The organism is Aeribacillus sp. FSL K6-2848 (genome assembly GCF_038004325.1).
GTDB lineage: Bacteria > Bacillota > Bacilli > Bacillales > Aeribacillaceae > Aeribacillus > Aeribacillus composti.
Window position 1 is genome coordinate 2499283 of record NZ_JBBOQQ010000001.1, and the last position, 57671, is coordinate 2556953.

The 57671-nt window shown below is 40.0% G+C and carries 60 protein-coding genes (2 of these 60 only partly in view); 1 reads left to right on the top strand and 59 read right to left on the bottom strand.

The features are described 5' to 3' along the window. From dapG to fliM, 46 genes are all read right to left on the bottom strand, one after another. Positions 1 to 709: the 5' portion of an aspartate kinase gene (dapG, locus tag NSS70_RS11950; protein WP_340881691.1), read on the bottom strand. It extends 506 nt beyond the left edge of the window; only the first 709 of its 1215 coding nucleotides appear in the window; its start codon is at positions 707 to 709; its stop codon lies beyond the left edge, outside the window. A 66-nt stretch (positions 710 to 775) separates the two neighbouring features. Further along, entirely contained in the window at positions 776 to 1819 is a 1044-nt protein-coding gene (asd, locus tag NSS70_RS11955) for an aspartate-semialdehyde dehydrogenase (RefSeq protein ID WP_063386716.1), read from the bottom strand. A gap of 127 nt (positions 1820 to 1946) precedes the next feature. Next, positions 1947 to 2537, bottom strand: coding sequence for a dipicolinate synthase subunit B (locus NSS70_RS11960; RefSeq protein ID WP_063386715.1), 591 nt, complete (start codon positions 2535 to 2537; stop codon positions 1947 to 1949). Continuing rightward, positions 2521 to 3435: a dipicolinic acid synthetase subunit A gene (gene dpaA / locus NSS70_RS11965; RefSeq protein WP_340808050.1), complete on the bottom strand. Its 915-nt coding sequence runs from the start codon at positions 3433 to 3435 to the stop codon at positions 2521 to 2523. The genes NSS70_RS11960 and dpaA overlap by 17 nt, the downstream gene beginning before the upstream one ends. A gap of 157 nt (positions 3436 to 3592) precedes the next feature. Then, positions 3593 to 3853: a YlmC/YmxH family sporulation protein gene (locus NSS70_RS11970; RefSeq protein ID WP_063386713.1), complete on the bottom strand. Its 261-nt coding sequence runs from the start codon at positions 3851 to 3853 to the stop codon at positions 3593 to 3595. Positions 3854 to 3982: 129 nt separating this feature from the next. Then, on the bottom strand, positions 3983 to 5239 hold the full coding sequence (locus tag NSS70_RS11975) for a M16 family metallopeptidase (protein WP_066246458.1): 1257 nt from the start codon (positions 5237 to 5239) through the stop codon (positions 3983 to 3985). A gap of 23 nt (positions 5240 to 5262) precedes the next feature. Next, a complete protein-coding gene (locus tag NSS70_RS11980) occupies positions 5263 to 6219 on the bottom strand; it encodes a polysaccharide deacetylase family protein (RefSeq protein ID WP_340881693.1) in 957 nt (318 codons plus the stop codon). A 102-nt stretch (positions 6220 to 6321) separates the two neighbouring features. Next, a complete protein-coding gene (gene pnp / locus NSS70_RS11985) occupies positions 6322 to 8433 on the bottom strand; it encodes a polyribonucleotide nucleotidyltransferase (RefSeq protein WP_063386710.1) in 2112 nt (703 codons plus the stop codon). Positions 8434 to 8595: 162 nt separating this feature from the next. Further along, positions 8596 to 8865 carry a 30S ribosomal protein S15 gene (rpsO, locus tag NSS70_RS11990; protein ID WP_063386709.1) on the bottom strand — a complete coding sequence of 90 codons (270 nt, stop codon included), beginning with the start codon at positions 8863 to 8865 and terminating at the stop codon, positions 8596 to 8598. A 128-nt stretch (positions 8866 to 8993) separates the two neighbouring features. Then, positions 8994 to 9974 (bottom strand): bifunctional riboflavin kinase/FAD synthetase, encoded by a 981-nt coding sequence (gene ribF / locus NSS70_RS11995; protein ID WP_340881696.1) that lies wholly within the window; start codon positions 9972 to 9974, stop codon positions 8994 to 8996. 21 nt (positions 9975 to 9995) lie between these two features. After that, a complete protein-coding gene (gene truB, locus NSS70_RS12000; protein WP_327847715.1) occupies positions 9996 to 10913 on the bottom strand; it encodes a tRNA pseudouridine(55) synthase TruB in 918 nt (305 codons plus the stop codon). A 71-nt stretch (positions 10914 to 10984) separates the two neighbouring features. Next, the gene (rbfA, locus tag NSS70_RS12005) at positions 10985 to 11344 is read right to left on the bottom strand and encodes a 30S ribosome-binding factor RbfA (protein WP_063386706.1); all 360 of its coding nucleotides are present in this window, start codon (positions 11342 to 11344) and stop codon (positions 10985 to 10987) included. A gap of 16 nt (positions 11345 to 11360) precedes the next feature. Then, positions 11361 to 11639: a DUF503 domain-containing protein gene (locus tag NSS70_RS12010; RefSeq protein ID WP_063386705.1), complete on the bottom strand. Its 279-nt coding sequence runs from the start codon at positions 11637 to 11639 to the stop codon at positions 11361 to 11363. After that, a complete protein-coding gene (gene infB, locus NSS70_RS12015) occupies positions 11639 to 13801 on the bottom strand; it encodes a translation initiation factor IF-2 (RefSeq protein WP_311066218.1) in 2163 nt (720 codons plus the stop codon). The genes NSS70_RS12010 and infB overlap by 1 nt, the downstream gene beginning before the upstream one ends. Positions 13802 to 13820: 19 nt before the next feature. After that, positions 13821 to 14120: a YlxQ family RNA-binding protein gene (locus NSS70_RS12020; RefSeq protein WP_063386703.1), complete on the bottom strand. Its 300-nt coding sequence runs from the start codon at positions 14118 to 14120 to the stop codon at positions 13821 to 13823. Next, positions 14117 to 14401 carry an RNase P modulator RnpM gene (gene rnpM / locus NSS70_RS12025; RefSeq protein WP_063386702.1) on the bottom strand — a complete coding sequence of 95 codons (285 nt, stop codon included), beginning with the start codon at positions 14399 to 14401 and terminating at the stop codon, positions 14117 to 14119. Before rnpM ends, NSS70_RS12020 begins: the two co-directional genes overlap by 4 nt. Positions 14402 to 14413: 12 nt before the next feature. Next, on the bottom strand, positions 14414 to 15535 hold the full coding sequence (gene nusA, locus NSS70_RS12030) for a transcription termination factor NusA (protein ID WP_339192932.1): 1122 nt from the start codon (positions 15533 to 15535) through the stop codon (positions 14414 to 14416). Positions 15536 to 15558: 23 nt separating this feature from the next. Next, positions 15559 to 16035: a ribosome maturation factor RimP gene (gene rimP / locus NSS70_RS12035; protein ID WP_063386700.1), complete on the bottom strand. Its 477-nt coding sequence runs from the start codon at positions 16033 to 16035 to the stop codon at positions 15559 to 15561. A gap of 173 nt (positions 16036 to 16208) precedes the next feature. Beyond that, on the bottom strand, positions 16209 to 20534 hold the full coding sequence (locus NSS70_RS12040; protein WP_339209907.1) for a PolC-type DNA polymerase III: 4326 nt from the start codon (positions 20532 to 20534) through the stop codon (positions 16209 to 16211). A gap of 118 nt (positions 20535 to 20652) precedes the next feature. Beyond that, entirely contained in the window at positions 20653 to 22353 is a 1701-nt protein-coding gene (locus tag NSS70_RS12045; protein WP_063386698.1) for a proline--tRNA ligase, read from the bottom strand. A 35-nt stretch (positions 22354 to 22388) separates the two neighbouring features. After that, complete coding sequence (rseP, locus tag NSS70_RS12050; protein WP_063386697.1) at positions 22389 to 23648, bottom strand: RIP metalloprotease RseP; 1260 nt, start codon at positions 23646 to 23648, stop codon at positions 22389 to 22391. Positions 23649 to 23662: 14 nt separating this feature from the next. Next, on the bottom strand, positions 23663 to 24811 hold the full coding sequence (gene dxr / locus NSS70_RS12055) for a 1-deoxy-D-xylulose-5-phosphate reductoisomerase (RefSeq protein ID WP_063386696.1): 1149 nt from the start codon (positions 24809 to 24811) through the stop codon (positions 23663 to 23665). After that, positions 24808 to 25620, bottom strand: coding sequence for a phosphatidate cytidylyltransferase (locus NSS70_RS12060; protein ID WP_063386695.1), 813 nt, complete (start codon positions 25618 to 25620; stop codon positions 24808 to 24810). Before NSS70_RS12060 ends, dxr begins: the two co-directional genes overlap by 4 nt. A gap of 15 nt (positions 25621 to 25635) precedes the next feature. After that, positions 25636 to 26409, bottom strand: coding sequence for an isoprenyl transferase (locus tag NSS70_RS12065; RefSeq protein ID WP_063386694.1), 774 nt, complete (start codon positions 26407 to 26409; stop codon positions 25636 to 25638). Between the two features lie 118 nt (positions 26410 to 26527). Then, entirely contained in the window at positions 26528 to 27085 is a 558-nt protein-coding gene (frr, locus tag NSS70_RS12070) for a ribosome recycling factor (RefSeq protein WP_063386693.1), read from the bottom strand. Positions 27086 to 27087: 2 nt separating this feature from the next. Beyond that, positions 27088 to 27810 carry a UMP kinase gene (pyrH, locus tag NSS70_RS12075; RefSeq protein ID WP_063386692.1) on the bottom strand — a complete coding sequence of 241 codons (723 nt, stop codon included), beginning with the start codon at positions 27808 to 27810 and terminating at the stop codon, positions 27088 to 27090. Between the two features lie 109 nt (positions 27811 to 27919). Next, positions 27920 to 28801, bottom strand: a complete 882-nt coding sequence (gene tsf / locus NSS70_RS12080; protein WP_063386691.1) for a translation elongation factor Ts — start codon at positions 28799 to 28801, stop codon at positions 27920 to 27922. Between the two features lie 76 nt (positions 28802 to 28877). Beyond that, positions 28878 to 29579, bottom strand: coding sequence for a 30S ribosomal protein S2 (gene rpsB, locus NSS70_RS12085; RefSeq protein ID WP_063386690.1), 702 nt, complete (start codon positions 29577 to 29579; stop codon positions 28878 to 28880). Between the two features lie 149 nt (positions 29580 to 29728). After that, on the bottom strand, positions 29729 to 30208 hold the full coding sequence (locus NSS70_RS12090; protein ID WP_339209908.1) for a DUF6115 domain-containing protein: 480 nt from the start codon (positions 30206 to 30208) through the stop codon (positions 29729 to 29731). A 28-nt stretch (positions 30209 to 30236) separates the two neighbouring features. Next, the gene (locus NSS70_RS12095) at positions 30237 to 31007 is read right to left on the bottom strand and encodes a FliA/WhiG family RNA polymerase sigma factor (RefSeq protein WP_063386688.1); all 771 of its coding nucleotides are present in this window, start codon (positions 31005 to 31007) and stop codon (positions 30237 to 30239) included. 35 nt (positions 31008 to 31042) lie between these two features. Next, positions 31043 to 31540 (bottom strand): chemotaxis protein CheD, encoded by a 498-nt coding sequence (locus tag NSS70_RS12100; protein WP_063386687.1) that lies wholly within the window; start codon positions 31538 to 31540, stop codon positions 31043 to 31045. Positions 31541 to 31544: 4 nt separating this feature from the next. Then, a complete protein-coding gene (locus tag NSS70_RS12105) occupies positions 31545 to 32171 on the bottom strand; it encodes a chemotaxis protein CheC (RefSeq protein WP_066246481.1) in 627 nt (208 codons plus the stop codon). Further along, positions 32155 to 32628 (bottom strand): chemotaxis protein CheW, encoded by a 474-nt coding sequence (locus NSS70_RS12110; protein ID WP_063386685.1) that lies wholly within the window; start codon positions 32626 to 32628, stop codon positions 32155 to 32157. The genes NSS70_RS12105 and NSS70_RS12110 overlap by 17 nt, the downstream gene beginning before the upstream one ends. 25 nt (positions 32629 to 32653) lie before the next feature. Continuing rightward, positions 32654 to 34714, bottom strand: a complete 2061-nt coding sequence (locus NSS70_RS12115) for a chemotaxis protein CheA (RefSeq protein ID WP_063386684.1) — start codon at positions 34712 to 34714, stop codon at positions 32654 to 32656. A 19-nt stretch (positions 34715 to 34733) separates the two neighbouring features. Next, on the bottom strand, positions 34734 to 35786 hold the full coding sequence (locus NSS70_RS12120) for a protein-glutamate methylesterase/protein-glutamine glutaminase (protein WP_094246034.1): 1053 nt from the start codon (positions 35784 to 35786) through the stop codon (positions 34734 to 34736). Between the two features lie 5 nt (positions 35787 to 35791). Then, complete coding sequence (locus NSS70_RS12125) at positions 35792 to 36667, bottom strand: MinD/ParA family protein (RefSeq protein WP_066246485.1); 876 nt, start codon at positions 36665 to 36667, stop codon at positions 35792 to 35794. A 6-nt stretch (positions 36668 to 36673) separates the two neighbouring features. Then, positions 36674 to 37762, bottom strand: a complete 1089-nt coding sequence (gene flhF / locus NSS70_RS12130) for a flagellar biosynthesis protein FlhF (RefSeq protein ID WP_130156286.1) — start codon at positions 37760 to 37762, stop codon at positions 36674 to 36676. Continuing rightward, positions 37762 to 39795, bottom strand: coding sequence for a flagellar biosynthesis protein FlhA (gene flhA / locus NSS70_RS12135; RefSeq protein ID WP_066246489.1), 2034 nt, complete (start codon positions 39793 to 39795; stop codon positions 37762 to 37764). The genes flhF and flhA overlap by 1 nt, the downstream gene beginning before the upstream one ends. Positions 39796 to 39818: 23 nt before the next feature. Beyond that, a complete protein-coding gene (flhB, locus tag NSS70_RS12140) occupies positions 39819 to 40901 on the bottom strand; it encodes a flagellar biosynthesis protein FlhB (RefSeq protein ID WP_339196536.1) in 1083 nt (360 codons plus the stop codon). After that, complete coding sequence (gene fliR, locus NSS70_RS12145; RefSeq protein WP_327847720.1) at positions 40898 to 41674, bottom strand: flagellar biosynthetic protein FliR; 777 nt, start codon at positions 41672 to 41674, stop codon at positions 40898 to 40900. The genes flhB and fliR overlap by 4 nt, the downstream gene beginning before the upstream one ends. 5 nt (positions 41675 to 41679) lie before the next feature. Further along, a complete protein-coding gene (fliQ, locus tag NSS70_RS12150; RefSeq protein WP_063386677.1) occupies positions 41680 to 41949 on the bottom strand; it encodes a flagellar biosynthesis protein FliQ in 270 nt (89 codons plus the stop codon). Positions 41950 to 41966: 17 nt separating this feature from the next. Beyond that, entirely contained in the window at positions 41967 to 42632 is a 666-nt protein-coding gene (fliP, locus tag NSS70_RS12155) for a flagellar type III secretion system pore protein FliP (protein ID WP_063386676.1), read from the bottom strand. Next, a complete protein-coding gene (locus NSS70_RS12160) occupies positions 42629 to 43270 on the bottom strand; it encodes a flagellar biosynthetic protein FliO (protein WP_339196542.1) in 642 nt (213 codons plus the stop codon). The genes fliP and NSS70_RS12160 overlap by 4 nt, the downstream gene beginning before the upstream one ends. A 12-nt stretch (positions 43271 to 43282) precedes the next feature. Then, positions 43283 to 43645 carry a response regulator gene (locus NSS70_RS12165; RefSeq protein WP_063386674.1) on the bottom strand — a complete coding sequence of 121 codons (363 nt, stop codon included), beginning with the start codon at positions 43643 to 43645 and terminating at the stop codon, positions 43283 to 43285. A 21-nt stretch (positions 43646 to 43666) separates the two neighbouring features. Next, on the bottom strand, positions 43667 to 44746 hold the full coding sequence (fliY, locus tag NSS70_RS12170; RefSeq protein ID WP_339192939.1) for a flagellar motor switch phosphatase FliY: 1080 nt from the start codon (positions 44744 to 44746) through the stop codon (positions 43667 to 43669). Continuing rightward, positions 44739 to 45737, bottom strand: a complete 999-nt coding sequence (gene fliM, locus NSS70_RS12175; RefSeq protein WP_063386672.1) for a flagellar motor switch protein FliM — start codon at positions 45735 to 45737, stop codon at positions 44739 to 44741. Before fliM ends, fliY begins: the two co-directional genes overlap by 8 nt. Positions 45738 to 46023: 286 nt before the next feature. On the opposite strand from fliM, the gene NSS70_RS12180 reads away from it, so the two are divergent. Continuing rightward, positions 46024 to 47385 carry an IS4 family transposase gene (locus tag NSS70_RS12180; protein WP_094245809.1) on the top strand — a complete coding sequence of 454 codons (1362 nt, stop codon included), beginning with the start codon at positions 46024 to 46026 and terminating at the stop codon, positions 47383 to 47385. Here NSS70_RS12180 and NSS70_RS12185 read toward each other — a convergent pair. The 13 genes in view from NSS70_RS12185 to flgC are tightly spaced (at most 46 nt apart) and all read right to left on the bottom strand, a layout consistent with a single transcriptional unit that may run on beyond the window. After that, positions 47355 to 47738 (bottom strand): flagellar basal body-associated FliL family protein, encoded by a 384-nt coding sequence (locus tag NSS70_RS12185; protein WP_340881701.1) that lies wholly within the window; start codon positions 47736 to 47738, stop codon positions 47355 to 47357. The genes NSS70_RS12180 and NSS70_RS12185 overlap by 31 nt on opposite strands. Next, a complete protein-coding gene (locus tag NSS70_RS12190) occupies positions 47731 to 47949 on the bottom strand; it encodes a flagellar FlbD family protein (protein WP_063386670.1) in 219 nt (72 codons plus the stop codon). The genes NSS70_RS12185 and NSS70_RS12190 overlap by 8 nt, the downstream gene beginning before the upstream one ends. Before the next feature lie 25 nt (positions 47950 to 47974). Further along, positions 47975 to 49504, bottom strand: a complete 1530-nt coding sequence (locus NSS70_RS12195; RefSeq protein WP_144597744.1) for a flagellar hook protein FlgE — start codon at positions 49502 to 49504, stop codon at positions 47975 to 47977. A 35-nt stretch (positions 49505 to 49539) separates the two neighbouring features. Continuing rightward, entirely contained in the window at positions 49540 to 49983 is a 444-nt protein-coding gene (gene flgD, locus NSS70_RS12200) for a flagellar hook assembly protein FlgD (protein ID WP_063386668.1), read from the bottom strand. A 9-nt stretch (positions 49984 to 49992) separates the two neighbouring features. After that, the gene (locus tag NSS70_RS12205) at positions 49993 to 51264 is read right to left on the bottom strand and encodes a flagellar hook-length control protein FliK (protein ID WP_340881704.1); all 1272 of its coding nucleotides are present in this window, start codon (positions 51262 to 51264) and stop codon (positions 49993 to 49995) included. Positions 51265 to 51308: 44 nt separating this feature from the next. Continuing rightward, positions 51309 to 51929 (bottom strand): MotE family protein, encoded by a 621-nt coding sequence (locus NSS70_RS12210; RefSeq protein ID WP_340881706.1) that lies wholly within the window; start codon positions 51927 to 51929, stop codon positions 51309 to 51311. A 9-nt stretch (positions 51930 to 51938) separates the two neighbouring features. Beyond that, positions 51939 to 52382 (bottom strand): flagellar export protein FliJ, encoded by a 444-nt coding sequence (fliJ, locus tag NSS70_RS12215; protein WP_063386665.1) that lies wholly within the window; start codon positions 52380 to 52382, stop codon positions 51939 to 51941. Next, complete coding sequence (fliI, locus tag NSS70_RS12220; RefSeq protein WP_340881708.1) at positions 52379 to 53695, bottom strand: flagellar protein export ATPase FliI; 1317 nt, start codon at positions 53693 to 53695, stop codon at positions 52379 to 52381. Before fliI ends, fliJ begins: the two co-directional genes overlap by 4 nt. 5 nt (positions 53696 to 53700) lie before the next feature. After that, positions 53701 to 54453, bottom strand: coding sequence for a flagellar assembly protein FliH (gene fliH / locus NSS70_RS12225; RefSeq protein ID WP_340881710.1), 753 nt, complete (start codon positions 54451 to 54453; stop codon positions 53701 to 53703). Further along, on the bottom strand, positions 54446 to 55447 hold the full coding sequence (gene fliG / locus NSS70_RS12230) for a flagellar motor switch protein FliG (RefSeq protein WP_063386662.1): 1002 nt from the start codon (positions 55445 to 55447) through the stop codon (positions 54446 to 54448). The genes fliH and fliG overlap by 8 nt, the downstream gene beginning before the upstream one ends. Positions 55448 to 55460: 13 nt before the next feature. Next, positions 55461 to 57065: a flagellar basal-body MS-ring/collar protein FliF gene (gene fliF / locus NSS70_RS12235; protein ID WP_094246049.1), complete on the bottom strand. Its 1605-nt coding sequence runs from the start codon at positions 57063 to 57065 to the stop codon at positions 55461 to 55463. Positions 57066 to 57111: 46 nt separating this feature from the next. Continuing rightward, positions 57112 to 57408, bottom strand: a complete 297-nt coding sequence (fliE, locus tag NSS70_RS12240) for a flagellar hook-basal body complex protein FliE (protein WP_327873760.1) — start codon at positions 57406 to 57408, stop codon at positions 57112 to 57114. 16 nt (positions 57409 to 57424) lie between these two features. After that, positions 57425 to 57671, bottom strand: the 3' portion of a protein-coding gene (flgC, locus tag NSS70_RS12245; protein ID WP_066246514.1) for a flagellar basal body rod protein FlgC. Its footprint extends 197 nt past the window's final position; 247 of the gene's 444 nt are visible here — the last part of the coding sequence; the start codon falls outside the window, past its right edge; its stop codon occupies positions 57425 to 57427.

The window sequence follows — 57671 nt, forward strand, 5'->3', positions numbered from 1 at the left end:
AAGTGGAACGAATGCGAATCGGGATTTTGGCTTGCATAGCGATTTCAACCGCACGCGGATGAATCACCTTTGCTCCTTGATAGGCCAAATTGCAAATTTCCGTATACGTCACAAATGAAAGGGGCTTTGCATCCTTAACAATACGAGGATCCGCTGTCATCACTCCTTCCACATCTGTAAAAATGTCTACATATTCTGCTTTTAAAGCTGCTCCAAGTGCTGTTGCTGAAGTGTCACTGCCGCCGCGCCCAATTGTCGTCACATCTCCATTTGCTTGTGCTCCTTGAAAGCCTGCGACAACAACGACATCATTTGTTTCTAGAAGCCCGAGCAGGCGATCACATTTCAATTCTAATATTTTAGCATTTGTATGTTCATTTGTCGTCAAAAAACCTGCCTGCGCTCCGCTTAAAGCTGCCGCTTTTATTCCTTTCCCTTTTAGCATGCTAGTAAATACGACAGAAGAGATGATTTCTCCGCAGGACAGCAACATATCCTGTTCACGTTTGGAAATGGTGTCGATCCCGCCTTCCACAAGGCTGATCAGCGTATCTGTTGCGTACGGATCTCCTTTTCTCCCCATCGCTGATACGACGACGACCACTTTTTTTTTCTCAGACAAGGCTTCCTTTATATGTTCGTACGCATGTCTTCTGCCTTGTTCATCACGGACAGACGTTCCTCCAAACTTTTGAACAACAATGCTCATGATGTTCACCTCTATAAAATAACTAAACAGAAGAGAGCTGATGGCTTCAACTCTCTTCTTTTCACCTTATACTAGTTTCAGTTTAATTAAACTTTCGGCAATTTGTACAGAGTTTAACGCTGCCCCTTTTAATAAATTGTCGGATACAACCCAAAGGTGGAAGCCGTTTGGCCGATCTAAGTCTTTGCGAATTCGGCCTACAAATGTATCGTATTTGCCTTCTGCAAAAGCAGGCATTGGATAAATTTGATTTGCCGGATCATCTTCAAGCGTAACGCCAGGCGCATCTCTTAATACATTGCGAATATCATTTACAGTAACATCGTCCCTGTCGATTTCAATGTAGACTGATTCTGAATGCCCGATGACGACCGGCAAGCGGACGCAGGTCGCTGCAACTTCCAGATCCTTCATATGCATAATTTTTTTTGTTTCATTGATCATTTTCATTTCTTCAAATGTAAATCCATTTTCCTGGAACTTATCAATTTGCGGAATTGCATTAAACGCAATTTGATAATGTTTTTCGTCACTTTTAACAGGTAAAATTTCAGGTACAAACGGCTTTCCTTCTAAAATCGCTTTAGACTGTTCTTTCAATTCCTGGATCGCTTGTGCCCCCGCACCTGATACTGCTTGATAAGTGGAAACAATGACTTTTTTCAGCCCGAACGCTTTACGGATCGGCTGCAATGCAACAACCATTTGGATCGTCGAACAATTCGGGTTGGCAATAATACCGTTATGCCATTTTATATCCTCTTCGTTCACTTCCGGTACTACGAGAGGAACGTTTTCATCCATTCTAAATGCGCTCGTATTGTCGATCACGACCGCGCCTCTTTTGGCTGCTTCCGGTGCAAGCTGCTTCGACACGCTTCCTCCAGCGCTGAAAAGAGCGATATCAACCCCTTCAAAGCTCTCCGGTTCCGCTTTTTGTACTGTGATTGGTTTTCCTTTAAATGTAGCTGTCTTTCCTGCAGATCGTTCGGATGATAACAACGTTAAAGTTTCCACAGGAAAATTTCTTTTTTCCAATGTTTCGATCATTCGTGTTCCTACTGCTCCAGTTGCTCCGACAACTGCTACATGAAAACCTTTTTGAGCCATTTTCTATCTATCTCCTTCCAAAATGCATCAGAGTCGAATAATCATGTATTCGTATTACGTTTAATTGTATCACAGTAGCCAAAAAAAGTGATGAGCGATTTTTCATGAAAGCGTTTTATTTGTTTGATTATTTTTTATGTTCAATAATAACCGGCTGAAGCTGTCTATGTTCAAGCGCATGTTCAACTGTTTCCACTAACCGATCCATATTCGCCACCATTGAATTCGGTTTTTGGTGGGGTGCATCTTGGCCGAACGGAACAAAGAAAATATTTTTTGCCGCCATTAGCTTCATTAAATTTACGCCATTTAACCCGAGAGCATCGTTTGTAGAAATGGCTAGTACAACGGGGCGATGGTTTCTCATAGTCGCTTTTGCAGCCATCAATACAGGAGAGTCCGTCAAGGCATTCGCCAGTTTGCTCATCGAATTGCCGGTCATCGGCGCAATGACCATGCAATCAAGAGGAATTTTCGGACCTAAAGGCTCGGCATCCACGATCGAATCAATTACTTGATTTCCAGTCGCTTCTTCAATTCTTTTGACCCATTCTTCTCCTTCCCCGAATCTAGTTGTTGTCGTCTTTACGGTCGAGGTGACAATTGGCAAAACGTTTGCTCCTTTTTCAACGAGCTTTTGAATTTGCGGAAATACCGCATCATAAGTACAATGAGAGCCTGTTAAACCAAATCCGATCCGTTTACCTTTCACTTCCATTATCCATACTCCTTTCAAGCTGATGCTGTTCAGTTAAAAGGATTGTCAACGCATTCGCCAAAATTTGGCCCGCTGTCCTCGGTGCGACAATTCCTGGAAGACCAGGTGCTAAAATGGCTTTCATACCTCTTTTTTCAGCATAGTGGAAATCGGTTCCCCCCGGCTTTGATGCTAAATCGATAATAAGAGCGTGGACAGGCATAGCTGCCAAAACATCAGAAGACAACACCAACGCTGGAACTGTATTAATGCAAATATCGATCGACGACAATTCGTCCTTCAGTTCACTCAAATGAAACGGCTTCATTCCCATTTCCGTGATCCTGGCCAAATCTTTCTGTTTGCGAGCGCCTACCTTCACATTAGCTCCTAATGCTGCAAAAGTGCGGGCAACGCTCATTCCTGTCCGTCCAAATCCGATAACGGCAATGTTGGAACCATGAATGGTAAAATCAGTATGTTGAATAACGAGCATTATGGTCCCTTCTACTGTCGGAATGGAATTATATATCGCTACATCATCACGGTCCAGTATCGGTACAAGCTTTCGTTTTTCTTTTTCCATTAACTCTTCTAAATATTTTGTGCGTATCCCAGAATAAAAGATGCAATGCTCAGGAGTGGAGGCCACCATTTCTCTTGTCAGTACGATTTCTTCAGCGGAAAAAACTGCTTCGACCTGTCCTTCGCTTCCGGTTCCTGAAACAGGCAATATTACTGCATCCATTCCTTCCAGACTAATATTATGGCTGTTTATTTTCACTGATCCTGTATACCCATGTTCAAGCTGATCAAATCCGATTAAAAATAGATTGGCATCGTGCTCTGATAGCCTTCGGATCACCTCTAGCTGCCGGGCGTCACCGCCAATTACAGCAACGTTTAAGCCAGTTAACATCCTTTTTTCACCTTCTTTATGGCAATTCAGTTCAGTTTCGAAAACCATAATTAGCTCCCTGTTTTAAGCATATTATGTAGGTGGCAGTCGATAGGTGAATCGCATCGAAAAATTGCCAAAAAAAATAAAGCCGGCTTCTTTAGCCGGCGGATCTTCATTAGTCATCAATTTTATTTAAGGAATTTTCCGGTACGTCAATAATGATCATATCTTGACCAATTTTTTTGATATGCTCCCACGGTACTCGAATATCATGTCCTTGTTTCCTTAAACCGAACCACTTTAAAGAAGGAATAATAAGCGCCGTGATTTGTCCAGTTTCCGCATTGATTTCAAAGTCTGTTTGACCGAGCACGCCTAGACGTTCCGCTCGTTTTACATCGACGATTTCTTTTCCGCTTAACTCGGATAAACGCATAGTATTGGCTCCCCTCTTTCATTATAAATATACGAACATATTCACAGGCAGAGATTGATTCGAAACTGATGAACATAGCTTTCCATACATGTATACGTTTTTGGCAAATAAAAAATGCCCGCCAATCCATCATAGCAGGCATTTTAATTCTGGAATTGCAGAAGAAAGATTCTCTTCCGGACTAATTAAAGATACAGCATATTCATCTGTAAAAATATGTTGAATAAGTTCATTGACGCTCATGATATCAACACGGTTAACCGTTTCGATAATTTCATCCAAAGATCGATGTTTGCCTAAGAGCAGCTCATTTTTGCCGTTTCTGCTCATTCTTGCATTTGTACTTTCAAGGCTAAGCATTAAATTCCCTTTAATTTGTTCTTTTGAATGCATTAATTCTTTTTCAGTAATACCGCTTTTCTTCAATTTTTCAATTGTTTGAAAAATCGTTTCAAATAAAATATTCAGCTGGTTTCTTCCAGTCCCACCGTAAATTGTGAGCACTCCGCTGTCTTCATATGAAGTGTGGTAAGAGAAAATAGAATAAGCAAGCCCTTTTTCTTCCCTCACCTCTTGGAACAAGCGGCTTGACATGCTCCCGCCCAAAATATTGTTTAACACAATTAAGCTGTAAATGTCGTCATGACCGACTCTCAACCCTTTAAATCCAATGCAGAGATGCGCTTGCTCCGTCTCTTTTTTCTTGGCGATTTTTTGGTCCAAAAAAACCGGTTCCTTATATTTTTCTTTTTTATGAGACGACTTAAAATTGCCGAACCATTTCTCAACCTCTTGAATAAAGCTTTCTTGAACGTTTCCAGCTACTGAAATGACGATATTGTCAGGAGTATAGTATTTTTCCATATAGCTTTTCAACGCATCGCCGGTAAAACTAGATAAAGTTTTTTCTGTGCCTAAAATCGGATAGCCAAGCGGATGATCGCCAAACGCAGCCTGGCTTAGCAAATCGTGCACAATATCGTCTGGAGTATCTTCATACATTTTGATCTCTTCGAGAACAACATTTCGTTCTTTGTTTAATTCTTCTTCTTCAAATACTGAGTTGAAAAACATATCAGCCAGCACTTCAAGTGCATAATTTGCATGCTCATCGAGCACTTTTGCATAATAGCAGGTGTATTCTTTTGAGGTGAAGGCATTCACCTGACCGCCAATTTTGTCAAAAGCTTCTGCAATTTCTCTAGCTGTTCTTTTTTCTGTTCCTTTAAAAAACATATGCTCTAAAAAATGAGAAATACCGTTTGTTTCTTTCGTCTCGTTTCTAGAACCTGTGCCAATCCAAACTCCGATAGCAACGGAGCGAACAGTCGGAATGGATTCTAAAATGATTCTAACACCATTTTGGCATGTATATTTCTTGATCAAATTGTAACCCCCTGTTCTTCCAATCAGTCAAGACGTTTTTCATCCAGCAGACTAGAAAGTGAACCGATGGAAAGATTTTTTTCTTTAATCTTTTTAATTAATGAATCTAGACTCTCTGCGGTCGATGACGTCGGATGCATTAAGATCATGGCGCCGTTATGAATTTTTGACATCACTCGATTGATTAACGTTTCAGGCCGCGGCTTTTGCCAATCAATCGTGTCAACAGACCACATGATCGTTTCCATGTTCATTTCTGCCGCTATATCTACGACCTCCTTGCGAAAGCTGCCGCTTGGAGGCGCAAACCATTTCACGTTTTTTCCTGTCGTCGCTTTGATGATTTTGTTCGTCTCTTCCATCTCTTGTCTAATTCTTGCAGACGGCAGGCGGGCCATATCTGGATGCGAGTATGAATGATTTCCAATTTCATGGCCGCTTTCTACAATCATTTTAGCCAGTTCAGGATTTTCTTTTACCCATCTTCCTTCTAAAAAAAACGTCGCTTTGACATGGTGCTTTTTCAGCACGGCCAACATTTTAGGAAGATACTCATTTCCCCATGCAACATTTATTAAAAAGGAAACCATTGGCTTATCCGGATGTCCACGGTAGATCGCTTCGTTCGGCAAATCGCTTAAATGAACAGAAGGCGGAATTTGCTTGAATACAAGAAGCTTTGGATCAAAAGAACCCTTTTTCTTCATTCTTTTATACGATGCGTCAATGTCGACTGATCGCCCATTATAACCGGGCGTTTTTTTCCAAACTCTATGTATTTCAGCATTTTCCGGAGGAATTTCATACTCTTTTGCTTTGGCAACGATTTCTTGATACAACGAATCTCCGCCAGATACAGCGAATTCATGTTTTGCTTTTAATTGCTGGAGAAAGATCAATGTATAACGATTATCCAATATGACATAAGAAAAAAGTATGATCAATATAAAAATGGCTATTTTCCCTTTTTTTCGCTTCATCGCAACATCCCCTTTTTCACTTATAAAACTATGAAAAAAGGGGACAAGATAGAACTGCCAACCGCAAAAATGGAAAAGAAGCCGGGTTTTCCCTGGCTCCGGTCAAGACTTTTGCTGCTCTTTTTGGTCCCTTAAAACGGCCTTTCTTGATAAATTGACACGACCTTGTTTATCGATTTCCATCACTTTGACTAAAATTTCATCACCGACTGACACAACATCCTCCACTTTTCCTACCCGCTCTTCTGCAAGCTCAGAAATGTGGACAAGACCATCTTTTCCGTTAAACAGTTCCACGAATGCGCCGAATTTCTCGATCCGTTTAACTTTTCCTAAATACATTTGTCCGACTTCAATTTCTCTTACAATATCTTCAATAATTTTCTTCGCTTTTTTATTCATTCCTTCGTCTACGGAAGAAATGTAGATTGTGCCATCTTGTTCAATATCGATTTTTACTCCTGTTTCTTCAATGATTTTGTTAATTTGCTTTCCGCTAGGTCCAATCACGTCACGAATTTTATCCGGATTGATGACCATGGTTAAAATTTTTGGAGCATATGGCGATAATTGTTTTCTCGGTTCAGAGATTGTCGCCAGCATCGATTTCAAAATTTCAAGGCGGCCTTTGCGAGCTTGTTTTAACGCTTCTTCTAAAATTTCACGGGACAAGCCTTTAATTTTAATGTCCATTTGCAGCGCAGTGACGCCTTTTTCTGTACCAGCGACTTTAAAGTCCATATCACCAAGCGCATCTTCCATGCCTTGAATATCTGTTAAAACCGTATAGTTGTCACCAGATTTTACAAGTCCCATTGCAATTCCAGCAACAGGCGACTTAATCGGCACGCCGGCATCCATCATCGCTAAGGTGCTTGCACAAATGCTCGCTTGTGAAGTTGAACCATTTGATTCAAGCACTTCTGAAACGAGACGAATTGTGTACGGAAAATCGCGCTCGGAAGGTATGACTGGCTCAAGCGCTCTTTCTCCCAACGCTCCATGACCAATTTCCCGTCTGCCAGGCCCCCTCATCGGACCGGTTTCCCCGACACTAAATGGCGGGAAGTTGTAGTGATGCATGAACCGCTTTGATTCTTCCACGCCGAGTCCGTCAAGTATTTGTACGTCTCCTAAAGCTCCGAGCGTACAAATAGACAGGGCTTGTGTTTGGCCGCGGGTGAAAAGACCTGAACCGTGCGTGCGCGGCAAAATTCCGACGGAAGACGATAATGGACGGATTTCGTCAATTTTTCGTCCGTCAGGTCTCACTTTTTCTTCTGTAATGAGACGGCGCACTTCCTCTTTCACGAGCTTGTGCAAAATTTCTTTTACTTGCTTAATCGTTTCTTCATCTGCTTCTTCTTCCTCAAATATTGCGACAGTTTTCTCTTTCACTTCATTAATAGCATCTTCGCGGGCGTGTTTTTCAGGCACTTGGATAGCTTGCAATAAGTCGGCAAGAGCCATTTCACGAACTCTTTTTTCAAGCTCCTCATCGATTTTATATAATTCGACTTCCATTTTTTCTTTTCCGATTTTTTCTACAATCTCTTCTTGGAATGCAATCAAACGTTTGATTTCTTCATGGCCAAACATGATTGCTTCTAAAATCGTTTCTTCAGGCACTTCATTGGCTCCTGCTTCCACCATGTTGATGGCATCTTTCGTGCCGGCTACGATTAAATGGATATCGCTTTTCTCAAGCTGTTCGACAGTTGGATTAATGATAAACTGGTCATCAAGGCGGCCGACCGTGACACCGGCAATCGGACCTTCAAACGGAATGTCCGATATTGACAGCGCGAGCGAAGATCCAAACATAGCCGCCATTTCGGAAGAACAATCTTGGTCGACGCTCATCACCATGCTGACTACTTGAACCTCATTGCGAAACCCTTCTGGAAACAGCGGGCGAATCGGTCTATCGATTAAACGGCTCGCTAAAATAGCTTTTTCACTCGGTCTACCCTCTCGTTTAATAAACCCTCCCGGGATTTTACCGACAGCATAAAGCCTTTCTTCATAATTGACCGTTAGGGGAAAGAAATCCACTCCTTTTGCTTCCTTCGAAGCGGTTGCCGTACATAAAACAACCGTATCTCCATAGCGGACTAAAACGGCGCCGTTCGCTTGCTTCGCCAGCTGGCCGATTTCAACAGTCAGCTTCCGTCCGGACCAATCTATGGAAAAAACATGTTTCTCTTGATCCATACTTGTTTTGAACCCCTCTTTCATTGACAAAGTCTATCTTCGCACATAAATTGTACAAAAATGTTATTTTTAAACTTTTCAATCTATATCGTTTTTATGTAATCTGTCATAAACTTTTTTGAATACAGTAAAAAAGCGGGAAATCTCCCGCTTCCATACAACTTAACGACGCAAACCGAGTTTATTGATGAGTTGACGGTACCGTGCAACATCTTTATTGCGCAAATACGTCAACAAATTACGGCGTTTCCCAACCATTTTCAAAAGACCTCTGCGTGAATGGTGGTCTTTTTTGTGAACGCGCAAATGCTCATTTAAAATGTTGATTTTTTCAGTTAGGATAGCAATTTGCACTTCAGGAGAACCAGTATCTGATTCATGTGTTTTAAATTGCTCAATCACTTCATTTTTCCGTTCTTGCGTTAAAGCCATCCTTGTCCACCTCCTAAATATAATCCCCGGCTACCTAGCAAGCGTCGGTGACTCGCGTTGCCACGCAGCGGTTAAAAGTTACAAGAATAAGAATACTATTTTTCCCAAGAAAAAGCAAGGAGGTTCCATTAAAAATTTTTTTCAGCCGTGATTTTATCCGATTCTGTCAGCCGCTGAAAAAAATCTTTAGCTTCCTTGATGTCCCGTTTGATTTGGGCAATTAATTCTTCCACACCAGAAAACTTTTGTTCACTTCGTATTCGTTTGAACCATTTTACGGTCACATCTATATCATAAATTTCTTCATGAAAATCAAAAATATGAACTTCTATGCTCGGCTTGTCCGGTCTTTTTTCATGAAATGTCGGCTTATAACCGATATTGCATATGCCCGCATATTCCTTCCCATTCATGCTGATTTTGACCGCATATACCCCTGTCGGAGGAGTAATGTAGGATTCGCTTAGTTCAATATTTGCGGTTGGAAAGCCGATTGTCCGCCCTCGCTTTTCTCCATGGATTACCTTTCCGGATACTTGATGAGGCCGCCCTAGAAGAGAGCATGCATAAGAAACATCACCATTTTTAATCGCGTTTCGAACGAGGGAAGAGCTGATTTTTCTTTCACCGTCTGTCAGCTTTTCGACCGTCGTATGCGTAAAGGCTCCTCTTGAATAGAAAGGCAAAGTTTCCATTGTCCCTTTTCCAAACCGGCCGAATGTAAAATCAAAACCGGCCACAACGTGAATGGCATTTAATCCGATAATATATTGATCGACAAATTGTTGAGGCTGAAGCGAGCTAAAGCTTTCTGTAAATTCGACTAAATACAATCGATCAATTCCAAGATCTTCAATAAACTTCAGTTTCTCTTGTAAAGGAGTAATATATTCTAATTGTTGAATATTTTTTTTTAAGACGATGGATGGGTGCGGATCAAATGTCATCACCGCACATTCAACATTTAATTCTTCAGCCTTCTGTTTAGCTGTTTGAATGACTTTTTGATGCCCTTTATGGACTCCATCAAAAAATCCGAGCGCCATTACCGATTTCGGCACATTTTGTTTTGCCAAATGGTGTGGATGTGATATTTTTATCATTTTCACCGAAAGTTCCCCTTTTCTTACCTATTCATTCGTTTTTAACACCTTGACGGGTTTAAGCACATTGTTTTTTTCTGAATGCTTTTTATATATGGCAATAATTTCTCGATTATTCCATATTGCTACAACATCATTTTGTCCAATATGCTGGAAATCCTCGTTCATTTCCAACATCGCTCCGTTTTTTACTTTCTTTGCTAATGTATCATTTATTTTAATTTTCGGCAATTGATTTAATGCTTCCTCTATGGTAAGAAAACCGTTTGGCAAATCTCCCGTTTTTAAACATTGCTCGACCGCTGAAAACGTGACGCAGTCATGTAAATGAAAACGGCCGGATCTTATTCGCACCAATTCAGACATGTGAGCAGGATACCCTAATTTTTCTCCGATCATGACCGCGAGAGTTCGAATATATGTCCCTTTTGAGCAAGAGACTTGAATGGAAAAGGAAGCCGTTTTGTCATGTTGTTTTATATCGCTTAAAAGGTGTATGGCATGAATGACAACCCTTCTTTTCGGCCTTTCGACTACTTTTCCTTCACGCGCGTATTCGTATAATTTTTTTCCATTCACTTTTACTGCAGAATACATTGGCGGAATTTGTTCAATTTCTCCGCGAAAGCTTTCCAGCACTCGTTCAATTTCCTCTTTTGATGGAGGGAGCTTTACTTCTTTTTCAGCAATAATGCTTCCAGAAGCATCCTCTGTTTCAGTGGCAGCTCCTAATGTTACTTCAGCAATGTATTCCTTATTTTCAGCCATTAAATATGACGAAATTTTTGTTGCCTTGCCGATGCAAATAGGGAGCACGCCTGAGACATCCGGATCTAATGTACCAGTATGCCCCGCTTTTTTCGTTCGAAACAATTTGCGCACTTTTTGGACACAATCATTTGAAGTCATTCCTCTAGGTTTATGTAAGAGAAGAACGCCGTCCACTGTCACACCTTCCTTTTGCCAGCTGCAATCATGAAAAAAGAACCCGTTACACAATTGTGAAACGGGATGCCTCAGCTTTCATGATCTCTTTCTTCTTTTTTCAATTCATGGATTAATGATTCGATTCGATTGCCATAATCAATTGTCTCGTCAAATTCAAAATGAATTTCCGGAGTTTTCCGCAGCCGAATCCGCGACCCGATTTCAGAGCGGATAAATCCTTTGGCTTTCGCCAGCGCCTTCATCGTGTTTTCCTTCTGTTCCTCATTTCCCAATACAGAAATATATACTTTAGCGATTTGCAAATCCCCTGTTAAGCGAACGTCCGTTACAGTTACAAATCCAATTCTCGGGTCTTTAATTTTTCTACCAATAATATCGCTTAGCTCTTTTTTCATCTGTTCAGCTACTCTGTTTGCTCTTAGGCTCATTTCATCACCTCATTTGCTAAAACCAGTCAAATGTTGTAATGGTTCGTTCAATTTCAGGAAAAGAATCGATCAACTTCAATGCCTGGTTCAGTTCTTTTTCCGCGATGGCGCGGCTCGATGCAAGGCAGGCAATGCCGATTTCGGTCCGCTGCCATGCATCCTGAAAGCCGATTTCTGCAACACTGACATTAAATTTGTTTTGCAGTCTTTTTATAATTCGTTGCACTACTGCACGTTTTTCTTTTAAAGAAGAAGCTTCAAAAATCATGCATTCACATGATACCATTCCGAGCATTATTTTTTAACTTCCTCCATGATGAACGCTTCAATCGTGTCGCCTTCTTTAATATCGTTAAAGTTTTTAATCGTAAGTCCGCACTCATATCCTTGAGCAACTTCTTTTACATCATCTTTAAAACGTTTTAAAGTGTCAATTTCTCCTTCAAAAATCACGACTCCGTCCCGAATTAAGCGAACGCCGCTGTCGCGTGTAACAGAACCATCTGTGACGTAGCAGCCAGCAATTGTACCGATTTTAGAAACTTTGAATGTTTGCCGCACTTCAAGGGTACCGATCACTTTTTCTTCGTATTCAGGATCAAGCATACCTTTCATGGCCGCTTCGATTTCTTCGATCACTTTATAAATGATGCGGTGAAGGCGAATGTCGACGTTTTCCGCTTCCGCTGTTCTCTTCGCATTCACATCCGGGCGAACATTAAAGCCGATCACAATAGCGTTGGAAGCAGAGGCAAGCATGATGTCATATTCCGTAATGGCACCGACACCGGTGTGAATGATTTTTACTTTTACTCCTTCAACATCGATTTTTTGAAGAGCAGATGAAAGAGCTTCAACGGAACCTTGCACATCTGCTTTGACGATTAAATTAATCTCTTTTATATCATTTTGCTTAATTTGTTCAAATAAATCATCAAGGCTTAGCTTTGTCTTTTCGCTGCGCTGCTCTTCCAGCTGTTTTTTCGCACGGGCTTCACCGATTTGACGCGCTTTTTTCTCATCTTCAAATACCATAAATCTGTCGCCGGCTAATGGAACTTCATGAAGACCGGTGATTTCAACCGGAGTGGACGGTAAAGCTTCTTTTACACGTTTTCCGACATCATTCACCATCGCACGCACACGTCCATATGTGTTTCCGACAACAATTGGATCACCGACACGAAGCGTTCCGTTTTGAACAAGCAATGTTGCAACTGAACCTCTGCCTTTATCAAGCTTTGCTTCAACAACCGTACCGGTTGCAAGACGATTCGGATTCGCTTTTAACTCTTCCATTTCCGCAACGAGCAAGATCATTTCCAATAGTTCAGGAATTCCGTCACCTTTTAATGCCGAAATTGGCACAAATATCGTGTCGCCGCCCCAATCTTCCGGTACAAGGCCATGTTCCGTTAATTCCTGCATCACACGGTCAGGATTTGCCGTCGGCTTATCCATTTTGTTGACCGCTACAATAATCGGCACATTCGCAGCTTTTGCATGGTTAATTGCCTCAACTGTCTGTGGCATGACACCATCATCTGCAGCAACGACTAAAACAGTAATATCTGTTAATTGAGCACCGCGGGCTCTCATTGTTGTAAACGCTGCATGGCCAGGTGTATCTAAAAATGTGATCTTTTTCCCTTCCACTTCAACCTGGTAAGCGCCGATATGCTGCGTAATACCTCCAGCTTCGCCTTCAGCCACTTTTGTTTTTCGAATGGAATCTAAAAGAGTCGTTTTCCCATGGTCAACATGCCCCATAATTGTCACAACAGGAGGACGGCTGACAAGATCTTCTTCCTTGTCTTCGATTTCATACTTTTCAAATTCCGTTTCATCGAAAACAATTTCTTCTTCCACTTCAACGCCGTATTCAGAAGCGATCAGTTCGATAATGTCCTTCTCCAGCTCTTGGTTGATTGTTGCCATGACGCCGAGCATCATGAGCTTCTTAATGATCTCTGACGGTTCTTTATGGAGTTTGTTGGCAAGCTCAGCGACTGTTAAAGAGCCTTGATACGTAATTTTGGACGGCAATTCTTTTTTGCTTGGAGCTTCATTTTGAACCGCTTTTTTGTTTTTCTTTCCATTTTTTTTGTTTTTATGTTTCGTTTGTTGAATCGGAACGTTTTGTTTGCGTTCCTCGCGTTTTGGAGAAGGTTTTTTGCCTGATTTTTTCTTGTTCAATACGATATCCTCATCGTCATCAAATGGAATGTCATCATATGCTGCATGCTTTTCTTCCTTTTGTTTTGGTTGATGATCTTTTTGAACGTTTTTCTTAGGTTGTTCCTTTTGATATCGTCCATTGAGTTTTTCAATTGTATTGCTGTCGATCATTGACATGTGGTTTGCAACATTTATATTCATTTCTTTTAATGTATGGATTACTTCTTTGCTCGTTATATTTTGTTGTTTTGCATATTCATATACTCGCATTTTACCCATACGTTCACCCCCAAAGTAGTTATTCAAGTAGAAGCTTCAACTTCTTGGCAAAACCTTCTTCCGTCACGGCAACAACTACTCTTTCTTCCTTACCGATCGATTGCCCAAGTTCGTATCGGTTTGGGGCAATCACGAGCGGAACTTTATAAAACGAACATTTATCCGTAATTTTTTTCTTCGTGTTAGAAGAAGCATCGTCTGCCAATAAAACGAGTTTTGCACGCTTATTTCGAACCTCTTTCAAAACAAGTTCTTCTCCTGAAATCACTTTTCTTGCCCGATAGGCAAGGCCTAATAAAGATTTCCATTGTCCATTCATGGCAATGAAGGTTTCTCCTTCTCAGCTAGCTGAATTAATTCATCATATATAGATTCCGGAACAGGCGCATCTAAATGGACGGATAGCACATTTTTCTTTTTCGCCTTTAAAATGCAGTCTTTATCAAGAGTGATATAAGCACCGCGTCCATTTTTCTTTCCTGTTAAATCAACCGAAACTTCTCCTTCTTTCGAACGAACGATTCGAACAAGCTCCTTTTTGGGTCTCATTTCGCCAGTCGCCACACATTTTCTCATCGGAATTTTCTTTTGCTTTGCCACTGGTAACCACCTCTATTCGTCTTGTTCTTCTCCGTGTTCATCATCCGTATTGTCAAATTGGAATAAACTATCATGCTCTTCGCGAGGATAGATGTTCAGCTCTCTCGCTTCCGATTCGCTTTTAATATCAATTTTCCATCCGGTTAATTTGGCAGCGAGGCGAGCGTTTTGCCCTCTTTTGCCAATCGCAAGGGATAATTGATAATCAGGAACGATGACGGTTGTAGCTTTTTCCTCTTCATCGACAATAACGTCCAAAACTTTTGAAGGACTTAAAGCATTTGCAACAAATTCAACAGGATTTTTAGACCAGCGAACGATATCAATTTTTTCGCCATTCAACTCGTTTACAATTGCTTGAACACGCTGGCCTTTTGGTCCAACGCATGATCCGACCGGGTCAACTTCCGGATTGTCGGAATGAACCGAAATCTTTGATCTGTCACCTGCCTCCCGGGCGACTGATTTAATTTCCACTGTCCCGTCATATATTTCCGGAACCTCCAATTCGAATAAACGCTTCAACAGCCCCGGGTGTGTTCTGGAAACAAAAATTTGTGGTCCTTTTGTTGTTTTTTCTACTTTTGTAATGAATACTTTAATTCGGTCATGAGGTTCGTATTTTTCATTCGGCATCTGTTCCGATTGTGGGAGGAGAGCCTCTATTTTCCCTAGACTTACGTATATATATTTGGGATCAGTTCTTTGGACGATTCCGGTCATGATATCTTCTTCACGATCAATAAATTCCGAATAAATGACTCCTCTTTCGGCTTCACGAACTCGCTGCGTAACGACTTGTTTCGCAGTTTGTGCAGCTATTCGTCCAAATTCTTTCGGTGTCACTTCAATTTCAACGACATCGCCGATTTCATATTGGGGATTGATGTTCATCGCATCATGGATGGAAATTTCCAAACGGGGATCCATTACTTCTTCCACCACTTCTTTTCTCGCAAACACCTGCATCGTACCTGTTTCGCGATTAATATCGACACGCACGTTTTGCGCTTGGTTAAAGTTGCGTTTGTATGCAGAAATGAGGGCAGCTTCAATCGCATCTATAATAACATCTTTACTAATGCCTTTTTCTTTTTCTAATACTGTCAAGGCATCTAAAAGTTGGCTGTTCATAAAATGATGTTCCTCCTCATCACTTAAATATTAAATGAAACGGCAAGTCTAGCTTTTGCAATTTTTCCCCAAGGAATTTCCACTTGTTTAGTTTTTGTTTTCACTCTTATTTCGAGTGTGGCAATCTCGCCGTCAAAATCCGTTAAAACCCCTTCAAAATGTTTTTCCCCGTTGATCGGCTCGTAAGTTTTAAGTGCGACATTTTTCCCGACAGCCTTTTCAAAATCGGCCTTTGTTTTTAAAGGGCGTTCAGCGCCTGGAGAAGATACCTCCAAGAAATAGTTGTGAGGAATCGGATCGATTTCATCCAGCTTTTCGCTCAGACGTTCGCTTACCATACCGCACTCTTCAATATCGACACCATCTTCAGAATCAATAAAAAGCCGTAAATACCAATTTTTTCCCTCTTTTACATATTCAATATCTACTAGTTCCAGTTGTAAATTTTCAAGAATTGGCGATGCTAGTTCTTTGACGAGATCTGTTATAGATTGGCTCATATTTTCCTCCTTAATTTCAGCGTTTCAGAAAGGGACATCTATTTAATCGTCATAAAAAACTAGTTCCAATAGGAAAGAGTGGGTTTTTTCCCCACTCTTTCGTTAGGCTTTTTTTAGCATTTCCATAAATGAATATAACATAACCTAATCAGGTTTGCAAATTGAATCGCAAATCAGAAAAGGGAGAGCTGATTTTGCTCAGGCAGCGATGCCAAACAGCCATGATTTTCAAGATATTCCATAATCGTTTTTGAAATTTTTGTCCGCTCCTGCAGATCCTCTTTGGATAAAAATTCTCCTTCTTCTCTCGCTTTGACAATATTGATGGCCGCGTTCGTACCAAGCCCTGGTATCGAATTAAACGGTGGTATCAGGCTGTCGCCGTCAATAATGAATTCTTTGGCTTGAGAGCGGTATAAATCTACTTTTTGGAATGAAAATCCACGCTCCGTCATTTCAAGTGCCATCTCCAATACGGTCAGCAAGCTCTTCTCTTTTGGAGAAGCATCGAGCCCTTTTGCACTGATCTCTTCAATTTTCGCTCTGATTGCGGTGCTTCCTTTGATCATCGTTTCGATGTCAAAATCGTCCGCTCTGACTGTAAAATAAGTTGCATAGAATAGCAGAGGAAAATGCACTTTAAAATATGCAATCCGCACAGCCATTAATACATAAGCTGTCGCGTGAGCTTTTGGAAACATATATTTGATTTTTTTGCAAGATTCAATATACCAGTCTGGAACGCCGTTCTTTTTCATCTCTTCTTCCCATTCGGGAATCAAGCCTTTTCCTTTCCGAACCGACTCCATAATTTTAAAGGCTAACGACGGCTCCAATCCTTGATAGATTAAATAAACCATAATATCGTCGCGGCAGCCAATGACCTCACTTAATGTACATGTGCCGCTTTGAATCAGTTCTTGTGCGTTTCCTAGCCAAACATCTGTCCCATGGGACAATCCTGATATTTGGACAAGCTCTGAAAATGTCGTCGGTCTTGTTTCCTCCAACATTTGGCGGACAAATCGCGTGCCGAACTCTGGAATCCCTAGAGTGCCCGTTTTACAGCCAATCTGCTCCTCTGTCACGCCAAGTGATTCGGTTGAGGAAAAGATTTTCATTACTTCCGGATCATCTGTTGGAATGGTCTTCGGATCGATTCCGCTTAAATCTTGAAGCATTCTGATGACCGTCGGATCATCGTGCCCTAGTATATCAAGCTTTAATAAGTTATCGTGAATGGAGTGGAAATCAAAATGTGTCGTTTTCCAATCAGCGCTTGTATCATCTGCCGGATATTGAATTGGAGTAAAATCATATATATCCATATAATCGGGAACAACGATGATTCCTCCGGGATGCTGTCCTGTCGTCCGCTTGACCCCCGTACATCCTTTCACAAGCCGATCGACTTCTGCACTGCGGAAATGCAGATTATGATCGTTCATGTAGCCGCGGACAAATCCGAAAGCTGTCTTTTCGGCAACGGTGCCAATTGTTCCTGCACGGTACACTTTATCTTCACCAAACAGCACTTTCGTATAATTGTGTGCTCTCGGCTGATATTCACCTGAAAAATTCAAATCAATATCAGGCACCTTGTCTCCTTTAAATCCTAGAAACGTTTCAAACGGTATGTCATGCCCGTCCTTTTTATATGGTGCTCCGCATTGAGGACAATTTTTATCAGGAAGATCGTATCCGGATCCTACAGAGCCGTCATTGAAAAATTCGGAATGCTTGCATTTTGGACAAACGTAATGAGGCGGAAGAGGGTTCACCTCAGTAATTTCCGTCATCGTGGCAACAAAGGATGAGCCGACTGATCCCCTTGAACCGACCAAGTACCCGTCATCCAAAGATTTTTTTACTAGTTTGTGAGATATCAAATAAATGACGGCAAATCCGTGGCCGATAATGCTTTTCAACTCTTTTTCAAGCCTTGCTTGAACGATTTCCGGCAATGGGTCTCCGTATATTTCTTTGGCACGATTGTAGCTCATTTCCCGAATTTCTTCTTCGGCACCGTCTATTTTCGGTGTATACAGATCATCTTTAATCGGTTTTACATCACCTATGAGAGAGGCGATGTACTGGCTGTTTGTCACAACAATTTCTTTCGCTTTTTCATCGCCTAAAAAACGAAAAGCATCCAGCATTTCATTTGTTGTACGGAAATGCACATCAGGCAATGTATGGCGGTTTAAAGGATTCGCTCCCCCTTGCGAAGAAATTAAGATTTTCCGGTAAATTTTATCTTCCTTGTTTAAATAATGGACATTGCCTGTTGCCACAACCGGAATCGACAGCTTTTCCCCTAGTTTGACTATGTTTGCAATGATTTCTTTGATCGCTTGTTCATTTCGAACCTGCTCCGTCTCAATTAGAGGGTAATATACTTCCGGTGGATGCACTTCGAGAAAATCATAAAATGAAGCCATCTCTTCAACTTCTTCCGGACCTTTTTGCATCATTGCTTCGAAAATTTCTCCCTTGTCGCAGCCTGAACCAATTAAAATGCCTTCCCTATGCTTTAACAATACAGAACGGGGAATGCGCGGAACGCGATAAAAATATTGTACATGGGAAAGAGATACAAGCTTAAATAAATTTTTCAGCCCTGTTTCATTTTGCACAAGAAGCGTCGCGTGAAACGGTCTTGCCCGCTCATACGCTTTTGAATCCCCAGTCCGCTCATTCAGCTCATCATGATAAAGAATTCCTCGTTCATTTACCTCTTGCAGCAATTTTACAAGCAAATAGCCGGTTGCTTCCGCATCATAAATGGCTCTATGATGCTGTACAAGCTCTATATCAAACTTTTTGCACAATGTATTCAGGCGGTGGTTTTTTAAATTAGGATATAAATATCTTGCAAGTTCAAGAGTATCAATGACAGGGTTGTCCGCCTTTTTAACCTGCAAATATTTTTTGTAGCCTGCATTAATAAAGCCCATGTCAAAGCTTGCATTGTGGGCAACTAAAATGCTGTCGGCAGCCCATTCTTTAAATTTGTACAATACTTCATCGACGTCGGGAGCATTTTGAACCATATCATCGGTAATTCCCGTCAGTTCTATCGTTGTTGCTGAAAGCGGATGGTGAGGGTTGGCAAACGATTCAAATCGGTCGATAATTTCCCCGTTTTTTATTTTCACCGCTGCAAGTTCAATGATCGTGTCGTATACAGCCGAAAGCCCTGTTGTTTCAACGTCAAACACAACAAAGGTATCTTCGCTTAAAAGTCTGTGCGATTCGTTATAAGCAATCGGTACACCGTCATCAACAATATTTGCTTCAAGACCGTAAATCATTTTAACGCCAAACTTTTTGCTTGCAGCATATGCCTCTGGAAAAGATTGGACAACTGCGTGATCTGTCAATGCAATCGCTTCATGGCCCCACATTTTAGCTTGTTCAACAAGATCTGTGATCGATGTGACGGCATCCATTTGGCTCATCTGCGAATGAAGGTGCAATTCCACCCTTTTCTCTCCTTCAGGTGCGGTATCGAGCCGTTTTTTCGGGTTGATTTCATTAATGTCATTGGCAATCATGACAAGATCACGAACAAATGTATCGTTTTGAATGCTTCCGCGAACTTTCAGCCACATTCCTTTTTTGATCGATGCAAGCAATGCATTATCTTCTTTATCGCGGCCGAACATTTTGACTAAAATGGAATTGGTATAATCGGTAATTTTAAACGTGCATAACGTTCTTCCGCTTTTTAATTCCTTTGTTTCCGCCTCAAAAACATATCCTTGAATGACGACTCTCCGCTCTTCATCAAAAATGTTATCAAGAGTGCGAATTTCTTCGTCATCTTTTATTTTGTATCCGATAATAAGAGGACCTTCCTGCTTTTTAGGCTCCTGAGTTTGATTTTCCTTTCCATTTTGCTTCATTTCCATCATTGCTTGTAAAATCCGCTCTTCGTCTTCTTTTTGCTTCTGCTCCAAAAATTTTTCCCATTCTTCGTTAGATGCATCGATCACCGTGTCGATAGTCAGCTTTGGAAAGCCGTACTTCTCGTACGCCTGCTGGATGATGGGGCCGTATTTTTTCTTGATCCTTTCATTTTCCGTCTCATTTCTCGTGCGAATCATTAATTTTTGCTTTTCCAGCTTCGGCATTTGTTCTTTTAACAGTGATAATATCGGCGGAGAAACCCCCTCCATTTCTTGGAGGCAAAACTCCCAGTAGTCTTGAACGAGCTGTTCATCATATTCTTGTTTCACAGTTGTAATGTGAAACGTAACATTGGCTAAATGAGAAAATGTTTTGTTCAATCTTCTATCAAACAATTGCAGGATACGAAATGGAAGAATGTTTTCAAGCCGAAAAGAGAAATCCCATAATTTAGATTTTTTATGAACTGTTAATTTTAAGATCGCTCCGTTTTGGAAATAAGGGTAGATTTGATCATCCGTCATTTCAAGCTGTTTCAGCAAAATCTGAAACCGTTCTTTTTGCTGCTGCAAGTCTTTATCATCCATTGGTTTCCCCTCTTTCCCAAAAAGTTAATAGGGGGCTTGACCCGTTTGACAAATTATCATAAAGGCAAGACCCCCTACTCTTTACCTATGCCAGCTTCATCTGCGGCATCCAGCTTCATTAGCGGAGAAGTTTGGCAAGCTGCTCTTTTAGCTGATCAACAGAAACTTCTATACTATTTCCGCTTTTTCTTTCTTTCACTTCTACAATCCCTTCACCAGCTCTTTTTCCGACCGTTATTCTGACAGGAATGCCAATTAAATCACTGTCAGCAAATTTCACACCCGCCCGTTCAGCACGATCATCATAAAGGACTTCGTATCCTTTCGCCTGCAAATCGTGATAAATTTGCTCTGCAACCTTGACTTGTTCTTCGTTTTTCATATTAACCGGAATAAGGTGGACTTCAAACGGAGCTAATTTATTAGGCCAAATAATTCCATTTTCATCATGAAATTGCTCGACCACCGCAGACAGTAAGCGTGAAACACCGATACCATAGCATCCCATGATGATAGGGTTTGTTTTTCCCTTTTCATCTAAAAATTCTGCCTTCATCGCTTCACTGTATCTTGTGCCAAGCTTAAAGACGTGGCCGACTTCAATGCCTTTCGCGAACTTGATCCGTCCCTTTCCGTCCGGGGAAGGGTCCCCTTCCTGAATAAATCTTATATCTTCATACTTGGTAACGGTAAAATCCCGATCAGGGTTTACTCCGATATAGTGCAAATCGTTTTCATTTGCCCCGCATATTCCATTTACGACTGCTTGAACTGCATAATCTGCGACAATTTCCACTTTGTCGGATGCGCCGATCGGTCCTAAAAATCCGGGTGAAACTCCCATTACCTGCTCTGTTTCTTCAGCTGAAGCAAGTTCAACAACTGATGCCTGATAAAGGTTTTTCAGTTTCACGTCATTGACCTCATGATCACCGCGGACAAGAACAAGAACGAACTTTTCATCTACTTTAAATAAAACGGATTTTATTAATTTTTCCTTCGGAACTTGGAAAAACTGCGCCACTTCTTCAATGGATTTTTTGTTTGGCGTTTCTTTTTTTTCAAGCTCTATGAGCGGTTCGTCAACCTTTTCATAAGATGCAACTACCGGAGCCATTTCAATATTTGCTGCATAATCGGACGAATCAGAATATGCGATCGTATCTTCTCCGATTTCCGAAAGCACCATAAATTCATGAGTATCTTTACCGCCCATTGCTCCCGAATCAGCGATGACTGCGCGAAAGTTCAACCCACATCGAGTAAAGATGCGGCTGTATGCTTCTCGTACCTGTTCGTACACTTCATCTAAGCTTTCCTGTGTAGCATGAAAAGAGTAAGCATCTTTCATAATGAACTCTCGTCCCCGCAAAAGACCGAACCGCGGACGCTTTTCATCCCGGAACTTCGTTTGAATTTGATAAAGGGTGAGCGGCAGACGTTTATAAGATTTGATCTCATCTTTTACCAAACTTGTTATAACTTCTTCATGAGTCGGACCTAAAGCAAAATCACGCTCATGACGGTCTTTCAATCTCATTAATTCTGATCCGTATGAATACCAGCGGCCAGACTCCTGCCAAAGTTCTGCTTGCTGCAAAGCCGGCATTAGCAGCTCCACCGCTCCGATCCGGTTCATTTCCTCTCTGATAATATTTTCAATTTTGGTTAACACTCTATGAGCAAGAGGCAGATACGAATAAACACCGCTAGCTGTCTGCCGAATGTATCCGGCACGCAACAGCAGCTGGTGGCTTTTAACTTCCGCATCTGCTGGATTTTCTCTCATTGTGGGTATAAATGACTGACTCTGTTTCATTTAAAGCACCTCGAATTTGATTTCTATATTATTTTTTAAAGGAAAAACTTTTGGATGTCATTCCATGTCACAACGAGCATTAACAGCATTAGAAGTGCAAATCCGATAAAGTGGACGATCCCTTCTTTTTGTCGATCAATCGGTTTTCCCCGGACCGCTTCAATGGCAAAAAACAATAAGCGTCCTCCATCTAGAGCTGGAATTGGAAGCAAGTTCATAATGCCAAGGTTAATGCTTAAGAGAGCCGTCCAGCTTAATAGGCTTGTCAAGCCTGTTTCTGCAACTTTTCCTGTCATATCATATATGCCGACAGGTCCAGAGAGCATATCAATTGAAAATTGTCCGGTTATCAGCTTCCCAACCGCAAATATTATTTCTTTCGACCATGTATAGGTCTCAACTAAGCCATATTTCAAAGAACCGAAAAATGTTTTTTCAACCGGGGAATAAACTCCTATTTGGCCGATCGTTTTGTTTTCGGATTTCACAGAATCCGGCGTTACCGTCATTTCCAATTCTTCTCCGGAACGTTCAATTGAAAAAAGAAGCTCATTCTCCGGATTTGCTCTGATCATTTCAACGACATCTTTCCACGAATTCATCGGCGTTCCTTCTATTTCTTTTACAACATCGCCTTCCCGTAATCCTGCTTGTTCAGCCGCGCTGTCAGGGACGATTTCTCCTAAAACCGGTTCATTCACGGGCACTCCTTGGCTTAAGCCGAGGTAAAACAAAACTAAAAACCCTAATAGAAAATTCATAAAAGGTCCGGCAGCAATGGCGAGCGTTCTTTGAACGAGCGTTTTTGAAGCAAATTGCCTGTTATAAGGTGCAATTTGAATTTCTTCACCGTCAACTACATAAAAGGATGTTTCGCTTACTTCAAACCTTTTTAGACCGCTGTCTTCTCCATCTTCATAGCCTGTGATAAACATTCCATGTTCCAAATCTGCTTGTTCAACTTCAATCACTTTTGCATTAGGATACTTTTCTTTTCTGTTTAAAATAATTTTTTCAACTTGTCCTTTCTGATTAAACAATAGTCCAACCTGATAGCCAGGTTTGACCTCAATCATCTCCGGGTCTTCCCCCGCCATGCGCACGAAGCCGCCGATAGGCAAAAGCCTGATCGTATAGACCGTTTCTTTTCGTTTAAACGACAAAATTTTCGGCCCAAAGCCGATTGCAAATTCACGGCATAAAATGCCTGCCCTTTTCGCCATAACTAAGTGCCCTAATTCGTGGAAAAACACCAATACGCCAAAAATAACGACAAATGCGATCACCGTGTTCACTTATTTAACCACCTCTAATTAATTAAAGATTGAACAAACTGTCTTGTCCTTCCATCCGCTTCTTGTATATCCTCCAAGGTCGGATTGAAAAGCGGAGCATGTTCTTCTAATGCCCTTTCCACAAGTTCTTCTATCTTTAAAAACGGAATTTTATCTTCCAAAAAAGCATTGACTGCCACTTCGTTCGCTGCGTTTAAAACAGCAGGCATTGTACCTCCTATTTTACCCGAATCAAAAGCAAATTTTAAGCAACGGTATCGATCAAAATCAATTTTTTCAAAATGAAGCTGTCCATATTTTGTTAAATCCAATCTTTCGCTTTCATAAGAAGGAATTCTATTTGGATATGTAAGCGCATATTGAATCGGTATTTTCATATCAGGAGTTCCAAGCTGCGCTATGATGCTGCCATCATGAAATTCGACCATCGAGTGAATGACGCTTTCTTTATGCAGCAGCACATCAATTTGGTCGTATGAAACAGAAAACAGCCAATGTGCTTCAATGACTTCAAGCCCTTTGTTCATCATCGTCGCAGAATCGATCGTTATTTTTGCGCCCATTGACCAGTTCGGATGGTTTAACGCTTCCTTAACTGTAACATGCTTTAATTCATTTCGCGATTTATCCCGAAAGCTTCCTCCTGAAGCCGTTAAAATAAGCCGTTCGACGCTTTCCTTTTTTTCCCCGTTCAAGCATTGGAAAATCGCGGAATGTTCACTGTCCACAGGAAGAATTTGCACATTGTGTTTTCGAGCATAGTCGGTCACAATTTGTCCAGCTGTAACAAGTGTTTCCTTATTCGCTAAAGCGACCGTTTTTTTCGCTTCGATCGCTTTTAGTGTTGGAATAAGCCCGACGCTCCCAATGACCGCATTCACTACTATCTCGCCTTTATGATAAGCAGCCGTTTCACACAGCCCGTCATGTCCGTATGTAAGCTGACAGTTAGAAGGGATGTTCAAACGAATTTGATCATAAATTTCACGATTTTTGACAGCAACAAGCTCTGGTTTAAATTCATGAACAGCCTTCAATCCAAGTTCGATATTTTCTCCAAATGACATCGCAACTAGCCTGAATGAATCCGGATTTGCTCGAATCACATCGAGAGTTTGCTGCCCAATAGATCCTGTCGCACCCAGCAAAATAATTTTTTTCACATTGTCACCCCTTGTCTACTGATCAATTGGATGAAGAAATATAAAATCGGCATAATAAAAATCAAGCTGTCAAAACGGTCAAGAACTCCCCCGTGGCCTGGAAAAATCGTTCCGGAATCCTTTGTGCCGTAATGGCGTTTAAAAGCGGACTGTACTAAATCCCCCATTTGTCCAACAATAGAAACAATGACGGACACAAAAACGGTTTGAACATATGTCGGTAAAAAATTTGCAAAATAGTGGAAAATTAATCCAACCAAAATTGCCGAGAAAATCCCTCCGAAAAATCCTTCGACTGTTTTATTAGGGCTGATTTCAGCTGATAGTTTTTTCTTTCCGAAGGCTCGGCCGATAAAGTAAGCGCCTGAATCAGTCGCCCAAATCGTTAGCAGAGCAAACAAAAGCTTGTCTAGACCTAACACTCTCATTTCAATAAAAAAATAAAATCCGACTCCCACATATATGATCGCAATGAGCGCAAATCCAACGTCATCAAAAGAAAATTGGTTTTTTGAAAACACTGTATAGATCAATAACAGGATCGCGCCAAAAAAAAGAAAGCCAGTTTTACTTATATGTATTTGATGAAGCAAATCAATATAACGGTTTGGGAAAATTAAAATCCATAAAAGGATAAAGCTGAACAAAACTGGAAATGAAAATAAATGAAATCGTTTCATTCTAAATAATTCAAACAATCCAACTGATGCGAGCACATAAATAGCAATTGTCAGCGGAAGTCCGCCAATAATGACAATTGGTACAAATAAGGCTAAAGCACAAATTGCTGTAATGATTCGTGTTTTCATTTTTTTTAGCTCCTTCTATACGCCGCCGAATCTGCGGATTCTCTGCTGATATTCGCGGATTGCCTCCAAAAAATGGTGTTCATTAAAATCCGGCCAGAGCACATCCGTAAACCAAAATTCAGTATAAGCCAGCTGCCAGAGCATAAAGTTGCTTAGCCGAATTTCTCCGCTTGTCCGAATTAACAGGTCAGGATCTTTGAGCTTTTTCGTCATTAAATAGTTGGAAAACAATTGTTCATCTATGTCATCTATATGTAGTTTTCCATCTTCGCGGTCTCTTAATATTTTTTTTACTGCTTCAACAATTTCTGTTCTGCTGCCATAGTTCAACGCAAAATTTAAAATCAGCCCGGTGTTTTGCTTCGTTTCATTCACAGCTTTCTTCACAGCATTTACCGTATAATCGGGGAGCATAGATTGATCGCCGATAACCCGAACTTGCACGTTTTCCTGTATTAATTCCGGCAAAAAAGTCGATAAAAATTCGACCGGAAGGCGCATTAAATAATTAACCTCATCTTTTGGCCTTTTCCAATTTTCTGTTGAAAACGCATATAAGGTCAAAACTTTGATGCCGATATCGCTCGCTAATTTCGTAATTTTTTTAACTACTTTCATTCCTTCCCGATGGCCGGCCATCCTAGGCAGCGATCTTTTTTTCGCCCATCTTCCGTTTCCGTCCATGATGATGGCCACATGTTCCGGTATTTCATTTACTAAAATGTTTTCTTTCGCCACCAAGTTTTTGGAACCTTTGCTGCTCTTTTTTTTATAAGGAAAATTAAACATAAGAATCCTCCACCGAGAATAATATGACATTAAAAAATGTAGCAAATCCTCTTGAACAAAAAAACCCCCTGTGAGAAAAGAGGGTTTTTAGCACATTTCTATTGTACATTCATTTTGTTTAAACTTCCATGATTTCTTTTTCTTTTTCTTTTGTTGCGGAATCAATTTTTTTAATGTATTCATCCGTCAGTTTTTGTACATCATCTTGAAAACCGCGCAGTTCATCTTCTGTAATGTCGCCCGCTTTTTCTAATTTTTTTAATTCATCATTTGCATCTCTGCGAATGTTTCGCACAGCAACTTTTGCATCCTCTGAATATTTGCGAACTACTTTTGTCAGTTCTTTTCTTCGCTCTTCCGTCAATGGAGGAATGGCAATGCGGATGACGGATCCGTCCGATGTCGGCGTTAATCCAAGATCAGATTTTAAAATCGCTTTTTCAACCTCACCGATTGTCGATTTGTCATAAGGCTGAACAACAAGCAAACGTGCTTCTGGCGTGGAAATCGATGCCAATTGATTTACAGGAGTTGGAACTCCGTAATAGTCGACCTGAATTTTATCAAGCAAAGACGCGTTTGCCCGGCCTGCACGAACACCTGCTAATTCACGTTTGAAAGCTGATAAAGCTTTTTCCATTTTTTCTTTCGCTTGTGAAAGAACTTGTTTAGACATGTTTATTTCCCCCTTACAATTGTTCCAATATTTTCTCCTAAAACAGCACGTTTAATGTTGCCTTCTTCCATAATCGAGAAAACAATTAAAGGAATATTATTGTCCATGCATAATGAAGAAGCTGTTGAATCCATGACAGCCAACCCGTCTTTTAATAAATCTAAATAAGATAACTCATCATATTTTACCGCTGAGGCGTCCTTTTTTGGATCTGCGCTATATACACCATCTACATTATTTTTCGCCATTAAAATGACATCTGCTTCGATTTCAGCGGCTCTTAACGCAGCCGTTGTGTCTGTTGAGAAATAAGGATTTCCTGTTCCTGCTGCGAAAATGACTACTCTTTTCTTCTCCAAATGGCGAATGGCTTTTCTTCTTATGTACGGTTCTGCGACTTGTCGCATTTCAATTGAAGTTTGCACTCGGGTAGGAATGCCGAGTCCTTCCAAACTATCTTGTAAAGCTAAAGAATTCATAACAGTCGCCAGCATTCCCATATAGTCTGCTGTTGCCCGATCCATCCCCATCTCGCTGCCGATTTTGCCTCTCCAAATGTTTCCGCCGCCAACAACTACTGCGACTTCTACACCCATTTCAGCAATTTCCTTTACTTGTCTGGCAATTGACTGTATGACGGAAGGATTAATTCCAAAGCCTTGAGCTCCAGCAAGCGCCTCTCCACTTAATTTCAGCACGATACGATGATATTTTGGCGTACTCATATTAACCTCCAAGCTATTTCTTGACGCTATATATAGAAAAGTTGAAACAAAGGGTTTTCAAAAAGAGGGAACACTCGCTTGTGTTCCCTTCTTAACGTTTTCATGACTTTTATTTCTTAATTTGATTCATAACTTCTTCAGCAAAATTTTCTTGACGCTTTTCAATTCCTTCTCCAACTTCATAGCGAACAAACGCTTTTACGTTTGCGTTTTGTGCTTTGACGAAATCGCGTACTTTTTGATCAGGATTTTTTACAAAATTTTGCTCTAAAAGGCAAATTTCCTCAAAAAATTTGCCGAGGCGGCCTTCAACCATTTTTTCTACAATGTTTGCAGGTTTTCCTTCTTGAAGAGCTTGTTTTTTAAGAACTTCGCGTTCGTGCTCCACTTCAGCCTGAGGAACATCTTCACGAGAAATATAACGCGGATTAACCGCTGCGATATGCATTGCTACATCTTTTGCAGCAGATTCATCATTTGTGCCTTCAAGCACCGTTAATACTGCAATGCGTCCGCCCATGTGCAAGTAAGCGCCGAAGACATCTTGATCATTTTTCTCGACAACTTCAAAACGGCGTAATGTAATGTTTTCGCCAATTTTAGCAATAGCAGCATGGATGTATTCTTCCACTGTTGAACCGTTTTCCATTTTGGAAGCCAATGCGTCTTTTAAATCAGCTGGTTTGCTTGCCAGCAAGTGTTTAGCCAAATCTTCAATTAATTGTTTAAAAGAATCATTTTTGGCAACGAAGTCTGTTTCGGAATTCACTTCCAAAATAACAGCTGTATTGCCGTCAGTTTTGATCAATGTCAAGCCTTCTGCAGCGATTCGGTCAGCTTTTTTCGCAGCTTTCGCTATGCCTTTTTCACGAAGATAATCTATTGCTTTGTCCATATCACCATTTGTTTCAGTCAATGCCTTTTTGCAGTCCATCATGCCTGCACCGGTTTTTTCCCGAAGCTCTTTTACCATTTGAGCAGTAATTGCCATAAAAGTTCCTCCTTCAATTCGTATGCTTAAAAAAGGTGATAAAAGGCTAAAATCCCCTCTTATCACCTTTTGTCATTTAGGCAGTTGTAGTTTCTTCGCCTTGTTTGCCTTCTAAAACAGCATCTGCTATTTTGGAAGTTAACAATTTGACGGCGCGGATTGCATCATCATTTGCAGGGATTACATAATCGATCTCATCCGGATCGCAGTTTGTGTCAACGATGCCGATAATCGGAATATTTAATTTGCGAGCTTCCGATACAGCGATGCGCTCTTTGCGAGGATCGATAATATAAACAGCATCAGGCAGCTGTTTCATTTCCTTAATGCCGCCTAAAAATTTCTCAAGGCGTTCCAATTCTTTTTTCAAACGAACTACTTCTTTTTTCGGCAATACATCAAATGTGCCGTCTTCTTGCATTTTTTCAATTTCTTTTAAACGAGCAATTCGTTTTTGAATTGTAGCAAAGTTCGTTAATGTTCCTCCCAGCCAGCGCTGATTGACGTAAAACATTCCTGCGCGTTCTGCTTCTTCTTTAACAGATTCCTGCGCCTGCTTCTTCGTACCAACGAATAAAATGTTGCCTCCATTTGCAGCTAACTCTCTTGCAAATTGATACGCTTCCTCAACTTTTTTTACTGTTTTTTGAAGGTCAATGATGTAAATTCCGTTCCGTTCAGTGAAAATATAGCGTTTCATTTTCGGATTCCAACGGCGTGTTTGATGACCGAAATGAACACCAGCTTCTAATAATTGTTTCATTGAAATAACTGACATTTTCATTCCTCCTAATGGTTTTTCATCCTCCGCCCGCTTCATTTTTAAGCATGACTGCACAAAACAGCACCGATGCTTAAATCAACAGACGTGTGTATTAGAACCAAAAACAAATATAACATATGGAAGTTTGGCAATCAAGAAAGAATTCAATCGTTTTGTTGAAATTTCATGACGAGTTCAATTTCTGTTTTGCCGACATGTAATGTTTGTGCGATTTCGTCTATAGTATATCCTTTCTCTAATAATTGGAATACTTGTTTATGCAAATTTTTTCTTTTATCTTTAGGCTCTTCTATAAGCTCTGCATCCTTGTCGATAGGCTCTACATCCGCGCTCGTGTCTTTCTGGATTGTGCTCACTTCCACCTTGTCTTCCAGCTGCGCAACTAATTTTTCGAGATCAAAAGAACCGGGCTTGGCGCTGTTTTGCTCGAGCTGTTCAAGAAATTGTTTGTTTTCTTCTTTTAATTCCAATAAAAACATCGCGAGCGAATCTTCTGCTTCTTTTAATAATTGTTCCTGCTTTTCTTCTATTTTTTTTACATTTTGATAGCGTGTATAAAGGAGAATGATAAAGTAAAACGAAACGATGTGCAAAACAAAGCTCAGTAAAAGAAATACCGCCATGTTTCAACCTCATTTAATTGTATTCTTTTTAAGATAAAAGCTTAACGAGCGTTCCTTTTAATTTATATAATGCTTTCGAATGAATTTGCGAAATTCTCGAAGTGGACAAATTCAGCACGTTTCCTATCTCTGTTAATGTTAGCTCTTCTTTATAAAACAAGCTTAATACGAGCTGCTCCTTATCGTTTAATTGTGAGATCAATTTTGTTAAATGCTCAAATAATTCCTCTTTTAACAGATGCTCTTCCGGAGTTAATGTTTTATCATCCTTAAGGACAATATTCATCTGTTCCCCTTCTTCTTGGTCATGCAATTGTTCATCAATTGACAAGACATTGGCAAAAAAGTTTTCATTGACGACATGAACGACTTCTTCGGGTGTCATACCCAACTCTTCTGCAACTTCATTAGGCGTCACATTGCGATGATATTTTTGCTCCAATCGCTCAATGGCTGCTTCCACTTTTTTTGCTTTTTCCCGAAAACTTCTTGGAAGCCAATCTTCTTTCCTTAGTCCGTCAAGAATGGCTCCGCGTATGCGGAAGGATGCATACGTATCGAATTTTAAATCTCGTGTAGGGTCAAATTTTTCCAGTGCATCATATAATCCCATCAATCCAAAACTTATTAAATCATCTTTATCGACATTTTTTGGAAGACCCACTGAAATACGACTGACATGATAGCGGACAAGCGGCATATATTTTTTGACGAGCATGTTGCCCGCATCTTGATCACGGTGACGAAACCACTTGTCCCAGTACACCCTTTCATCATTCAGTGTCATCGATTGGACCATTGCCTTTTTCCTCCTTCTAAAATGTCAATCTCCGGCTATATTTGCTTCACTCCAAGATTGACGGTGCGAATCGTCAAAATGAATGAATTCGTATCAAATTCAATGGTTCTTCCATTTTTACCGCCAACATCTTCGCTAACGATAGGGATATTACTGCTCAACAAATGCTGTTTGACCGCTTCAACATTTCTCGGACCTATTCGCATGATTTTGGAAGATGGCCGATGCGGAAACATTTCAGCTCCTCCAGCTATTTTCGCTTTAAAAAACATGATGTTTCCTCCATAGTTTTTTAAAAGACGAATTAATTCTGTTACAGCCGTATCCGCATATTTTGCACAATTTAAAGGCTCCTTGTTTGAAAGCGAAGAATCAGGCAGCATTATATGAGCAAGTCCTGCCAATTTATTTACATCATCATAGATGACGAGTCCGACGCAAGATCCTAATCCAGTTGTTCGAATTTTCCACGGAGCTTTCACAACATTCATTTCCGAAATACCGACTTTTACAACATTTTCAAAATGCCCCATTTCACTAAACCTCTAATATGTCAAAAATTTTTTTATATGACTGTGAGTCGGGCAGAAAGAAAATATGCCCTCTTATTAATTCGGAATCTTGATGCCCTTCTTCTTTTATAACAGCATCGATGACAAGTGCTTCATCACTTTCAAGCGAAAGCTCGATCAGAGCATGACTGATAATCGCGCCGAACATATCACATTGGATGGCAGGAACGGACGGATTAACCATCAAATTGGTCATGTTCGATAAAACAGATAAATAGGATCCAATCAGGATGTTGCCGAGCTCCTGCAAAACAGAGCATTCCATTTCTTTCATAGTTGAAGCATCCTGAAGAACATAATCATTCATTAATGCTTTTGCATATTTTTTAGCCTGCGGGATCGGCAAAATGAAAAACATCGATCCAGTTATATCCTCTTGAATGCGGATGTATACAGCCGTAACCTCTGTTTCCGCACCGCCTGCTAAATCCATCACATCGTTAAAAGAGGCGACATAAACGTTCGGAACTTTCATTTCAATTTTTTTATTAAGAAGCTGGGACAGACTCGTTGCGGCATTTCCCGCTCCGATATTGGCAATTTCCTTTAATATATCGATCCTTTTGTTTGATAAATCAAACAACTTGCTCATGCTCTATTACCCTCTGATTTTCTTTGCTCAGCACTTTTTCAAGGTCAAGGAGCATAATCAGCCGTTTATCCAATTTTGTAATTCCTTTTATAAACTCGGTTTCTACTTGTTCGATGACGCTTGGAGCAGGTTCAATACTGTCTTCAGATATATCGACGACATCATTGGCAGAATCAACAATCAATCCAACTTCCATTTCATTTTGAACAGCTATAATCACTCTCGTCTGATCTGTTATTTCTTTTTCCGGCATATTCAATCTTTTTCTTAAATCTATGATCGGAGTGACAACACCGCGCAAATTGATGACTCCTTTTATATAGTCAGCTGTTTTCGGAACGCGGGTGATATGGTCAACTTTTTCAATCGATTTCACATTTTGTACAAAAACCCCGTATTCTTTGTCTTGCAGCTGAAAAACTATGACCTTCTGTTCATTAAATACACTATTTGCCATTCTCATCTTCCCCTTCCATCAAGCATTACTGGATTAATGCATTACAATCAACGATCAATGCAACTTGACCGTCTCCTAAAATTGTGGCACCTGAGATGGCGAATACATTTGTCAAATATTGTCCTAACGATTTCAAAACAATCTCTTGCTGACCGATGAAGGAATCGACAACTAAACCAGCCATTTTATCTCCTTTTTTGACAACGACGATTGAAACATAATCTTGGTCATCCTCGGCGTCCACTTCAAAAATTTCTTTTAAAAACACTAGAGGTACAATTTTTCCGCGATAATCAATCACCTTGTTTTGATGTGTCTGTAAAATATCTTCTTTTTTAATAACAAGGGATTCAATGATAGACGAAATCGGAATACCGTATTTTTCATTTCCAACTTCAATGAGCATGGCGGAAATAATCGTTAATGTCAGCGGGAGCTGGATCGAGAATAAAGATCCTTTTCCTTCTTCCGACTCAATGGTGATGCTTCCTCCGAGCGATTCGATTGTATTTTTCACTACATCAAGCCCTACACCCCGTCCAGAGACATCTGAAATTTTTTCAGCCGTTGAAAAGCCTGATGCGAAAATGAGTTCATGAATTTGTTTTTCCGTTAATGTTTCGCTTGCCTCTTTTGTAACGATTCCCCGCTCAATAGCTTTTTGCAATACCTTTTTCTGATTGATTCCTGCACCGTCGTCTTCGATTTCGATAAAGACATGATTTCCGCTGTGATATGCGCTGAGCCGCAGCGTTCCTTCTTCTTTTTTGCCATATTTCAGGCGGGTTTCAGGCGTTTCAATCCCATGGTCGATCGCATTTCGGATTAGATGCACAAGCGGATCGCCAATTTCATCAATGACGGTCCGATCCAATTCGGTTTCAGCGCCAGTGACAACTAAATTGATTTTTTTATTTAAATCGCGGGCGAGATTTCTCACCATTCTCGGGAAGCGGTTAAAAACGGTTTCGATTGGAATCATGCGCATATTTAAAATAATGTTTTGCAAATCAGCTGAAACTCTGGACATTTTCTCAACCGTTTCTTTCAGCTCCGAGTGATTTAATTCTTTTGATATTTGCTCTAAACGCCCTTTGTCGATGACTAATTCTTCAAACAAGTTCATTAAAATATCGAGGCGCTCAATGTTGACGCGGATCGTCTTTTGCTGGTTTTTCTTCTGTTTTTGGCTAGTGTCTTTCGAGCTGTCCTTCTGCTGACGGCTTTGCTTGCTGGAAACAGTAGTTTGTTTGCTAGCAGCAGTTTGTTGGCTGGCATTAGATTGTATGCTGGAAACAGACTGCTGTACTCTTTCAGTACTTGGCTTTTCTACATTCACTTTTTCAACTAGTACTTCTTCAACCTCTGAAATTTTCAATAGGCTGTTCCGGATAAAGTCCTTATCTTCCTTCGTAATGTAGGCAACCGAAAAATTGTTGTCAAACTTTTCTTCTTCGAGTAAATCAACAGAAGGCGATGATTTGACCACTTCCCCGTGCTTCTCAAGCAATTCAAAAACCATAAATGCTCTCGCTGCTTTTAAGATGCAGTCTTCCCGAAGCCGAATGTTGATTTCGTATACTTGAAATCCTTGTTCAATTGATTGAAGAATGACCGTCCTGTCATATTCATCAAACTTCAGTTTTTTCACATCCTGCACTTGTTCTCTTGATGTTTCATTTTCAGCTGTCTCATCTTCAATTTGTTCTCCGCTTTCAATCGCTTGCAGTTTTTTCACAATGGCCGAAACATCTTTTTTGCCGTCTCCTCCATCCGCAATCGATAAAACAATTTCCTCCAAATTCTCCAATGCTTCAAAAAGGACATCCATAATTTCAGGCGTTACTTCTAATTTTTGATTGCGAATGGCGTCAAACACATTTTCTATTTTATGTGTTAAATCGGCTAAATCTTCAAACCCCATCGTTGCGCCCATTCCTTTTAATGTATGGGCGGAGCGAAAAATTTCGTTCACAATTCCTAAATCATCCGGATTTTGTTCAAGCTCCAAAAGCTTTTCGTTGCACGACTGCAAATGTTCTTTACTTTCTTCAATAAAAATGTCCAAATATTGATTCATTTCCATGGCAGCACACTCCTTGGATTTAGATCAGCTTTTGAATTAAATACGGAATTTCCATTAAATCTTCCACGTAATCAACCACATTCGCTTGGATGGCGGATTTTGGCATCCCAAATATAATGGAGGTTTTTTCGGACTGTGCGATCCCTGTCGCATCTGTCCTTTCTTTTAATGCTTTCAAGCCTTTTGTCCCGTCAGAACCCATTCCCGTTAAAATACAAGCAATCGTATGATAATATTTTAAATTCGATAAAGATTCAAACAGTACATCTACTGAAGGTCTGTGCCCTCTCTTTTTTTCCGATTGATCCAGTTCAATGAATAAATTCCCTTGTTTTTCTATTACTTTCATATGGCTGCCTCCAGGCGCTATGTATGCTACCCCATTTCTGACGATTTCTTGATGCTCGCCTTCTTTTACTTCGATGTTTGACATTTCATTTAATCGTTCAGCCAACGATTTTGTAAATCCTGGCGGCATATGCTGTACGATGAAAATCGGCGAATTCAGGTTTTTCGGGAAGCATGGAACGATTTTTTGAAGGGTGCTCGGTCCGCCAGTAGAAGTTCCAATGGCAATTAAAGATTTTTTTCGCTGTCGATGGCTCTTTTCTTTCATCATCTCCTTTCGAGGAAATGTGTCGATCTCTTTTTTTAACATCTGAACTTTTTCTTTTGCCCGTTTTGCTGCTAGAACTTTTGCAATTAATTCTTCTTTCACTTTAAATATGTCAAGAGATATGGAGCCGGAAGGTTTCGGGATAAAATCAAACGCCCCGAAAGCTAAAGATTTTATCGTGTTTTCGGCTCCTTCTTTCGTCGAACTTGAAAGCATAATGACTGGCCTTGGAAACTTGTCCATGATAATCTGCAAAGTATCAAGCCCGTTTAAAACCGGCATTTCAATATCTAACGTCACAACATCAGGATCAAGCTCTGCGATCTTTTCAATTCCTTCTTTTCCATTTTTAGCTGTGCCAATCACATCAATGGAAGGACTCTCTAAAAGCAAATCGGAAATCAACTTTCTCATAAATGCCGAATCATCAATAACCAAAACCTTTACACGACTCAAAAACATCACCTACTTGAAAACAAAGATCTAAGAGAATGAATAAATCCTTTTCTTTTTATTTTACCATTTAAGTACATCTCTGTTATATTTTCTAGTGCTTTCGATATAGGAGCATTCGGAAAACGCAAAATAAACGGAATTTGTTCCATGACTGATTTCTGCACATGATCATCCTCCGGCAAACTGCCGAGCAAATCAATTGTTTTATGTAAAAAACGCTCTGCAGTGGTTCTAATTTTTTCCCATGTTTCTTTCGCTTCAATGTTTTTCTTGAATCGATTGACAACTACTTTCATCACCTTTTCTTGATCGAACTGGTGAATGAGCTTTATCGCACTGTAGGCGTCCATAATCGATGTCGGTTCAGGCGTCGTAATGACGATAATTTCGTCCACTGCAAGCAAAAATTTCAAGCTGTCTTTCGAAATTCCTGCCCCCATATCAAATAAGATGGTGTCGTATTTCTCTATTATTCTTTCAAGCTCGTAAAGAAAAAATTGAAACTCTGCTTCATCGATTGTGACAATATTGGAAAGGCTCATTCCTCCTGACAAATACTGCAAATTTAAAGGACCTTTTTTGATAATTTGTTCAATTCCAATGCGGTTTTTCAGCAAATCGACAATTGATCTTTCTTGATACTGCTGTCCCAGCAAAAGATCGATGTTTGCCATTCCAATATCGCAATCTACCAGCAGCACACGGTCGTTTCGTTTTTTGATCAAGTTTAAAGCGAAATTTAAAACGAAATTCGATTTGCCGACTCCCCCTTTTCCGCTAATCACAGCCACTGTTTTTGCATGACGGTTAGGCGGAGAGTCTTTTATCACCGCATATTTGTTTTGTTGAATAATCTTTCTGAGTTGTTCTGCTTGATCCATATCCTGCTACCCCATTAAATATTGAATAAAAGTTTCATGATCGAGCTTATGAATGTCGTCTGGAACATCTTGACCGTCAGTCATATATCCGGCACCAATCTTTGTTTTGTAGACGATGTTATACATAGCTCCATAAGAGGAGGTTTCGTCATGTTTAGTAAAAATAAATTGATGAATCGGCAAATGAGAAAATTGGTTATAAACTTTTTCCATATCTTCAAATTTTGAAGTTAAAGAAAATACTAAAAATGTTTCCATTTCATCCTGAAAGTCAATGGTTTCGCTTAAATCTTGCACATATTGCTGTTCAAGGAAGTTCCGGCCCGCTGTGTCAATAAAAACGATGTCGCAGTCATTCAGCTTCTTTTTCCCCTCCTGAAAATCAAATGAGTTATAACAAACTTCAAGCGGGGCATTTAAAATTTCGGCATATGTTTTTAATTGATCGATCGCAGCAATTCGATAAGTGTCCGTCGTAAGAAATCCGATTTTTTTCTTGTAATTTATTTTGCAGATTGCGGCAAGCTTTGCCAATGTCGTCGTTTTTCCAACACCGGTTGGTCCTACAACATTCACAAATTTTTTTGAAAAAGTAATGCCGTGAAAAGGAATGTCCGAAATCCTCTTTTTTAACTCTTTCTTCAATTGAAATTCCAGCTGTTCGTTTGTCAGCTTTTTTTGATGGATCAAATATGTTTCCAGTATAGATGCGATTACATCCTGTTTAATCGGCTGCAGCAAACCTAACGAATCAATTTTTTGTTCGATCTCTTTTAGGTCAGGATGAATAACAGTACTGTTTACGGACATGGATTGAACGAGATCCTTCAGTTTTTTTATTTCATTCAGTACAGGAGCCATCTCTAATTGCTGGCCCGTTTGATGTTCTATTTTTTCTTTTTGGGACCCGCTGATCATTTCATCTTCTTCGTCAATGCCCGCCACCACTTCAATCATTTTTTTCTTAAACATTCCTAGAAATCCACCAGTATAGACGACTTTCGAATTGAGGATGACAGCATTTTGACCGAGTTGGCTGCGAATCGTCTTCATCGCCTCTTGCATAGTATGGGCTTTGAATTTTTTAATCTTCATTAAATATTCACCACTCCGACACTTTGTACTTCAATGTTTGATTCAAGTTCGTTGTATGACAATACGGGTACATCAGGCAAATATCGCTCGATCAGCTGCCGTGCATACATTCTAACAGAAGGCGAGCAGAGCAAGATTGGCGTTTGCTCTTCCATTGCCAGCTGTTCCACATTTTTTGCAATGGCTTCGACAATCCTTTGTGATACATGCGGCTCCAATGACAAAAAGGTTCCTCGTTCCGTTTGCTGCACGCCATCGGCAATGGCTTTTTCTACTTGAGCGGAGAGAGTAATGACTTTCAATGTCTCCCCTTCTTTTGCATACTGGCTTGTAATTTGTTTTGCCAGCGACTGTCTTACATATTCAGCTAAAATTTCCGGATCTGTTGTAAATTTGGCATAGTCAGCTAATGTTTCAAAAATAACCGGCAAATTTCGAATAGAAATTTTTTCTTTAAGCAGTTTCGCCAAAACTTTTTGAATATCTCCTATAGAAAGTGGATTCGGCGTAACTTCTTCCACTAATATCGGGTATGTTTCTTTTAAATGATCGACAAGCTGTTTTGTTTCGTGTCGTCCAAGCAATTCATGAGCATGCCTCCGGATCGTTTCCGTAATGTGAGTAGAAACAACGCTAGGAGGATCGACGACCGTATATCCTGCCAATTCAGCTTGTTCTTTTAAATGTTCGCTGATCCATTTTGCAGGAAGTCCAAACGAAGGCTCAATTGTGTCAATCCCTTCAATCGAATCATTATCCATTCCTGGCGCCATCGCCAAATAATGATCGAGCATAATTTCACCTTTCGCCGCTTCGTTTCCTTTAATTTTTAATCTGTATTCATTCGGCTTTAATTGGATATTATCCCGTATTCGGACGACAGGAATGACAAGGCCCAATTCTACGGCAAGCTGCCTTCTGATCATTACGATCCGATCCAACAGGTCTCCCCCTTGTCCGCTATCAGCAAGAGGAATTAAACCATATCCGAATTCAAATTCAATTGGATCCATCGATAACAGATTCATCACTTGCTCCGGACTTTTCGCTTCGTTCATTTCCACTTCTTCTTCAACAATCTCTTCGTCTTTTTCAATTTGTTTCTTCGTACGATTCATCGCAAATGCTAAGAAAGCAAACATGAGAGCGATCGGAGTTGTTACGATCGGACCAATCGGAGTAACAATACCTAAAATAAAGATGATTCCTGCGGTAACATACAGCAGCTTTGGAAATGCTAAAAGCTGGTTCGTAATGTCTTGTCCTAAATTTCCGTCAGAAGCAGCTCTCGTGACAACAATCCCTGTTGCCGTTGAGATTAATAAAGCTGGAATTTGGCTGACTAATCCATCTCCAACTGTAAGAAGCGTGAATTTTGAAACAGCTTCTTGAAAAGAAAGCCCCTGCTGGATCATGCCGATGATAATTCCGAAAATAATATTGATCAGCACAATTATGACACCAGCAATCGCATCTCCTTTTACAAATTTGCTTGCTCCGTCCATTGCGCCATAAAAATCTGCTTCTCTTGCAATCGTTTCTCTCCGTTTTTTTGCCTCGTCTTCCGAGATGATTCCCGCATTCAAGTCTGCATCAATACTCATCTGCTTACCGGGCATGGCATCAAGCGTAAAGCGGGCTGCCACTTCTGCTACCCGTTCAGATCCTTTTGTAATGACAACAAATTGAATAATAACTAAAATGATAAATACGACAAAACCAACAAGGATATTTCCACCGACAACAAAAGTTCCAAACGTTTCCACGACTGTTCCCGCTTCTCCATTAGCTAAAATCGAACGCGTTGTGGAAACGTTTAAGCCGAGTCGATATAACGTTAACAAAAGCAAAAGAGAAGGAAAGATTGAAAATTGTAAAGGCTTTTCAATGTTCATGGATGTAAGGAGGACGAGCAAGGCAAGAGATATATTAATGATAATCAATATGCTCAGCAGCCATGAAGGCAGCGGGATGATAAGCATGGCAACAATTAAAATGACAGCTACTATAACCGATAAATCTCTTGCTGACATGATACTTCCTCCTAGCAAAATTGTTACACTTTTTGTTTTTGACGATAAACATAAGCTAAAATTTCAGCCACAGCCTTAAAAAATTGTTCAGGAATCATCTCGCCAATTTCCACTTGGTCATACAAAGAACGAGCGAGCTGCCTGTTTTCGACTGTTATGATTTCATGGGCTTTGGCAATTTGCTTGATCTTTTGCGCGACAAAATCTGTTCCTTTTGCAACTACGACAGGTGCATCGTGTTCCTTTTCATCATACTTTAAGGCAACTGCATAATGAGTAGGGTTCGTAATGACGACATCAGCTTTCGGAATTTCCTGCATCATCCTTCTCATCGCCATTTCCCTTTGTTTCTGTTTAATTCTCGATCTAATTAACGGGTCGCCTTCCATTTTTTTGTACTCATCTTTTACTTCCTGCTTAGACATGCGAATGTTTTTTTCGAAATCCCATCTTTGATACAAGTAATCTAGCAATGCGATGAACAAAAGCGCACCTGAAGCATATAGTCCTATCTGCACCGCCAGCTTTGAAATTGAAGCAAAAGCTCGTTCAAGCGGCATTTGCGGAAGCCGCAAAATCTCCTGCCAATTGAAATAAATATACGCAAAGGTTACCCCGCCGATAAAGAAAACTTTTAAGATCGATTTCAAAAGCTCGACAATTGCCCGAGTGGAATATATGCGTTTAAAGCCTTCAATCGGATTCAGTTTATTTAATTTCATTTTCAACGGTTCAGTTGTAAAAAGAAATCCAACTTGAATATAATTACTGAAAACCCCAGCAACGAAGGCTGCTATCATGAATGGAGCGGTAATTTGAGCGCCTTCCAATACATATTTATTAAAGATTGAATGCACATTTTCTTCTGTGATATCCGTCAACAAATAATCTTCAAAAGTAGAATGGAACATGTTTAAAATATTATCAATCACCGTTTTCCCGAAAAACAGCAATGACAGAAAAACTAAAAACATGGTGATGGCTGTGTTCAAATCGGGACTCTTGGCAACCTGTCCTTTTTTCCTTACATCCTGCCGCTTTCTCGGAGTCGCTTTTTCCGTTTTTTCACCGGCAAAATATTGCAAGTCTAACGGTAAATAATTCATGCGCCATCACCTAATAGATTCATTAAGGTTCTCATCACATCGAACATGTATTGGAAAAGCCCCTGAATTATCATAAATATAATGCCTAAAACGAGCACCATCATCAGGAAGCTGACGCCAATTTTAATGGCAAACCCAATGACAAATACATTCATTTGCGGAACTGTCCGGGCAACAATCCCTAGAGCAAGGTCAACTAAAAAGAGCGAAGCGACTATCGGAAGCGCCATTTGAAATGCTACGAGAAACATTTTGCTGAACGCCTTCAAAACTTGCTCGGCAACAGCTCCATCAGAAATCGGAATAAAATATTGATCCGGAGGGATTACTTGAAAACTGTATACAATCCCGTTAATCAGCATATGGTGCCCGTTTAGGCTCAGCATGAGCAATAGAGCAAAAGAATAAAGAAATTGTCCAATTAACGGCGTTTGAACTCCTGTCTGCGGATCAATAATATTCGCGATGATAAACCCCATTTGAAAATCGATTAAGCTTCCTGCAATGTGGACAGCTGACATGATGATATATGCGATCAGACCAATGAATAGTCCGATTAAAACTTCTTTTATTATCAGCGGGTAGAAATTCGCATCTAAGTCAACCTTTCCCTCATCGATCGTCATGACGATGATAAGGGAAAGGAAAAAAGACATGCCAATTTTAAACCGCATCGGAATATTCCGATATGAAAATAATGGAAGCGTTGCAATAAAAGCTGTTATTCTTGTAAACACAAGCAAAAAAAGCGGATAATACTCCAGCATCATCATTCAACTCATCCAACAAATTGATTGAGATTGCTGAAAATATTATGTGTATACGACAAAATGACAGATAGCATCCATGGGCCAAAAATAATCAATCCGACCAAAACAGCCACAATTTTTGGTATGAACGCCAATGTCTGTTCCTGTATTTGTGTCGTTGCTTGAAAGATGCTGACAATTAAGCCGACAACAAGCGATATTAAAAGAAGTGGCCCACTGATCATTAAAGTTGTATAAACCGCTTTTTCTGCTATGGAAAGGATCATTTCGGTACTCATTGGCTCACCTACTTATTTTAAAAACTTTGCAGCAATGATTTGACAACTAAGTACCAGCCGTCCACGAGCACAAACAGCAATATTTTAAAAGGCAATGATATCATGACAGGAGGAAGCATCATCATTCCCATTGACATGAGGACACTTGATACAACCATGTCAATGATTAAAAAAGGAATAAAGATCATAAAACCTATTTGAAACGCTGTTTTTAATTCGCTGATGGCAAATGCAGGCACTAAAGCCACGAGCGGAATATCGTCAATCGTCTCAGGATTTTCAATATTGGCGTAATTTAAAAACAAAGCTAAATCTTTTTGTCTCGTATGTTTGCTCATAAATTCCTTTATCGGCTTTTCCGCCTGTTCATACGCTTCCTCAATGGTTATTTCATTATTGAACAAAGGATTCAAAGCTTTTTCATGTATTTCTTGAAAAGTCGGTCCCATTATAAAAAAGGTTAAAAAAAGTGCAAGGCCGATGAGCACTTGGTTGGGCGGCATTTGCTGGGTAGCAAGCGAAGTTCGCACAAACGATAACACGATGACGATGCGCGTAAAGCAAGTCATTAAAATCAATATCCCTGGTGCAATTGACAAAACGGTGAGCAGAAGCAAAAGCTTCACAGTCGTCGCAACATTTTCCGGATCATTTTGATTAAAATAGCTAAAAAACTCACTCATTTTTTTGATCCTTTCTGCCGAAGACGCTGCATCTGTTCACGTCTTTCTTTTAATAGTGATTCCAGCTCTTTTTTGAAGGAGGTCTTCTCGCTACCCTTTTGTTTATGATTATTTAGAATGAAGCGCATCATATTTTGTTCAAAAGCATTGTTGCCGGGCTCTTTCTGCATGTCGATAATTTTCTTATATTCCTCTTCATCATTAATTTCTTGTAATAGTTCAATCGTATCCCCGACGCCAACGATTAGAATGCGATTCCCCACCTTCACCAGCTGGATGGACTTGTTTTGTCCTAAGGAAATGCCGCCGAGATTTTGTAAGTATTTAGTTTCTTGCGGAAGCTTCATTTTTTTGTTTAAAAATTTTAATAAAAAGATTAAGAGACCTAAAACAAGAATAAGTGTAAAAATCATTTTCAAAACATCGAATACTGATAAGGAGGTGCTGTTGCCACCATCTTCAACCAATTCGTTCGTCGCTTTCTCTTCTTTTTTTTCATCCTGTTGATCGGATGTCTGCTGTTTTAAATATTCCTCAACGGTGGGATTTTTCGCGGCTGCATGCACAAAATCGGCGTTTATTGGAACATAAAAAAACAACAGCCATAAACAGCACAAATATGTAATACATCGTTTCAATGCAAATGCTCCTTATCCCAATGTCTTTTGAATAGCTTCCAGTACACGATCGGCCTGAAAAGGTTTCACAATAAAATCTTTGGCACCAGCTTGAATAGCATCGATTACCATTGCCTGCTGTCCCATCGCTGAACACATGACAACTTTTGCATTTGGATTGATTTTGCGGATTTCCTTTAAAGCAGTGATGCCATCCATTTCAGGCATTGTAATATCCATCGTGACTAAATCAGGCTGCAATTCTTTAAATTTTTCGACTGCCTGCGCACCATCTGCAGCCTCTCCTACTACTTCATATCCATTTTTTGTCAATATATCTTTGATCATCATTCTCATAAATGCTGCATCATCAACGACTAAAATCCTTTTTGACATTTTGCTCCTCACTCCTATCAACTATTTTAGATTCATTATCCGATCTGCTTGACTCATGATATCCGTTACGCGAACACCGAAATTTTCGTCGATGACAACTACTTCACCTTTTGCTACCTTTTTGCTGTTTATGAATATGTCGACTGGCTCCCCGGCCAGCTTATCAAGCTCGATAATGGATCCTTTAGACAATTCCAAAATTTGTTTGATGGATCTTTTTGTTCTTCCAAGCTCAACCGTTACATTTAAAGGAATGTCGAGCAGCAGCTCCAAATTGTGCGTGTCTACAGATTGATTCGTTTGTTCATCAAACGTCGCAAATTCAACAGGTTTAACTTCAACAGGCTGAGCTTTTTCCTTCTCGCTTTTTTCTATATGCAGCTGTTGATTTTCTCGCACTTCTTCAGGTTCTGTTTGCACGTTATTTGATGCCTCTTTGCCCGCTTTATTCATTAATTCAACAACGAGCTGTTTAGCAAAATCAAGGGGTAAGAGCTGCATAATATTCGAATCAATTAAATTGCCGACAGTTAATCGGAAGGATACCTTCACAAGCAGTTCGTCATCAGGAATAGCATCGGTTCCTTCCCCTTCTTTAACATTCAATAATTCGAGGCGAGGCGGTGAAATATCTATTTTTTTATTTAAAACGGTTGACATTGATGTGGAAGCAGATCCCATCATTTGATTCATCGCTTCCTGGACAGCACTTAATTGAATTTCCCCCAATTCGTCCGGGTTGGAACCATCCCCGCCAATCATTAAATCAGCAATGACAGCAGCATCGCTTTGTTTAATTACAAGCAGATTGCTGCCGGACAGCCCTTCTGTAAAAACTACTTCTATTGCTACGTATGGATGTGGAAACTCCTTTGCCAGTTCTTGCTTATTAATAATTGACACGCTCGGAGTAGTGATTTCTACTTTTTGATTAAGCAAGGATGATAAAGCTGTAGCAGAACTGCCAAAAGAAATATTTCCTATCTCCCCAATCGTATCTTTTTCAATATCATTCAATAGATTGTCAGTTTCAGTTGATTCTTGATTTCCCCCTTTTAATAGAGAATCGATTTCCTCTTGTGACAACATGTTATCAGTCATCAGCTTCGTCACCTCTCTCTATGTGGCCTAATATTTGAACGGCCAGCTTCTTGTTCTTTTTGCCAGGCTGTCCAAAAAATTTAGGGACGTCACCTACTTTAATCACCAACGGGTCGCTGGTCGATTGATCAAGACGGATCATATCCCCCACTCGCATTTCAAGAAACTCTTGAACTGTCACAACGGACGTCCCTAATTCCGCAACCACCGGAACTTCTGCAAGCTTTATCCGGTTTTTGATTACTTCCGTTTCCACAGAGTTTTGGGCTTTCCTTTCTGATTGCATCCAATAATGGACGGAAAGCTTTGGAATAATTGGTTCCAACACAACATGGGGAATACAAAGGTTTATCATTCCGCTCGCTTCTCCCACTTGTGTATTAAGGGAAATAACAACAACTGTGTCATTTGGAGATACCATTTGCAAAAATTGCGGATTTACCTCAAATTCCTGCATGCAAGGCTCAATGTCCAAAATGGTACTCCAAGCTTCACGGTAGTGCTCCAAAGTTTTTTCGAAAATGGATGCAATAATTTTCATTTCAATTTCTGTTAATTGTTCAATCTTATTCATGGAAGCCCCGAAACCGCCCATTAACCGATCCATCATTGCGTACGCAATATTTGGGTTCACTTCCATAATAATTCTTCCATCAAGTGTCCCAAGTTCAAAAACATTTAAAACCGTCATTTTCGGAATGGAACGGACAAACTCTTCATAGGGCAGCTGGTCTACAGACGTGACGGTTATTTGGACATATGTCCGCAATTGCGCAGCAAAATACGTCGTTAAAAGCCTTGCGAAATTTTCATGCACTCGAGTAATGCTGCGAATTTGATCTTTTGAAAAACGAAGAGCACGTTTAAAATCGTAAACTTTTATTTTCTTTGCTTCTTCTTCTTTCTTTAATTCATCAACATTCATTTCACCGGTCGTTAATGCAGATAATAGCGCATCAATTTCACTTTGCGATAAAATTTCATTTGACATAATGAGAACATCACCTCCTTATCCCTTTTTTGTCTATTGAAGGATAAAGGAAGTCGTGTACACTTGTTTCACTTCTCCTTCTTGTAAAAGCGCATCGACCTTCTTTTTAATCGTATCTCAACTTTCTCACAGTAAATTGGATTTCTAAGCCTTACGGTTAATGGGTTTGTTGGTTGTTTCGAATACTTCTTGACATAAAAATTTGCAAAAAAAAACACCTCAACTTTTGGTATAGTTTAATTGTCCAGAAAAAACATTACCAAAAGCAGGTGAGGTGTCTCTTATTATGATAACGAATAACAGACTGAACAATCAACTACCAAAAGAAGTAAAAGCTATATTTGATGAACTTGAAATCTTAAAATATTTAAGGAAAGTGGGAATTAACAAGGGTTTCGGTTATTCCTGCGCCTATTTATTCCAGCTAGTTTTTAGTTTAGTTTTTGAAGGCAAAAATTTGTTTCGACTTCTTCAAAGTAAAAAAGCTAAAGATTTGCCGGAAAAAAACGCTATTTATCGCTTCTTAAATAACCCTCAATACAATTGGCGCAGGTTTTTACTTGTTTTGAGTACTTTCACCATTATGAAGGTAAGTAGTTTAACGAGACACGACCGTCCGAAAGTGCTGATCGTGGACGACTCATCTTATGAACGAAATCGCAGTAAAAAGGTTGAACTGCTTGCTCGCTGTTTCGATCATTCTTCTCAAAAAATGCGTTATTACAAAGGATTTCGTATGCTTACACTCGGCTGGTCAGATGGTGCTACATTTTTGCCTATTGATTTTGCTTTATTAAGCTCTACGAATTCCCAAATCAATGGGATTGATAACCGAATCGATAAGCGTACATCCGGTTATAAGCGGCGTGTCGAAGCTTTACAAAAAGCGCCGGAAGTTATTCCCAATATGATTAAACGGGCACTTTCTCAAGGAATCGATGCCTCATACGTTTTAATGGATACATGGTTTACCCAACAGCCTTTGATCAAGTCCATTGTGGATCAAGGGTTGGATGTTATTGGAATGGTGAAGGATACAAAACAAAGATATCAAGTGAACGGTGAATGGGTGAGCCTAAAAAAACTATACCAAACAGCTAAACCATCACAACATCAAAAGGGTATTTTGCGCTCTATTCACACAACGATGGCAAATGGCGTACCTGTTAAAGTGGTATTTGTCCGTAATCGTAATAAAAAGAGACAGTGGCTAGCTATTTTGAGTACAGACTGTACTTTATCGGATCAAGAAATCATTCGTATTTATGGGATACGTTGGGATATTGAAGTATTCTTCAAAACAGTCAAATCCTTATTGAAACTCCAAAAAGAGTTCCAAGGAAGATCTTATGATTCCATGATCAGCCATACCACTATTGTGTTTACAAGGTACATTGTTTTGTCTTGGCAAAACCGAGTAAGTACAGATTATCGAACATTAGGCGGCATTTTTTATGAACTTTGTGATGAAATCGATGAACTAGATTGGGCCTTTGCACTTCAACTACTCATTGAAATTCTTGAAGATGCACTTCAAAATGTAAATCAAAAGATTAAAAAATTCATCGAAAGTCAATTACGTAAATGGATTGTAGTTTTGCCTAATTATATCAAGGCTTATTTACCAAAATTGAGCTGCGAAAGTTGAGTCGTATCTTTAAAGCGGTCCATTCCAGCTTGCCCTTCCAAATCTTTTGCTTCCATATTTGCCAGTTCGGTTATAATAATATCTTTTATTTGAAATTCTCTCTTTTCTAATTCTTCTCTCGCTTTTTTGTCAGATGCTTCAATTTTGAAAGAAAGTCTTACAATATTTTTACTTTTTAAGTTTGTCGTAATTTCAGGAACATCAAATGACGATTCCACCACCTCGTCGATGGAGCGGTTTTTCGCTTCTACCGGATCCTTCGTAAAAAATTCCATGACGACAAACGTAGTCAGTGCAGCAATTCCAACGGTTGAAATGACGATTAATAATGCAGTTATAAATTTTTTACTCATTTTCTTGTCCCCCGAAATAGAAAGCTTTCCCAAAACCAAATTGTTTATAAAGCTCATTGATTTTTGTTACTACTTCCGTCTGTGAATCTTTTACTATATATTTTTTGCCGGATATTAACGTAATAGTCGTATCAGGAAACGATTCAATCCGTTCGATTAACAACACATTCAGATAAAAAGCTTCGCCATTCAGTTTTGTTAATTTGATCACGTTTCAAGCTCCCCCGTTCTTCCTATTAACGTTTTAAGCCAAGGAGCTCCTGCAAAATTTCGTCAGAAGTTGTGATGATTTTCGTATTTGATTGAAAACCTCTTTGTGCCACAATCATTTCCGTAAATTCTTCCGCCAAGTCCACATTGGACATTTCTAGTGAACTATTAATCAATGAGCCTGCTCCATCCTCTCCTGGAACGGAAAGTTCGTTAAGCTGCAGCCCATTGCCATTTTTGTCGATAGAACCAGAGTTAGGCGTTTCTCTAAAAAGATTGCTTCCGATTTTTTCTAATCCTTCTGGATTTGGAAAGTTCGCAAGCCGGATTTGTCCAGCGACTTTTAACTGACCGTTTCGATCAATAAACGTAACCTTTCCATCAGGCCCGATGCTAAAGCTTTTAGCCGAAAGCGGAATTTGGATGAGACCGGCTTCTCCGCTCAACGAATCCGTCCATTGCGCCTCTTTTAAACTTTCGGCAATATCTTCGTATTTAATGACTGCTTGCCCAACATTGTTAAGGGCAACTTTATAATTCTCAATTGTCCCGATCAACTTCGTCATTAAATCAAGCGTATTCGTGTCAGCACTTGAGCCTAACGGGATAGCTGTTGACGGATTTTGCGGGTAATCCCCAGCTGTAATCGGCAGAATCGGATTCGTGATTGTTGTAATGACGTCAGTATATGGCGGTGTATTGTTAAAATTATTAATAGAATTATTTAATTGTCCGATTGCAGTTTCAAACTGGTCTCGAATATTCCCAAACCCTGACGTTGGGTTTGTAATGGCTGCATTAAACTCTGTCCATATATCAATTAAAGCATTATATGCATTTTGCATAGAGGTGTATAAAGGTGATGGGTTTTGTTGTCCATCTTTTTCCCATAATTCCACCGCATCATTATATGCTTCATAAGCTTCCATCAATGCATTCGCTCTTTTTGAAATGTCTCTCAACGATTCATACATATTTTTATAAGGTGTATTGAAAGACGTGATTTGCTGAAGCGCTGCATTTGCTTTTTGAATTCCTTGATCTGTCGGAGGAATTTTTTCACCTGTTTCGCCAATTAAGTAAAGCCCTTCGCCAGTTACTAAATATCCGTTTGCATCCAAATAAAAGTTTCCAGCGCGGGTGTATGCTAAATCAATAGCTCTATCAATGGCGCCCAAAATTTTATTGTCTCCAAATTGTCCTGCATAATCAATGTTGACTCTCGTTAAATCGGTAATCACTCCGACAGGAAAAAAACCGTCTCCGCTGATCGCTACATCAAGAAGTCTTCCCGTTGATTGAGTTGGTCCAGATGTATGAACAGTGTCGATTGTTCCGATTGCCGCACCCAAACCTACCTGTGCTGGATTTATACCTCCTCGTCCATTTACAGCGGCGCTAGCGCCTGAAATTTGCTGGTTGACTAATTCTTTAAAAGTGACACGTCCTTTTTTGAAGCCGTACGTGTTGACATTCGCGATATTGTTGCCAATGACATCCAATTTTAATTGGAAATTTTTCATTCCGCTAATACCTGAATACATGGAACGCAACATATGAACCTCTCCCTTTCTTTAAAATTTTAATATTATTATCCTTCCTGATCAGATGAATCGTTTTCTCCAGCTTCGGATACTTTCGTAATACTTGAGCTTTCCACTTCATCGCCGTTGGCAAGCGCAATGATGACTGTATCTCCATTCATCCGCACGCTTTTGACAATGCTCTGCTTTTGCTCACCTTCTTTTGAGTATTCTACCGATTTGCCGATGAGCTGCGAATATTTGATGAGTGCATCCGATTTTAAAAAGGCTTCAAGCGATTTATTCATGTTTGTTATTTGTTCCAATGTTGAGAAATTCGCCATTTGGGCAATAAACTCTTTATCTTCCATTGGATTTAGCGGATCCTGATATTGCAATTGGGTAATCAATAACTTCAAAAAATCATCTTTTCCAAGAGTTGACTTAGCTTCCCTTGCTTTGTTTTCTGTATAGGTCGATAACAAATAGCTGTCGATGGAAATTCCGCTCATAAGAACCTCCTATATAATGGCATTTACATACTCTTTTAATTTTTCCATAAAAGTTTGGTCGTTCTGCTGTTCATTTTGATGCTTTTCTTGATCTTCCCCGTTATGTTGCTGCGAATTGCCACGTCCTCTTTTTTCTTGAAAGAAATAATGCTCTTCGTCAAAAATATCAAAGCGGTCAATTTGCAATGTTACATTCGGCAGTGAATGCTTTAACTGCTGAATACTATGCTCTAACAATTCTTTCGCTGATTGAGTCGATGTCTTAATTTTGGCGCTCATTTGGTCGCCATCTTTTATTAATTGAATGGTAATGGTCCCTAAATGCTCCGGAGTGAGCCGTATCGTCAATTTTTGTGCGCCATTGGGAAGCTGGCCAAATCGACTTGTTTTTATTACGTCATTTAACTTTTGAAAAAATTCCTCTTGGACGTCTATACTCAGTTCAGAATCAATTTGCGAAGCCGGATTTTCTGAGCCAAATTTGTTTATGTATGATGTAAGAGTCAACTCAAACGTATCCTTCGTTTGGCCCGTTAGGAAATTTCCAACACTTTTTTGTTCAGCACGGCTCTCTTGTTGAACAAACTCCATTAGAGGATGCGTTCTTGCCAATATTTCCTCACGCTGCACAAATGGTTTCTTATTCGTGTCCATTTGTTGTATAAAATGAAGCGGCTCTGATGTTTCTAGATCATTAGGCAATATGTCAGCTATGGTAGCACTGTGATTCTCATATTGTCCAATCCGAACAGCTGTTAAAATATTTTGAAGCATCGTGCTGCCTAGATCGCCATACTTTCTAGTAATGGTTTCAAAAACTTCGAGCATTCGAATAAACTCGCTCGGCTCATTTCGTTGTAAATAAGCTAAAATAGCAGTGATTTGCTGAAAAAGTACAGTTTTTTCCGGACTTTGCTCCGTATGATCAACATTCAGTTCCATATTGCTCGCAAATGTCAATTCCAACTTTTCAGAAGAAGGTTGGCTGACAGAAGATAAACTGCTGTCTTCTCTCTCCTGTTTGTCTTGAGCGTCTGTTTCCTGATCGTACAAAATGTCAAGAGAGAGCCAATTTTTGATCGCATTTTTCAACTCTTCTAAGATAGTTGTTTCGATTTCAAATTTTTGCGGTTCATTTCCTTTCACCTGATCGGCTGGCTTCATGTTCACAAGCTGATCAAAAAACGTTTGAAAAGTTGACTCTTCCTTTTTTTCTTCTCCGTTTGTTGATTGTATGTTTCGCGTGTTCAATTGGAAAAACTGCAATTTAATGGCATCCATTTGTTCACCTCCTGTAATATGATCAGAATGTTCATGTAAGTTATTTATTGAGCAGCTGCCTCTTCAGTTGCTGATGGTACAGATTCGGCTGCTGGTTGTTCAGATTGAGCTGCTGATTGCTCGGATAACAGCTTCGTATATTTGGCAGCGTCTTGGGGAGTCATTTTTTCTAAAATTCTAGCAAGCACAGCTTTTTTTAAAGATGATAGTATGCTGACTGCTTCATCATCAGAAAGCTCTGTAATGATAGCAGCTGCTTTTTTACTTGACATTTCCCCATATACTTTCGCAATATCAACGGCTTGTTGATTTTTTTGCGGATTGGTTTGAGCTGCGTTTTCCAATGAGTTGATTTGCTGTGTCAGCTCTTGTATTTCTTCATCCTTGCTTTTCAGCTGTTCTTGCAGCTGATTGATTGTGCTTTCCTGCTCTTCAATCTTTTGCTTGAGCTCTTCTTGCTCTTTTTCCAGCTGCTCGTTCAGCCTTTCAAGATTTTCTTGCTTCTGACTTCCTTGCGCTAAGTCCGAAATAATCGGAATATTTTGGGCCGGCAGAATGCCGAGAAAAAACATGACGATTACGGCGACAAGCCCAAGACTAAAAAGTGATAAAAATATGGTCAAGAAAGTTTTCAAACCGCCTCGTTTCTTTTCTTTTTTCGCCATCATTTCCACCTAATTTCTATGAAACGAATATGTAATGATTGATATTTCATCCATCATTTTTCCTTCTTCTCGTTTCCTTAGCTCCATAAATTTCTTGTAATCTTTTTCTTTTATTTTTTCATATTGCTTTACTTCTATATGTTTTTGCATCAAAATCGACTGTTTTTCATTCATTGCATTACGAGAATAAATGACAAGCTGCTGGTAATGCTCAATTGTTTTTTCCAAATTTTGAACAAACTGTTGATACTGCTTAATTTCTTGAACGGACATCCCTTTGTTCAATTTTTCTTCCTGAAGCTTTACGAACTCCTCTTTTTGCTTTAAAAATGTGTACAGCTTTGTTGCAACTTTTTTAAAATTTTCAACGGAATCTTCATATTCTTTTGATGATTTTCGTTTCTCATTTTCCTTTACATCCAATATTTTTTGGTAGCGGAAATGGTATGTCATGTCTTGTCACCTTCTTCAAGTAGCGAAATTAATTGCTGTACGCTTTCCTCAAATGTTATTTTTTCATTCATATGCTGCTGAAGAAATCCGTTTATTTTCGGATAATAATCGATTGCTTGATCCATTTCTTTTGAAGAGCCTCTTTTATATGCGCCGATCTTAATTAAATCTTCTGACTCGGTATATGTAGAGTACAATGCTTTCAGTTTGTTCGCAGCTTCCAGATGCGCCGGTTCGACAATATGGTTCATAAGGCGGCTGACGCTTTTTAAAATATTAATTGCAGGAAAATGTCCTCTATTCGCCAACTCACGATCGAGCACAATGTGCCCGTCCAAAATTCCTCTCACAGTATCCGCTATCGGTTCGTTCATATCATCGCCATCAACTAAGACAGTATAAATGGCTGTGATCGAACCCTTTTCATTATTTCCTGTTCTTTCTAAAAGTCGAGGAAGCATGGCGAACACTGAAGGGGTGTATCCTTTTGTCGTCGGCGGTTCCCCAACAGCCAGTCCAATTTCCCTTTGCGCAATCGCTACTCTCGTGACTGAATCCATCATAAACATGACATTATATCCTTTATCTCGAAAATATTCTGCAATCGCCGTTGCAGAATAGGCAGCTTTAATTCTCATTAAAGCCGGCTGATCGGAAGTTGCCGCCACAATAATCGTCCGCTTTAGCCCTTCTTCCCCTAAATCTCTCTCAATAAATTCTCGAACTTCTCTTCCCCTTTCACCTATTAAGGCAATCACATTTATATCTGCTCCTGAGCTTCTTGCGATCATTCCGAGCAAAGTACTTTTTCCAACGCCGCTTCCTGCAAAAATACCTACCCGCTGACCTTTCCCAATCGTTAAAAAACCGTCAATTGCTTTCACACCCACTTCAATTTTTTTAGTGATCGGCGGCCGGGTTAACGGGTTCGGCGGCTCATTTTCAGACAGAATAGTCGTTAAACCTTTTGGAAGATTGGATCCGTCCATTGGATGACCAAATGCATCTAATACCTTTCCGATCAGGCTGATTCCCGATTTTATTTTCAGGGGCGAGCCTGTTGCTTCTACGACACAGCCAGGTGCAATTTGGTTGACCTTTGTAAACGGCATTAATAGAATATTTTCTTCTTTGAATCCGACAACTTCTGCCAGCGTTTTTTCATTTTTCCCTACATGTACATAGCAAACATCACCGATGGAGCATTCAGGTCCGCGTGATTCAATCATGAGTCCGACTACTTTTTTCACTTTTCCATATCTCTTATAAGAGTCCAGCCGATCTATATGGTCGATCAATTGAGCTAGTTTCAATCGCTTCAATCCTCCCTGACAAGATTTAACAGCTTACTTTTTAATTGCTCCAGCTGTGTATCAATGCTCGCATCAATTTTTCCAAATGGCGATTCTACACAAATTCCGTTTTCGGGCAAATTTACATCCGGAAAAATATAGAGCTCCGTTTTGGTTGTAAATAGTTCCATTAATTCTTCTTTTTGTTCAAGCATAAATTCATATTTGTCAGGGTGAACGTATATTTTGACTTCTGGATATTCCTTTACTTCACAAATCACTTCGCGAACCAATCCAGTAAACAGTTCAGGCTCTCGCTTTAGGTTGGCTGCAATAATTTTTTCCGCTACTTTTACAGCAATTTCAATAATGGTTTCCTCGGAAGCTTCTATTTTTTTCTCATAATCTTTTTTGGAAAGCTGGACTACCTGTCTGGCAGATTCAATCACATTTTCATACTCTTGAAGTCCATCTTTTTTCCCTTTTTCAAAACCGGCTTGATACCCTTCTTTTCTTGCTTCTTCTATTAGGCGCGCTTTTTCTTCCTGCCAAGCTTCCCTTTCTTTTTCGATCTCCTTAAGCAATCGCGTTTTTTCTTCTTCAGCTTTTTCTAAAATTTTCTCTGCTTCCAAATGGGCTGCCTCAAGGAACTGTGAGCGCTGTGTGTTCTCTTTTTGATCGGAAGCGGCGAACTCTTCCTGAATTTGGATCGTTCTGATCGTCAATTTGTGCGGCTTGTGCAATGACCAAGCATGGCCGGATTTTATGACTCTAGACAATGATTTCATCTCCTTGTCCTCGAGCGATCACAATTTCGCCAGCATCCTCTAATCTTCTTATCACTTCAACAATTCTTGATTGCGCTTCTTCTACATCACGAAGCCGAACAGGACCCATGTAATTCATTTCCTCCTTGAATGTTTCCGCCATTCTAGTTGACATATTTTTAAAGACAATTTCTTTCACTTCATCCGACGCAACCTTTAACGCCAGCATGAGATCATTATTATCCACTTCACGAATGACGCGCTGAATGGCGCGGTTATCCAAGGTAACAATATCTTCAAATACAAACATCCGCTTTTTGATTTCTTCGGCCAGCTCGGGGTCCTGTACTTCTAGTGCTTCCAGTATCGTTCGTTCTGTCGAGCGGTCGACACCGTTTAACACTTCCACTACTGTTTCGATTCCACCCGTTTCTGTGAAATCTTCCGTTACAGTAGAAGAAAGCTTCTTCTCTAAAACTTGTTCAACTTCATTAATTACTTCAGGGGATGTGCGGTCCATAATGGCGATTCTTCTTGCAATATCCGCTTGAACTTCCTGAGGCAAGCTCGATAAAATTTGTCCCGACTGCTTGGCATCTAGATAAGACAAAACTAAAGCGATCGTTTGCGGATGCTCGTTTTGTATAAAGTTTAAAATTTGAGCCGGATCTGCTTTTCTAACAAAATCAAACGGCCGTACTTGAAGAGAAGATGTCAGCCTTCTGATTATTTCACTTGCCTTTTCCCCTCCTAATGCTTTCTCAAGCACCTCTTTCGCATATTGGATCCCCCCTTGGGCAATATAATCTTGCGCAAGGGCGATTTGATGAAACTCTTCAATCACTTCTTCTTTTTTTTGCGAATCCACTTTCCGTACACTCGATATTTCTAATGTAAGCTTTTCAATTTCTTCTTCCGTGAGGTGTTTATAAACGGAAGCAGAAGCTTCCGGACCTAAGGAGATCAATAAAATAGCAGCCTTTTGCCTACCGTTTAACTTTTTCATATGTCATTTCCCCCTAGTCTTCATAGAGCCAAGTGCGCAATAGTTTAGCGAATTCGTCAGGCTTCTCTTTGGCAAGCTCCTCAAGCTTTCTGCGCTGCTCATTTGCTTTCGTTTGCTCGACAGATTCTTCTTCTTGCACAGGCTGCGACACCACTTCTTCTATTTCGTCATATTCATCATCTTCATACTCATCTTCTTCGTCTCTCCGTCTTTTCCACCACCATAGGAATAACAAGCCAAGAAGCAGAATGCCTGCTCCAATTAACACATAGCCCCAAATTGGGAATGATGATGGCTCCTTTAAATCATCCGCATTTATTTTGCCTGAAAACGGCTGAACAGAAACTACGATTTTATCCTCAATGTCTTGATCCGTTAACGGCTCGGCCTCCGGATCTTCATAGATGCTTGTCCGAACAATTGTTGATAAAATTTGTTCAATATCATCTACACTCTGCTGCGGCAACGAATTTGGATTTTCCGGATTCGGGGGCTCAACCATGACTTGAATGCCCAGATCTCTAATTTTATATGGACTTTCAACAATTTCCCGTTTGATCCGGTTTACCTCATAATTAATTCGGTCTTCAATTTTTTCATATTCTCCTTCTCCGTTTACACCGGCAGCCTGTTGATATGTATTCGGGACATCTGTTTGACCTGTTCCAGCAACGCCGGCAGCTTGCGCCCCAGTACCTGTGTATGTTTCCGTAATCCGTTCTGCACTGATGGCAATTCCTTCATTGTTCTCCTCATCAACTGGCTCCACTAAGTTTTCTTCCCGCTTTTCCTGGGTAAAATCAATATCAGCTGATACGTTGACAACCACTTTGTCTTGGCCCATCATCGTACCCAGCATTCTTTGCACTTGCCGTTGAATATTTTTTTCAATTTCCGATTTGATTTCAAGCTGGGAAGCAAAATTAGTGCCAGGTGTATCCTCTTGTTTCAAATCATAATAATCAAAATTTTGGTCCATTATAACAATGTTTTCAACAGGTAAATTCGGCACGCTCTTGGAAACAAGGTGATAGAGTGCGTTCACTTGCGATTGGTCAAGCTTGTACCCCGGCTCCAAATTTAAAACAATGGAAGCTGATGCTTCTCCTGCGTCCTCGCCGACGAATACCGTTTCTTTAGGTAAATTGACCATCACTTTAGCGTTTTTTACGCCTTCGATTTCTTTAATTAAATTGGCCAGTTCTGTTTGTGTAGCTTTTAATTTTAATACATCAAATTCATTATCTGTCATGCCAAAACCGATATTTTGTCCAAAATACGAATAATCGATATTTCCGCTTTCAGGAATACCTTCAGCTGCAAGCTCCACTTTCAGTGCATTTGCTTCGCTTTCCGGCACTTTAATAGTTGTTCCGTTATCGGCTATTTCCGATTGAATCCCTTTGTTATCGAGGGTTTCTTTGATTCGGCCAGCTTCTTCCAATGATAAATTCGTATATAGCGGTATCATTTTCGGTTTTGACAAAACTATTGACGAAACGATAATGGCAATGATGATGAGCGATGCGCCTCCGATGATGAGGGCTTTTTGCCATTTTGTCCTTTGCCTCCAAAATGACAAAATTGTATCCTTTATTTGCAGTAGTTTTTGATTCATTCTTTCTGATCCCCCGATAATGACATTCCATTTCTAAATAGACTAATTATATTTGCATTCTCATCACTTCTTGATAAGCTTCAATGACTTTATTCCTGAATTCAACAGTTGCTTCAAGTAAAATGCTCGCTTTTTGTGCTGTGATCATGACATCATGAAGCTCTACATTTTGTCCTGCTGCAAGAGCATTTGTCAGCCGATCGGAATTTAATTGAGCTTCATTGACAGCTTCCAGCGATTTTTTCAACATATCTGAAAAGGATGATTTCCCAGAATTTTCCGCACTTTGTGCTCGGTTTTCTAGCTGGATCGATTGAGTCGGAAAAGAAATTTGCTCAATCATTTACATCACTCCTATTCTATTTCCCTATTTCCAATGCTTTCAGCAGCATGTTTTTCGATGCATTAAAGCTTGTAACATTTGCTTCATATGAGCGCGTGCTGCTGATCAAGTCGACCATTTCTTTTAAAGGATCTACATTTGGCAAAGACACATAGCCATTTTCGTCTGCATCAGGATGGTCGGGATCATAAACGATTTTAAAAGGCGTCTCGTCCTCAACAATGGCTTGAACTCTCACGCCGTTTCCAACGCCGTTCAGCTCT

Bases quoted from the DNA above. Each gene is read 5' to 3' on its own strand.
- flgD (WP_063386668.1), bottom strand. From the start codon at position 49,983: ATGAGCGGAATTTCCATCGACAGCTATTTGTTATCGACCTATACAGAA.
- NSS70_RS12210 (WP_340881706.1), bottom strand. From the start codon at position 51,929: ATGGCGAAAAAAGAAAAGAAACGAGGCGGTTTGAAAACTTTCTTGACC.
- NSS70_RS12060 (WP_063386695.1), bottom strand. From the start codon at position 25,620: ATGAAAACACGAATCATTACAGCAATTTGTGCTTTAGCCTTATTTGTA.
- fliP (WP_063386676.1), bottom strand. From the start codon at position 42,632: ATGAGTGAGTTTTTTAGCTATTTTAATCAAAATGATCCGGAAAATGTT.
- asd (WP_063386716.1), bottom strand. From the start codon at position 1,819: ATGGCTCAAAAAGGTTTTCATGTAGCAGTTGTCGGAGCAACTGGAGCA.
- rpsO (WP_063386709.1), bottom strand. From the start codon at position 8,865: ATGGCTTTAACGCAAGAACGGAAAAATGAAGTGATTGAGCAATTTAAA.
- NSS70_RS12095 (WP_063386688.1), bottom strand. From the start codon at position 31,007: ATGGTCCAATCGATGACACTGAATGATGAAAGGGTGTACTGGGACAAG.
- fliG (WP_063386662.1), bottom strand. From the start codon at position 55,447: ATGAAAAAGTTAAACGGTAGGCAAAAGGCTGCTATTTTATTGATCTCC.
- pyrH (WP_063386692.1), bottom strand. From the start codon at position 27,810: ATGAGTACGCCAAAATATCATCGTATCGTGCTGAAATTAAGTGGAGAG.
- rimP (WP_063386700.1), bottom strand. From the start codon at position 16,035: ATGAGCCAATCTATAACAGATCTCGTCAAAGAACTAGCATCGCCAATT.
- NSS70_RS12045 (WP_063386698.1), bottom strand. From the start codon at position 22,353: ATGAAACAGAGTCAGTCATTTATACCCACAATGAGAGAAAATCCAGCA.
- NSS70_RS12195 (WP_144597744.1), bottom strand. From the start codon at position 49,504: ATGTTGCGTTCCATGTATTCAGGTATTAGCGGAATGAAAAATTTCCAA.
- NSS70_RS12010 (WP_063386705.1), bottom strand. From the start codon at position 11,639: ATGCTCGGAATGGTATCATGTGAATGCATGATTTTTGAAGCTTCTTCT.
- NSS70_RS12185 (WP_340881701.1), bottom strand. From the start codon at position 47,738: ATGAGTAAAAAATTTATAACTGCATTATTAATCGTCATTTCAACCGTT.
- flhB (WP_339196536.1), bottom strand. From the start codon at position 40,901: ATGAATTATTTACCGTTAGACTTGCAATATTTTGCCGGTGAAAAAACG.
- NSS70_RS12040 (WP_339209907.1), bottom strand. From the start codon at position 20,534: ATGGATGATAAAGACTTGCAGCAGCAAAAAGAACGGTTTCAGATTTTG.
- NSS70_RS12180 (WP_094245809.1), top strand. From the start codon at position 46,024: ATGATAACGAATAACAGACTGAACAATCAACTACCAAAAGAAGTAAAA.
- fliE (WP_327873760.1), bottom strand. From the start codon at position 57,408: ATGATTGAGCAAATTTCTTTTCCGACTCAATCGATCCAGCTAGAAAAC.
- fliJ (WP_063386665.1), bottom strand. From the start codon at position 52,382: ATGACATACCATTTCCGCTACCAAAAAATATTGGATGTAAAGGAAAAT.
- NSS70_RS11980 (WP_340881693.1), bottom strand. From the start codon at position 6,219: ATGAAGCGAAAAAAAGGGAAAATAGCCATTTTTATATTGATCATACTT.
- NSS70_RS12065 (WP_063386694.1), bottom strand. From the start codon at position 26,409: ATGTTTAATTTTCCTTATAAAAAAAAGAGCAGCAAAGGTTCCAAAAAC.
- infB (WP_311066218.1), bottom strand. From the start codon at position 13,801: ATGGGTAAAATGCGAGTATATGAATATGCAAAACAACAAAATATAACG.
- NSS70_RS12205 (WP_340881704.1), bottom strand. From the start codon at position 51,264: ATGGATGCCATTAAATTGCAGTTTTTCCAATTGAACACGCGAAACATA.
- tsf (WP_063386691.1), bottom strand. From the start codon at position 28,801: ATGGCAATTACTGCTCAAATGGTAAAAGAGCTTCGGGAAAAAACCGGT.
- NSS70_RS12090 (WP_339209908.1), bottom strand. From the start codon at position 30,208: ATGGCGGTATTTCTTTTACTGAGCTTTGTTTTGCACATCGTTTCGTTT.
- NSS70_RS12020 (WP_063386703.1), bottom strand. From the start codon at position 14,120: ATGAATGGACAATGGAAATCTTTATTAGGCCTTGCCTATCGGGCAAGA.
- NSS70_RS12165 (WP_063386674.1), bottom strand. From the start codon at position 43,645: ATGTCAAAAAGGATTTTAGTCGTTGATGATGCAGCATTTATGAGAATG.
- NSS70_RS11960 (WP_063386715.1), bottom strand. From the start codon at position 2,537: ATGGAAGTGAAAGGTAAACGGATCGGATTTGGTTTAACAGGCTCTCAT.
- NSS70_RS12100 (WP_063386687.1), bottom strand. From the start codon at position 31,540: ATGGGGCATTTTGAAAATGTTGTAAAAGTCGGTATTTCGGAAATGAAT.
- flhF (WP_130156286.1), bottom strand. From the start codon at position 37,762: ATGAAGATTAAAAAATTCAAAGCCCATACTATGCAAGAGGCGATGAAG.
- NSS70_RS12105 (WP_066246481.1), bottom strand. From the start codon at position 32,171: ATGAGCAAGTTGTTTGATTTATCAAACAAAAGGATCGATATATTAAAG.
- pnp (WP_063386710.1), bottom strand. From the start codon at position 8,433: ATGGATCAAGAGAAACATGTTTTTTCCATAGATTGGTCCGGACGGAAG.
- rbfA (WP_063386706.1), bottom strand. From the start codon at position 11,344: ATGAGCCTAAGAGCAAACAGAGTAGCTGAACAGATGAAAAAAGAGCTA.
- fliM (WP_063386672.1), bottom strand. From the start codon at position 45,737: ATGTCAAATGAAATTTTATCGCAAAGTGAAATTGATGCGCTATTATCT.
- fliR (WP_327847720.1), bottom strand. From the start codon at position 41,674: ATGATGATGCTGGAGTATTATCCGCTTTTTTTGCTTGTGTTTACAAGA.
- frr (WP_063386693.1), bottom strand. From the start codon at position 27,085: ATGTCTAAACAAGTTCTTTCACAAGCGAAAGAAAAAATGGAAAAAGCT.
- dpaA (WP_340808050.1), bottom strand. From the start codon at position 3,435: ATGTTAACTGGCTTAAACGTTGCTGTAATTGGCGGTGACGCCCGGCAG.
- flhA (WP_066246489.1), bottom strand. From the start codon at position 39,795: ATGTCAGCAAGAGATTTATCGGTTATAGTAGCTGTCATTTTAATTGTT.
- NSS70_RS12125 (WP_066246485.1), bottom strand. From the start codon at position 36,667: ATGGATCAAGCAGAACAACTCAGAAAGATTATTCAACAAAACAAATAT.
- fliQ (WP_063386677.1), bottom strand. From the start codon at position 41,949: ATGAGTACCGAAATGATCCTTTCCATAGCAGAAAAAGCGGTTTATACA.
- rpsB (WP_063386690.1), bottom strand. From the start codon at position 29,579: ATGTCAGTTATTTCAATGAAACAATTATTAGAAGCTGGTGTTCATTTC.
- NSS70_RS12115 (WP_063386684.1), bottom strand. From the start codon at position 34,714: ATGGAAATGAATCAATATTTGGACATTTTTATTGAAGAAAGTAAAGAA.
- nusA (WP_339192932.1), bottom strand. From the start codon at position 15,535: ATGAACAGCCAACTTTTAGATGCCTTGACAGTATTAGAAAAAGAAAAA.
- fliY (WP_339192939.1), bottom strand. From the start codon at position 44,746: ATGACTGATAACATGTTGTCACAAGAGGAAATCGATTCTCTATTAAAA.
- fliF (WP_094246049.1), bottom strand. From the start codon at position 57,065: ATGAATCAAAAACTACTGCAAATAAAGGATACAATTTTGTCATTTTGG.
- NSS70_RS11970 (WP_063386713.1), bottom strand. From the start codon at position 3,853: ATGCGTTTATCCGAGTTAAGCGGAAAAGAAATCGTCGATGTAAAACGA.
- NSS70_RS12110 (WP_063386685.1), bottom strand. From the start codon at position 32,628: ATGGCAAATAGTGTATTTAATGAACAGAAGGTCATAGTTTTTCAGCTG.